Here is a 56018-nt window from a genome sequence, read left to right on the forward strand (position 1 = left end):
AATTCACCGGCACCGCGCCGGTTGACGCGACTGCCGCCTCCGCAAGAGCTTGACCGTAGCAACGACGGCCAGGACCACACGGTTTTGCCGTACGCACGGCCCGCCATTTCGCCGCGGTTTTTCCAGCCCTGTCGACGGAGCCGGAAACCTGCTGGCGAGACGAACCTGACAGCGCCGCTCGTCCAGCGCGAAGCCTTGGGCTCACGGAGAGCAATCCGCCCTGCCCGCAACTCTCGCGCCCGACGCTGCCGCGTCCACCGCAAGCCCGGCTCGCGAAAATGACGACCACAAGATCGCCCCTCAAGGATGAGCCGGGATGGGCGACACATACGACAAATCCGAATTTCGGTAAAGCGGAATATTTTCATGGAAGGGCATTGACAGACGGGCGAAACAGGACGGACGGCGGGCCGGCCCGTCCCCGAAGCAACAAAGGGGCGGTGCAAAGCACCGCCCCTTTGGCGAAATCGGTGAAGCTTCCCGCGGATCCGACGATGACCTCGGATTGCACTCCGTCCAGGCTACGGCGAAAACGACCGCCTAGTAGGGCTGATAATAGTAGCGCTGGCCGTAATAAGGACCGCCGCCGTAATAGCCCGGGCCGCCGTAATAAGGACGCGGACCATAGTAATAGTGGTCCTCATAGTACTCGCGGCGCCGCTGCTCGGCGATCACCCCTCCGATGATGCCCGCTGCGGCACCCATGACGGCAAGGCCCGCAGCGTTCGAGCCGCGTCGATAGTAGCGACGTCGGGCTGCGCTGAAATCGGTGACGTCGGACGTGGCCTGACCCGCCGTGACGACCTTTGCCGACACCGCCTTGGCCGGTCCCGCGGACGCCGCAGCCGAGGGCGATGCAGAGGTTGCGACCAGTGCCAGGCTGGCGAACGCGGCCAGTACAATGCTGCGGCCACCCGCAGACTTCATCGGTCCATCACTCATTTGGTTTTGACCTTCCTCTGCTCTCGCCCAAATTGACTCTTGCAAACAGTATATAATGCGCAAACCACTGAAATGGTTTCGTGATCGCGGCAATCTGCCACGCTTTGAACGATTGTAAACCGAACCACCAGATGCAGCTTGAACCCTTCAACCTGAGCGGATAATGAACAGCCGCGCCGTTTTCGGTCGCCGTAAGCGTTTCACGTGAACCAACGCATCAACCGACGCCGTCGGGATCGATGCCATTTGCAGGGTTCAACGTGACTGACGCGTCCTTTTCCGTAAGAGAAATCAGATGATTGCGGTTCGCAAACTGCCGGCGCGCTACGCGCCGATCGTAATGCCTTTTGTGCTGTCCATCCTCATGACAGCCGTGGTGTCGGTCATTTCGACGCTTCGAAGCCTCGGCGCAACGCCGGCCTTCCTCGCGACCTGGCCGGGCGCCTGGGCGCTGTCATGGCTGGTCGCCTTTCCAACGCTGCTGATGGTGCTGCCACTGGTCCGCCGGATCGTGGCCTGCGTCGTCGCTTCTCCATCTCAGTGAACCGGAAAAGCGCATCGCGCCTTACGACAGCGCCCCCAGCACGCCGCGCGTCGCCTTGTCGATCTCCTCGACATAGCGGCGGCGGGCGAAGTTCTCGGTGAGGAAGCCGACCACCTTGCGGCTGTCGGTGGAATCGACCACCGCCAGCATCTCGGCTTCCGCCTCGTCGAACACCGCCATTGCCGACTTCACGTTCATTTCCGGGATCAGCACGATGTCGATCAGGCGGGCGAGCTCGATCACCTGGATGTCGTCGGCGATGGTGTCGAGGTCGCCGGAGAACAGATCGGGCAGCAGGACGAGGCCGACATATTCGTCCGCATTGTTGACGATGACGACTCCCGGCCGTGAGCCCAGCGCGAATTCGCGGCGTACGGCGGCGATCGTCGTGGTCGACGGCACCTTGCCGACGTCGGAGCGCATCAGCCGCTCGACGGTCAGGTTGCGCAGCCAGCCGACGTCGTTGGCGCTGCGGATGGTCTCGCCGCGCAGATGCAGGCGCCAGGTCGAGAAGGAGTGGCCGAACATGAAGCGGACGCAGATCGAGGTGACGATGCAGCCGGCCAGCACCACGGCGGTGACGTCGACATTGCGGGTCATCTCGAGCACCAGGAACGACATGGTCAGGGGACCGCCGACGATGGCGACGCCGAGCGTCGCCATGCCCGTCAGCATCGCCACCAGCGGATCGATCACGAAGTTCGGACTGATCAGCAACAGCAACGCGGAGAAGAACTTTCCGATCAGGCTGCCGACGAACAGCGAGGCGAAGAACAGGCCGCCGCGGAAGCCCGAGGCGAGCGAGACCAGGCAGGCCGTCACCTTCAGGGCGATGATCAGCGCGATCAGGCCGATCGTCATGTCGTGAAAGAGGTCGAGCACCATGGCGCCGTGGCCGGCCGCCAGCACCTGCGGCGTGACGATGGCAAAGCCGCCGACGACGAGGCCACCCATCACGGGACGCAGCCAGACCGGCAGCCAGGCGAACAGGCGCTCGAACATCGGCGAGGAGCGCATCACGGCAATGCCGACGCCGCTGGTGATGAGGGCGAGACCGATCAGGGCCAGGTACTGCTCGACGCCGACGGCGCTGACCTTCGGTATCTCCAGCGAATACGGCGCTCCGCCGAGCCATTGCGCGGTCAGCGCACCGGCGAGCGAGGCGGCCAGGATCGGGGCGGCGCTGCTGACCGAATAGACGCCGACGATCAGCTCGCAGGCGTAGAAGGCGCCGGTGATCGGCGCGCCGAACGCCGCGGCGATCGCGGCGGCAGCGCCGCAGCCGACCATCAGGCGCAGATCGTTGCGGCGCAGATTGAAGAACTTGCCGAGCAGCGAGGCGATGCCGGAGCCGATCTGGGTATAGCCGGCCTCGAGGCCGACCGAGGCGCCGCAGCCGTTGGAGATCAGCGTCTGGCTCGACACCACCAGGCTGTCGCGCATCGACAGATTGCCGCCGCGCAGCGCATTGGCCTCGATCGGGTCGACCGCGCTGGAGATCTTCATCCGCCGCCGCGACCATTCCATGATGCCTAGCGCCAATCCGCCGAGCGCAGGCGCGATCAGCGCCGCCCAGGGGCTGACCCAGGCGTTGGCCGACAGGCGAACGTCGACGGGAATGCCGTAGATGAGCATATGGGCAATCTGCGCGATCTCGGCCATCAGCGTCACGATGGCGCCGGCCAGCGTGCCGATCACCAGGGCGAGCGGGATCAGGTAGAACTCGTTGCTGCGCAGGAGCGCGCGCAGGCGAACCATGACGCGGTTCGATCCCTTGCGATCGACGAGATGTCTGATCCGCACGAACACCTTCTGCCCGCCCTATCCTTCCGACATGCCGTAGCCGGCCATGCGCTGGCGAACCCGCTCGATCTCGGCGCCCGAGAGCAGCGGCGGTTTCCCGATCTGGAGACAGCCGTGATATTGCCGCGCCAGGGTCTCGACCTCGACGGCGAGCCACATCGCCTTGTCCAGCGTCTTGCCGATCGCGATCATGCCGTGATGGTCGAGCAGGCAGGCAAGCCGCCCCTCCAGCGCCCGCACCGCATGTTCGGACAGTTCCTCCGTTCCGAAGGTGGCATAGGGCGCGCAGCGGATGCTGTCGCCGCCTGCGGCCGCGATCATGTAGTGCACGGGCGGGATCTCCATGCCCATGATCGCCAGGATGGTGCAATAGGTCGGATGGGCATGGACCACGGCGTTGACGTCGGGCCGGGCCTTCAGGATGTCGCGGTGGAAGCGCCACTCGCTGGACGGCTTCTGATCGGGCGCGTGCGAGCCGTCCATCGCCATGAACACGATCTGGTCGGGCGTCATGGCCTCATAGGGCACGCTGGTCGGCGTGACCAGCAGCCCGTCCACATGCCGGACGCTGATATTGCCCGAAGTGCCCTGGTTGATGCCGAGCGCATTCATGCGGCGGCAGGCGTCGATGATGGCCTGTCTCTTGGCGGGCTCGTCCGCTGTCATCGACATCTCGATTTCTTCTCGGCTTCTTGGCGATGGGCGTTTGTCAGACCGGGAGTACGTCAAAGCAATATGGCAGCGCAAGCGAAAGCGACCGGATCGCCCGTCGTCTCGCCGGCCGGTCCGCCGCTCCACGAAATAGACCATGGAATCAACGGATTAACGGATCGTCGCAATCCTACGGCAGGCTCGCCCGGACGGCCGCGATGCCGTTGATCACGAACTGCACGGAATAGGCGGCGAGCAGCATGCCGAGCACGCGCGAAAGCACCGCATTTCCGGTGCGCCCGAGGGTGCGGGCGATCAGGCTCGCCGAGAGAAAGCACAGCATACAGAGCAGGCACACCGCGAGGACGATCGCGATGATGATCGCGAGCCTCGCCCCGTAGCCGGCATCGCCCGTCAACAGCAGCGTGGTCGCGATCGCGCCGGGACCGGCCATCATGGGGATGGCCAGCGGAAACACAGCGACGTCGGACGCGTGCTCCGACGTCGCCTTGTCGGCCTCGCGGGCCTCGCGATGCGGGCGGTCGCCGAAGATCATCTGGTAGGAGACGCCGAACAGCAGCAGCCCGCCGGCGATCTGGAAGGCGGGGATGCCGATCCCGAGCTGCCGCAGCAGCCAGTTTCCGACCAGCGCGATCACCACCAGGATCGAGGCGGCGATCAGCGGCGCGCGTAGCGCGATCGTGCGCTTGACCGTGTCGGGCATGCCCCCGGTCGCGGCGAGGAAAGCCGGCGCAAGGCCGACGGGATCGACCACCAGCAGCAGCGTCACGAAGGCGGACAGAGCGAAGTCGAGCATGCGGGTGGGTCTCACGCGAGGTGGAGCCGCAATCCATAACGGCTCGAGGCGGCCTTCGCGAGGAACATTTGCCCTCCCAGAGTCTTGGTCGCGCGAGGATTGAGGAAGGCATCGCCTTCCCCTGTCACCTCGAGAGGAGGGTTTATGACCAAACGAGCAAAGAAAAGGACCACCAAGAAGACCGCGGCGCGCCGGACGCGTCAGGCGCCGAAGATGCTGAGCGACCTGTTCCTGGAGACGTTGAAGGACATCTATTTCGCCGAGAACAAGATCATCAAGACGCTGCCGAAGATGGCGAAGGCGGCTCACTCCAAGCAGCTCTCCGCAGCCTTCAACAAGCATCTGCGCGAGACGCAGGGCCAGATCAAACGTCTCGACCAAGTCTTCAAGATGCTGGGCAAGCCCGCGCGCGGCAAGCCCTGCGAGGCGATCAACGGCATCACCGACGAGGGCGCCGAGATCATGAAGGATTTCAAGAACGCCCCCGCCCTCGACGCCGGCCTGCTCGCCGCAGCGCAAGCCGTCGAGCACTACGAGATCTCCCGCTATGGCACACTGCGCACCTGGGCCGAGGAGCTCGGCATGCCGGACGCCGCCAGGCTGCTCCAGGCGACGCTCGATGAGGAAGAGACGACCGATCGCACGCTGACCGAGCTCGCCACCTCCGTCATCAACCTCGAAGCGGAAGAGGAATACCGCGCCGCCGCCTGATCTGCGCGCCGCGCCCAACTGTTGCCTTCGACGCCGCGGAACATCGTCGCGGCGCCGTAGCGTCCGACTGCAAGGGCCTCCTCGGGTTCGACGGGCCAGGCATGCTCTGAACGCGCGATGCTGGAATTTCGGGGAACCGTCCCCATATGCTGGTCTTCCAACCGCAGCGCCATCCCCGAGTCTTGCCATGCAACCCAAAAATCCCCTCGACTGGATGCTGTCCGAAGCCCTGGACTCGCTGACCCGCGCCGACCGGCTGCGGCAGCAGTTCGGCCGCCAGGAAGCCTGCTGGGAGCCGCCGATCGACGTGCTCGAAACCGAGCATGAGCTTCTGATCCTGGTGGCGCTTCCCGGCGTCAATCCCGACAATGTCGAGACGGTGATCCATGACGGCGCGCTCGTCATCTCCGGCCAGCGCACCCTTCCGCCGGAGCTTCGCAACGCCCGCATCCACCGGCTCGAGCTGCCGCAGGGCCGCTTCGAGCGGCGCATCGCGCTTCCCCTCGGCCGCTACGCCATCAGCCGCTTCGTGATGGACGGCTGCGTCGCACTGCGCCTCGCCAAATCCTGAGGTCGATCATGGCCACCGAACAGATGAATACCGAGACCAATTCCCAAAACAATTCCGACGTGAAGATCCCCGACGACGCGCTGATCATCATCCCCGTGCGCGAGATGGTGCTGTTCCCCGGCGCCATCGCGCCGATCGCGATCGCGCGGCCGAAGTCGGTCGCCGCCGCGCAGCAGGCGCTGCGCGAGCAGCGGCCGATCGGCATCGTCCTGCAACGCAGCCCCGAGACCGAGGAGCCCGGGCCGGACGATCTCTACCGGGTCGCGACCATCGCCAACATCGTGCGCTACATCACCGCGCCCGACGGCACTCATCACATCGTCTGCCAGGGCGTGCAGCGCGCGCGCCTCCTCGACTTCCTGCCGGGAACGCCGTTCCCGGCTGCGCGGATCCAGCAGATTCCGGAGCCGACCACGACCTCGCCCGAGATCGAGGCGCGTGCGCTGAATTTGCAGCGCCAGGCGATCGAGGCGATCGAGTTGCTGCCGCAGGCGCCGCCTGAGCTCGCCGCGATGTTCCAGGGCACCACCGCGCCCGGCGCGCTGGCGGACCTGGCGACGTCGTTCATGGACATCAAGCCGCAGGACAAGCAGGAGGTGCTGGAGACCATCGACCTCGCCTTGCGGGTCGAGAAGGTGTCGAAGCATCTGGCCGAGCGGCTGGAGGTGCTGCGCATCTCCAACGAGATCGGCCAGAAGACCCGCGCCAGCTTCGACGAGCGGCAGCGCGAGGCGATCCTGCGCGAGCAGATGGCAACCATCCAGCGCCAGCTCGGCGAAGGCGACGGCAAGGCGGCCGAGGTCGCCGAGCTGACGGCTGCCATCGCCAAGGCCAACATGCCGCCGGAAGCGGACGCGCATGCCAAGAAGGAGCTGCGCCGCTACGAGCGCATGCCCGAGGCCGCCGGCGAAGCCGGCATGGTCCGTACCTACCTCGACTGGCTGATCGAGCTGCCCTGGGCGCTGCCCGCGGAGAAGCCGATCGACATCAAGGAAGCGCGCCGCATCCTGGATGCCGATCATTTCGGCCTGGAGAAGATCAAGATCCGGATCATCGAATATCTGGCGGTGCGCAAGCTGGCCCCGCAGAGCAAGGCGCCGATCCTGTGCTTCGTCGGCCCGCCCGGCGTCGGCAAGACCTCGCTCGGCCAGTCCATCGCACGCGCGATGGATCGCCCCTTCGTGCGCGTCAGCCTCGGCGGCGTGCATGACGAGGCCGAGATCCGCGGCCATCGGCGCACCTATATCGGCGCGCTGCCCGGCAACATCATCCAGGGCATCAAGAAGGCCGGCAGCAGGAACTGCGTCATGATGCTGGACGAGATCGACAAGATGGGCCGTGGCGTGCAGGGCGATCCTTCCGCTGCCATGCTGGAGGTGCTCGACCCCGAGCAGAACGGGACGTTCCGGGACAATTACCTCGGCGTGCCCTTCGACCTGTCGCGCGTGGTGTTCATCGCGACCGCCAACATGCTGGACCAGATTCCGGGTCCGCTGCTGGATCGCATGGAGCTGATCAGCCTCGCCGGTTACACCGAGGACGAGAAGCTGGAGATCGCGCGGCGCTATCTGGTGCGGCGGCAGCTGGAGGCCAACGGCCTGACGGCCGAACAGGCCGAGATCGAGCCGGAGGCGCTGAATCTGATCGTCAAGGGCTATACCCGCGAGGCCGGCGTGCGCAATCTGGAGCGCGAGATCGGCAAGGTGTTCCGGCACGCCGCAGTGCAGGTCGCCGAGGGCACGGCCGCCAAGATCGTGGTGAGCCCGAAGGACATCGCCACCGTGCTCGGCCAGCCGCGCTTCGAAGGCGAGATCGCGCAGCGCACCAGCATTCCGGGCGTGGCCACCGGCCTTGCCTGGACGCCGGTCGGCGGTGACATCCTGTTCATCGAGGCCTCGCGCGTGCCCGGCCGCGGCGGGATGATCCTGACCGGCCAGCTCGGCGACGTCATGCGTGAGAGCGTGCAGGCTGCGATGACGCTGGTGAAGAGCAAAGCCAGCCAGCTCGGCATCGATCCACAGCTGTTCGAGAAGAGCGACATCCACGTCCACGTCCCGGCGGGCGCAACCCCGAAGGACGGGCCGAGCGCGGGCGTCGCGATGTTCACGGCGCTGACGTCGCTGCTCACCAACCGCACGGTGCGCAGCGACACCGCGATGACCGGCGAGATCTCGCTGCGCGGCCTGGTGCTGCCGGTCGGCGGCATCAAGGAGAAGGTGGTGGCTGCTGCCGCCGCCGGACTGAAGCGGGTCATGCTGCCGGCGCGCAACAAGCGGGACTACGACGACATCCCGAAGAGCGCGCGGGACAACCTCGAATTCATCTGGCTGGAGCGCGTCGACGAGGCCATCGCCGCAGCGCTCGAGCCGGCCGAGGCCAAGGTCGAAGCGGCGGAGTGAATGCGATGAAGAAACTGCTGGAAAGAGCAAAGAGATCGCGGAAGACGCAGCGGCTGCGCCAGCTGCTCGATCGCGCCATCGACGGGATTCGCGATGCGCTCGCGGGACCCGAGCCGCGGCTTCAGCCGGTCCCGGTCCGGGTCAGGCGCCGCAAAGGCTGAACCCCTCCGCTTCAGCCCTCGCGGTCGTCGAACATAAAAGGCCCCCTCCTGCGAGGGGGCCTTTGTTTTATCAGGCCACGGCGTCCTTGGCAGCCTTGACCGGGCGGGCGCGGACGATCTTCCGGGCCGGCTTGGCCTTGAACATCATCTCTTCACCCGTGAACGGGTTGGTGCCCTTGCGCGCCTTGGTCGCGGGCTTCTTGATGACCACGAACTTGGCGAAGCCCGGCACCAGGAACAGGCCGTTCTTCTTGAGCTCCTTGTGACCGACGTCGGTCAGCGTCTCCATGACGCTCTTGACGTCGCGCTTGGAAAGCTCGGTGGCGGTCGCAATCTTTTCGATCAACTGCGATTTCGACATTTGGGCTGGCATCGTGTCTCCTCTGATTCGTTGCCGGTTGCATATTAGACCAACCGGCGAAGGCCTAGAGCCTTCTGCACAGTTATGTCGCGATTTTACGGGCTTTTTTGGCCTCCTGTGGCAAAAAACCCTGCTTTTTAGCTACTTCCGGAGCGGGAAGAGCCTCTGGCAGCGGATTTTACCTTGTTTCAAAGGCCCGCACGCAGCCTTGCTAAAGCTGATTCGCTGCTTTCGACAAGCGACGACCGGCCTCTTTGTGCGAGGAGGAGCGCGTTTCGCCCTAGAAAATAAGGCTAGATTGCATCGCCGAGGCGATCGCAGGTGCTCTCCCTCTCCCCGTTCTTACGGGGAGAGGGTCGGGGTGAGGGGCCTCTCTCCCCGCATGAGATCGACGATATAGCTGTACCCCCTCACCCGGATCGCACCGGACGATGCTTCGCATCGCCGAGGCGATCCGACCTCTCCCCGCAAGCGGGGAGAGGTGGAGAAACAAGGCTAGATGCGCTCGATGACGATGGCCGGCGCCATGCCGCCGGCGGCGCACATGGTGACGAGACCGCGCTTGAGGTCGCGCCGTTCGAGCTCGTCGAGCACGGTGCCGATCAGGATCGAGCCGGTCGCGCCGATGGGATGGCCGAGCGCGATCGAGCCGCCGTTGACGTTGACCTTGGCGCGGTCGAGCTTGAGGTCGCGGATGTATTTCTCCGCCACCACCGCGAAGGCCTCGTTGATCTCGAACAGGTCGATGTCGTCGATGGTCAGCCCTGCCTTCGCCAGCACCTTGCGCGTCGCCGGCACCGGCGCGTTCAGCATCAAGGTCGGCGAGTCCCCCATATTGGCCATCGCCACCACGCGGGCGCGCGGCTTGAGGCCGTGCGCCTTGGCGTAGGCGGGCGAGGCCAGCAGGATCGCGGCGGCGCCGTCGACGACGCCGGACGAATTGCCGGCATGGTGCACGAAGTCGATGTCGATATCAGGATATTTCTGCAGGATCAGGCCGCGATAGGTGGTGCCCTTGTCGTCGAGCGCATAGTCGGCGATCGCAGGGAAAGCCGGCTTCAGGCTGCTGAGGCCTTCCATCGTGGTCTGCGGCCGCGGATATTCTTCGTGATCGAGCGCGAGGCTGCCGTCCTCGCGATGAACGGGCACAAGGCTCTTCGTGAAGTGCCCGTTCGCCATCGCATGTGCGGCACGCTTCTGGCTCTCCAGCCCGAGCGCATCGACGTCCTGCCGGGTGATGCCTTCCATGGTCGCGATCGCATCGGCGCAGACGCCCTGATGCGACTGCGGATGCCGCGCGCGCAGGCGCAGATTGCCGACGTCCATCATCATCGGACCGCCGCCGCGGCGTCCCTCCATCGACATCATCTCGCAGCCGCCGGCGATGACGAGGTCTTCGGCGCCCGCCATGATCGAGCTTGCGGCCATGTTGACGCTGGTGATGCCGCTTCCGCAGAAGCGGTCGAGCGTCACCGCGCTGGCACGCACGTCGTAGCCGGCATCGAGCGCCGACATGCGGCCGAGATCGCCGCTTTGCGTTGCGACCTGCGCGCTGCAGCCCCAGACGATGTCGTCGACGTCGGCAGTATTGATGCCGGTGCGATCGGCGAGCGCGCGCAGCACGGTTGCGCCCAGTTGCTGCGGATGAATGCCCGAGAGCGCTCCCTTGCCGGCCTTGCCGACGCCGCGCGGGGTCCTGCAAGCATCGATGATCAGCGCGTCAGCCATTGGCGTTGTCCTCTTGTTATGAGTGTTGAGAGGCGTTGTGGGTCAGCGGGAGAGGTGAGTCAATGCGCGGTGCCTCCTCTTTGCCTCTCCCCGCATGCGGGGAGAGGCGAAGACATCACACCCCCGCAGCGTTCTTCGCGATCACGTTGCGGTAGTAGCTCGCGCTGAGCTTTGGCGTGCGGACCTGGGTGTCGAAATTGACGTGATAGAGCCCGAAACGCTTGCTGAGCCCGAACACCCATTCGAAGTTGTCCATCAGGCTCCAGAGGAAATAGCCGCGCACCGGCACGCCTTCGGCGGTGGCGCGCTGGAGCTGGGCGAGATAGTTGCGCAGGTACATGATGCGGTCGGTGTCGTAGATCTTGCCGTCAGGCGTCACCACATCGTCGCCGGAGGTGCCGTTCTCGCTGATATAGATCGCATCCGTCTTCCAGATCTTTGCCGCCAGCTTCGGCACCCAGTAGATCGTCTCCGGCGCGACGCGGAGCCAGTCCGAGTTCATGTGCGGGAATGATTTCGGGATCGGCAGCGGCATGAAGCCGGCGCCCTGGTCGGACGGCACCACATAGTTCTGCGGCGCGTAGATGTTGAGGCCGAGGAAGTCGACCGGCGAGGAGATGACCTTCAGCTCGGCGTCGGTGTATTTCGGCGCATTGGCGCCCGCGTATTTCAGGAACGCGTCGGTGTAGCGGCCGGTCATGATGACGTTGAGATAGCCCGCGTTCATCTCGCGCAACGCGATCTCGGCGGCGCGGACGTGCTCGGGCGTGTCGATCGCGGGAACGCAGACGTCGATGTTCTCGGCCGGCCCGACCCTCGTGCCGCGGCGGCCATGGGCGCGCACCGCCTGCACCGCAAGCCCGTGCGCGAGCGCGCTGTTGTGCCTGACCTGGTTGACCTCCGCTTGCGGCAGCGTCACGCCGGGCGCATCGATGCCGATGCCATAGCCGAACTGCACGAAGCGGCCGCTCTCGTTCAGCGTGAACACGTTCTTGACGCGATCGGTCAGGCGCCCGGCGACATAGGCGGCATAGTCGCCGAAGATCTTGCAGGTCTCCGTCGAGCGCCAGCCGCCAAAGCGGTCCTGGAGCGATTGCGGCAGATCCCAATGGTAGAGTGTCGCCCACGGCTCGATGCCGTTCTTCAGGAGCTCGTCGACCAGGCGATCGTAGAAATCGAGGCCTCCGGGATTCGGCTTGCCGTCGCCGTCGGGAAACACCCGCGGCCAGGCGATCGAGAAGCGGTAGGCCTTGCAGCCGAGCTCCTTGATGAGCGCGATATCCTCCTTGTAGCGGTGATAGTGCTCGTTGGCGCGATCGCCGGTCGAGCCGTCCTCGATCTTGCCGGGGATGCGGACGAACCTGTCCCAGATCGAGGCCCCTCGCCCGTCCTCGTTGACCGCGCCCTCGACCTGATAGGACGAGGTCGCCGTGCCCCAGAGAAAGCCTACCGGAAAGCCGCTGTCGCGCGAGGCCGCTGCCGCCGGCTTGGCGTCCGCGATCTCGACGGGGCTTGCCATCCCGGCTGCGGACAACCCCGCGATTTTCGCGAACTGGCGACGCGAGACCTTGTCCGACATTGATGCAGTTCCACTTCTCTTGGTTTCGGACCGGCACAATGACGAGTGCCGGCCGATTTGAGAAGCAGTGTCCCTGGTTGTCACGACTGCAACCGACGCTCACATCTGTCGTCCCCGACGTGGAGCGCCGATAAGGCATTATCGAACCAAACCATTGTTTAGCTTGAATAGAACCCGGTTCCCGAGGTCTCATCTAGACGGTTCACACCGAAGCGAATCGGACGCCCCCCGTGTGGATACCGGGATTTCCTGTGTTCACGGCATGAAACTCGCATGACATGGCACCGGGAGATCCGTAACTTTTGCTTTGAACGCGCACGAGGGGACAAGGGTGATTCACGCTGGCGTAAGCCCGATGGCGTTGCGTGGTGATCGGCACGGCCAAGATGTCGCTGCCGACCTCACGCCGAACGTTTCGTTCGCTCTGGTGCGCCATGCGCCGCGGGAGATGCTGCGCGTTTTACGGTGCGGCCCTGCCGTCGCCGTGGAGATCCATTGGCCGTCGGGAGAGGCAGGCCTCTTCCTACGATGCCGTATCGAGCTGAGCTCGAGAGACCAGTGGCGGTTACGGCATCGGCGGCACGCCCATCAGACTGTGAACCATCAATCATCTCAATTGGCAATCCTTGCCATGACATTGCTGCTCGCCGTCTGCGGCTGGAGCGTCGGCGGAGCCGAGGGCATGCAGCGGGCGCTGTTGGGAAGCACGCCCCGTCCCGACGAAACGGTCATCTCGCGCGAGAACGTGTATCGCTGGTTCGGCGCCCGCCTGCTGTCCCCTGCAGAGGTGCCGGACCTGTTCGCCGTTCTGGCAAAAGTTTGCAGCAGGGCCGGGCTGGTGCGATTACCGGATCTCTATTGTCTGCCGGCACCGCGCGACATGAATGCCTATGCGCTCGGCGGACCGGAACGCAGTGCCATCGTGTTAACCGAAGGCCTGCTACGCGGCATGACGCGCGACGAAGTTGCCGGGATATTGGCCCATGAAGTCGCTCATATCCGCAACAATGATGCCTGGACGATGGGCTGGGCGACAGCGTTGCGACGCGCGATCGATTGGACCTCGCTCGCTGGTCTCGCGTTGCTGCGAACCGGCCATCATCACGGTGGCATGACATCAAGCCGGCCATTGGCGATGCTGCTGAGCGCAGCACCAGCTCTCGGCCAGCTCCTTGGACTTGCTCTGTCGCGAGTTCGCGAACTGGATGCAGATGCAACGGCGCTCGAACTGACCGGCGACTCGCGAGCGCTGATCGCCGCACTCGACAAGCTGGAGCGCCATCACACCGGGTCCGCACCAAGCCGCACGTCCGCATTCGTGCATGATCCGATGCACTTGCTTCGCAGCCATCCCGCCACCTCCGAGCGCGTCGGCACATTGCTCAACCTCGCCTATTAAGCACTCGCTCAAGTGGGCATCTGCGCACATCGGAAGGTTCGCTGACCAGGCAAAGAGTGCTGACGAAGAATCCGCGCGGCTTGAAATTTCTGCGGAGTTTGATCGCCGCCAAAATATCGCCGCGCTTTCGCGAAACTATTTCGACGTGAGTACGTTTTCCGCGTCTCTGCTCATTGCAGCACTGGGGAGAAACCAGCGTAATTGCCAAGCGTTCGGGCGGACGTGAGACATAAATGATAAATGGCTGGCCATCGTGCCAGCGAGGAAAATCCGCTCCCACCTTTTTCGACGGCAATGATTTTGCCGCTCTAAAACATCTCACCGTCGGCTTGTCACCTTGAGGGGACGCATCTCGCGCCTCCCAGGCGGGCGACATTGGCTGCGGCCGAGACTTCCGTGCCAAGCATTCGAACTTGAAGCTCCAACGCCGTCGCACCGGCGTGACAGACCGCTATTGCCAGCGAAGGGGTTGCGCATGCGACCGGCCTTTGCAGGATTCTTGGCAGGATTTTGGGCTGAGGGCACCACCATCGCAAGGAGACCAAGCGATGACTTATTACGACACCCTGCAACAGAACCCCGCGCATGGTTCGCCGTTCGGCCAATTCGGTCCGCAACAATGGGGATCGGGAGCATTCGGTTCGCAAGGCGGCCAACAGTATGGAGGAGGTGGTCTTGGATTGGGCCAGGCGGCCTATGGACAGCAACACGGACAGTTCGGCGGTCAGCCGACCTTTGGCGCGTTTGGATATGGCCCCGGCTGGGGCGGGCAAACGGGCTGGGGTCAGCAGCAGCCTCAGCAGCAGCCCTGGGGCGGACAACAGCGCCAGCTTTCGCCACAGGACGTGAATGAGGTCGTGCGGCAATTGGTACCGGCGCTGCCTCAAATTCTCGCGCAAGCTCAAAGTCCATTCGCAGGAATGGGCTATGCGGCTTACGGCCAGGCGCCGCGGCAGCTCAGTCCGCAAGACGTGAGCGAGGTGGTGCGGCAGATCCTGCCGGTCGTGCCGCAAATCATGGGAATGCTGCAAAGCCAGCCCCAAATGCAGCATTCGGCCATGCACGGCGGTCCCGGTCAGGGTCAATTCGGAGGCCTCGGTCAATTCGGTCCCGGCTATCCCACACAGACTCAGCCAGCGCAGATGTGGGGTACGCAGTTCGGCGCGCCGCAGTTCCAGGCGGCATTCGGCGGTCCGACGGGCTTTGGCCAGCAGCGACAACTGACGCAGCAAGATGTCGCCGACATCACCCGCCAGCTGATCGGCGTCATACCCCAGGTCATCGGTAACCTTCAGGCCTACGGCCAGCAGCGGATGATCTGACCGCGCGGTAAGGCGCGACCGCCGCCAAAAGCGGCGGTCGCGCCTGCCGTTGCGCATGCTTCCTCCGAAGGAGAACCCTCATGTCGGATTCCAATCCCTCCGCCGCATCCGCGTCACATCGCCACTCCTCAGACATTCAGCAGCTCGTGGGCCTGCTCAGCAATTTGATGCCGCTGCTCTTGCGCCTGCAGTCGCAACCGTTCGAGCAGCCGTTCCGAACCATGCCCGGCAACTTCCCGATGCCGAACCCGGTGCTCGATCATCAGGCTGCGGAAAACATGATCGGAGACATGATCGCGGAATCGCTGCGCTCGCTCTCCGCCTATCTCGAGGCCAACGCGGCACAGCATGCGGGCCTGGAAAACTGCGTCTCGATCGTCACCCAGGCAGCCAACAAGTTTACCGAGCGGGATTTTCCGCAGGCCTTCAACCTGATCTATTTCGCCTATCGCGCGATCGAAGCCGCCCGCGCAGCCGATCCCCGCCTTCCGTTACCGCGACAGGCTTCGATCGATCGCACGCAATCTTCTATCCACTGAAATCAACGGAGGCCACGCCATGGCAACAAGTCCAGATGATGCGCGACCGACCTCGAGCGACAATCGACGCAAGCCAGTGCGCACCACTCAATACATGATCGCGCCAGCGGGCGCCGGCATCAGTGCTCAAACGCTGGCCGAACAATTGAATCGGTTCGGCAACATCCTGTGGACCCACGACCAGCGCGGCGTCAGCGGCCCGCCAATTGCGATCGTGCGCATGCCTGACGAAACCGCCGAGGCCCTGCGCCGTTCCACGGGAGGTAGCCTTATCATCGAGCCGGACAGCCATCTGCGAGCAGCATCCTTTGCCGGGCCAACCTCCTCGTTGATCCCGACCACGACGATGACCGCGCTCGGGCCGGACTTGACGGTGACGATCCGGGTCCTCAGCGAAGCCGGAGCGCCTGTGGAACAGGCAATTGTACGCCTCGTTGGCGGGCAGGCGTCAGCTCAAGGATGGACGGACCGTGATGGCAACGTCGATCTTGCGCTGCGCGACGAAGTGCCGGAAACAGTCGCCGCCATTTTCGTCAGCCCACGCTCCGGCCATTGGGGCTTGTGGCAACAGCAGCCCTATATCGAGGCCGATGCGGTGAACACCCTCACCCTGAAACCGTTGCCGCTACCCGGCCGGCTGGATTGGGGCGGCGAAGCGATGCGCTTCGATCAGATTCCCGACCACTGCCGTGGAGCCGACGTCAAGATCGCGCTCATCGACAGCGGCGTGGCGACCAGCCACAAGCAATTGGCTCACATCAAGCACGGTATCGATGCCCGAAGTGGCGAAGATCGCTTATGGTCGAAGGACGTCACTGGCCACGGCACACCTTGCGCAGGCATCATCAATGCGGCAGCACAGGCAGATTACGGCATCCGCGGCTACGCCCCGGACAGCGAGCTGCATGTTTGCAAGCTTCCCCCAGATGCCCGTTGCAGCGACCTGATCGCGGCGCTCGATGATTGCCTGCAATACGGCATCGACGTGGCGTGCATCGGAGTCGGTTGCGAGCGCGGCTCCGTGCTGGTTGAGCAGCACATTGCCATGGCCAAGCAGCAAGGCGTCAGCATCATCGCTGCCGCCGGCAACTCCGGAGAGGGCATACTGTTTCCGGCCTGTTCTCCGCATGTCGTAGCGGTCGGTGCGGTCGGACAGGTGGGAAGCTTCCCGGAAGACAGTCTCCAGGCGGCGCAGGCCGCAGCCGCCACTGCGGCGGCGGGTGGGTTGTTTGTACCGCCGTTTTCCTGCCGCGGGTCCGAACTCGACCTGTGCGCGCCCGGTGTTGCGGTCATTGCCTGCCAGTCGCCGGACGGCTACGCGGTCTGCGACGGCACCTCGCTTGCAGCGGCTTACGTCGCCGCGCTTGCAGCCTTGATCCTCGCCGACCACGCCGACTTCAAGGGCAGCTTCGCCGCAAAGGATGGCCACCGGGTCGAACGGCTGTTCCAAATTCTGAAGGATACTGCGCAGCCCATCGGCCATCCATGGCAGACCGGGGCCGGGTTGCCGGATGCAGCCCGCGCACTCGGCGTCCGATCCGATCAGCGGCCCCTCGCCATGCCTCTGAATGCCGGATTGCGCGAAATGCGCAACGCTATTCGGCAGCTCGATCGGATTCCATTCAGCGCAAGCCAGGCGATGATATTCGAGCCGCCGCGCGGCCCGGCCAACGTGACGCGGCTTCCGCTGAATCCGGCCCCTCTGGCGTTCCAGGCTACCGGCGCGGAAACAGCGACGGTGCATGAACTCAGAGCAGCCATGGCGCTCGCGGGTCTAGCGGAAGGACCTTAGGGGATGATCGGGACCCCGCAGTCCTAGAACGTCGCGCGCAAGCCTGCATAGGGGCCCGCGGCCAGGCCACCGAGAAGCGGTAGGCCTTGCAGCTGAGGTCGCGGATGAGCGCGATGTCCTCCTTTTCGCGATGATAATGCTCATTGGCGCGGTCGCCTGTGGTGCCGTCCTCGATCTTGCCGGGAATACGGACGAACCTGTCCCAGATCGAGGCCCCTCGCCCGTCCTCGTTGACCGCGCCCTCGACCTGATAGGACGAGGTCGCCGTGCCCCAGACAAAGCCGACGGGAAAGCCGCTTTCGCCGCGCGGCGCTGCGGCCGGCTTGGCGTCCGCGAGCTCGAGCGGACCTGCCATTCCGGCTGCGGACAACCCCGCGATTTTCGCGAACTGGCGACGCGAGACCTTGTCCGACATTGATGCTGCTCCGGGGTGATGCTGGTGCGGCAGCACAATGGCGGGTCGCACTCCGTTTGAGAAGCGAGCTTTGAGGCAGGTCGGATGCAGAATTGCGGCGCCTGGGCCGCGACATATGGATGCGGGCGCCCCGGCGGGCCGGCGATGGCTCCCGCGATCAGCGCGAGCGCTTCGGCAGCTTTGGAAGCTTGCCGGGATTGAACGCGGGGACCTGTCCGGCTTGTTCATCACATGCCGGCGGCTGCTGTTCCGTCAGAATGAGCGTTCCCTGCAGGATCATTCCCGGCATTTGTTGTGCCGTCGCCGTGTAGGTCGCGATCTTGCCGGGGCAGTGTCCCTCGATGTCCAGCGTCAGCTCATCATCGATGCCGAAGACAGTCGCACGTCCATCGGTATGACGCTTCGTCAACACGGTTGCGGTGAAGCGATCGCCGTCGACCTTGCAGGAGCCGTGATACGTCATCAGGCTGTCACGGCCCCAAATCTGGCCGTCTGCGACGTGGACGATACCGGTCCCCTGATCGATCGGCGTCTTGTACCACGCCGCGTAAGTGCCATCCTTCAGCATGGGAGCCGTCTCCCCTGATATTCCCCCGCAAACAATCGGCATGATTAGCGCTAAGAAAGCGTTAATCGCGCGGCCCGTGCCAATCCGGTCGGTCCCTGCGCAGCTCGGCTTCAAGGTCCTCGATGATGCTATGAAGCAGACACGCGGCAAGCGGGTCGGTCACTTCCCGTTCCAGATGCCGATAACGCGCGATCCGGGATTCCTGTTCTTTCAACTGGTGCTCTGTCATCAGACGGGCCCTCCGACAAACCGACGCGGAGACGGCCGAACAGTTTCGTTAAAATTTTCAGATCATTTGCCATGGTTTCCGATCGGTTAAGAGCGACGCGGCGTCAAGATTTGGCTTGGAGAAGCGGAGTTGGCCCGGGCGCGGCTTTGCCACGGGTCAAAAAGCCGACGTCGCCCAGGAGCGACGCGGCATCAGCAAGGGGCCAAGGGGCGACATGCAAATGGCCTCCAACTGAGGCCCCCCTTGGGGGGTCCAACCGACAGAGCGCCGATGGGCATGAAACGTTGCAAGCGGTCTCCAGGATCACCTTGCGGAGTACTCACAATTTGCCGCCGCTCAGTCTCCGACGAGACTCGATCGACGGTTCTTATCTCAAATCCTTTTGCGTACACTTGCTCAAAGTGACTTCGGAACGTCCCAAGACTGCCGTAACAGGAGAGGAAGTTATGCGGGAAGTCGATCTTCCGGTAGCTGTCATCGGTGCGGGGCCGTTTGGCGTCTCAACCGCGGCTTACTTGCGGTCTCGCGGCGTGGAGTTCCGTATATTTGGCTCACCAATGCATCGCTGGCGGACGCAAATGCCGGCGGGCATGCTCCTCAAGTCTGAAGGATTCGCTTCCAACCTCGCGGATCCGGCCGGCCGTTGCACTCTGCAGCAGTTCTGTGAAGAGGAAGCGCTGCCCTACGAGGGTGTACCCGTATCACGTGAAACATTTTCCCGATACGCCGTAGCGTTTCAGCAGCGGCTCGTTCCAATGGTCGAAGATGTATCAGTCACCATGCTGGATCGACAGACCAACAGGTTTCAAGTGCGACTGGCCACGGGTGAAGAAGTAAGGGCCAAAAAGGTGGTTGTCGCAACTGGTCTGTCGCACGCCGAATACATCCCCGCTAAACTGGCGAAATTGCCTGCAGAGTTGCTGTCGCACAGCAGCAACCATCACGATTTAGACAAATTCAAGGGGCGCGAAGTAGTCGTCATCGGCGGCGGTCAATCCGCGCTCGAGACGGCGGCTCTCTTGAACGAGGCGCAAGCGACGGTAACGCTGCTGGTGCGGCGTTCGTCAATCGAGTGGCATGATATCCCCAAACCTGGGCCACGATCGTTATGGCAACGGCTGCGCCGGCCAGAGTCGCCGATGGGAAATGGGCTTAAATTATGCCTCTGCGCCGCCGCTCCGCTGGCGTTCTATCATCTGCCCGAGCAAATACGCGTCGATGTGGTGCGGACGTACGGGCAACGTCGCGGGACGCCTCTGGAGGTGCTCGGCCCATCGGGTTCGTGGTGGCTTAAAGAGCGGGTCGTGGGCCGTGTACCGATACTGCTCGGTCAGGGCGTGCGAGAAGCCGAAGCGAAAGGCAGCAAAGTGGTTCTGCACGTCGATGGCCCAGAAGGGACGTCCCGCCAACTGATCGCTGACCACGTCATTGCCGCGACCGGCTATCGCTTCAATGTTGGATCACTCCCATTCCTAAGTCAGAGGCTGATATCCGAGTTGCGCTGTGTGCAAGATGCTCCGTCGCTGTCGCCCAGTTTCGAGTCCTCGATCCCGGGCCTTTATTTTACCGGCATAGCCAGTGCATACAATTTCGGACCGGTGATGCGGTTCTTATGCGGCACTCAGTATGCGGCCGAGCGCATCTCCAGCGCTATTGGCCGTGAGCAACGTCGTTCTCCGTCGTCAGTTTCTGTCGAAATTGCTTCCACACGCAATCAAACCGCTTGTTGAACAAATGGCGAGTGCGAACGAAGGCTTGCCGCCCTTCCCGGTTCTCATCCTGAAAACGGGCCACTATGCCCTGCATCATGGCGGCCTCGGTATCATTCGAACCTTGGGAATGCTCGATGTTCCAGTATTTACAGTCATCGAGGATCGCTTCGCACCGGCCGGCTTTTCCAAATATCTGACGGGAATAATCGTATGGGACACCCGCGACTTGCCAAGATCGCGGCTGCTCGAAGGACTGGAAAGGATTGGACGACAGCTGAAACTGCCGACCATCCTCATTCCAACGGATGACGTCGGCGCGATCCTGATTGCCGAAGAGGCTCTCACATTGCGGCAGTGGTTCTTGTTTCCGAAGCTGCGATCAGACATTCCACGGAGCTTAGCCGACAAATCTCAGCTGCACACACTGTGCAAGCAACTCGGGGTACCATGCCCTCAAGCAATATCGCCCGGCACGATTTCAGAAGTCTACGAGTTTATTGAGACCGCAGCTTTCCCGGTTGTGGTGAAGCCATCGAAGCCATGGCTCAATTCTAAGATCAAACCCTCCATCGTTTCCTCCCCTCGGGCACTCCTAGATCTCTACCGCCGATCGGAAGCACAGATTCCTCATAACCTGCTGATCCAGGAATACATTCGTGATGGCGAGGATTGGCTCTTTGATGGATATTGCGACGCGGACTCGAAGTGCCTGGCCGGCTTCACTGGCAGAAAGCTGCGCTCTTATCCGTCCCGCTTCGGTTCTGCAACATTGGGCAGATCTGTCACCAACCCCGCGCTCCTCCAACAGGCCGAGGCTTTCGTCAAAGCGGTTTCCTATGCAGGTATAATGGACATCGACTATCGTTTCGATAAACGAGACGGTCAATACAAGCTCCTCGACTTCAACCCGCGTATCGGCGCGCAGTTTCGATTGTTCGAGGATAGCGACAGAATTGACGTTGCGAGAGCGCTTTATCGCGATCTCACGGGTCAGTGCGTGCGGCGATCGCCACAGATTGATGGCCGAGTATTTGTAGTCGAGCCCTATGATTGCCTGGCCAGCGTACACGACCTCTTGCGTCGCCAGCTCTCGGTCAGAGATTGGTGGCGATCACTCAATGGCGCCCGGGAATTCGCCTGGTTCAGACGGAGTGATCCTTTTCCCTTCATCGTGATTTGGATACGCCTTGCCATGGCAGGCGTGGCGAAAGGGGTACGTTTTTTGCATTTTCTATTCGGGAGGTCGGAAGCCGAGGGCAGCAAAATCCGAAGAGCGCCCCTTGGGTGACGCGCACCTGCACCTCCTGTTTCACTTGATTAAGAGTGGAGCGTTCGATCGGGTGCCCGGGTCGCTGGTCTCGCAAGGACCGCCGCCGCCAATTCGACGAAATCGTCTTGCAACGCGCGGCCGGACCATACATTCGGGTCGTGTGTGGACGACGCCCGCGTTGCAAGAGCAACTCCCACTCAGGAGATAACATCTTAGAGGTTCCCATCGGGGCGCAGGAGACGGCCAATGCCTCAGTTGGGTCACAAGCTGACCATAGCCAACCGCCCCGGAGACGTCCGCCTTGGGCCCAGAGGCGGAAGTCTTCGACGCCAATGACGTTCGCTCAAATCATTACCGGCGCGGTCTCTGACCTCACGGTACTTCGCCGGCCTTGCGACTCCCGCCGATGCTGTGCGGCTTGTTGAGGAAGAACTCCCGATTGCCGAGAGCCGCCTCCGCGTACTGATCGATCGCGACCTGGATGGCCTCGATGTGCATCCGGCACCAGCCTTCGTAACATGACAGGCGCCGCGCATGATCGAGCGCCTTCAGGAATTCCGGCGGCTCCTGCATGTCGGAGAAGTAGGTCGGCCTCTCGCCCTTCATGCCTGCGCCGCCTCTCGCGGCGGGACAAGACGGCGCTTCTCGACATGGACGCGCGGCGGCGTCGGCCGCCGGCGGGGAATGAAGAGGCTGGCGACGACAATCGGGTCGGTGTCACCGAGCGCGGCCCGCTCCTGGACAAGCCCGCTCATCACGGTGCGCATCTTCATGACCTCGTGGGCCACGAAAGTGCAGTCCTCGTCCCGGTTGATCTGTTCATGCATGATCGCTTCAGCCTCACGCATGCTGACACGTAACGCTCTGATAACTCTGCGGATTTTATTGATGCGGTTGTCCATGGCTCGCTCCTTGACTGGACGGCCAGCATAAGAACAAATCATGAACATTGTGTCAATCGGCCTAAGGTAGAACGGGCCAGTCCCGACACCCATGACAGGCTTGGCGACAGGTAGATCCGCTTCGCCGCGCCGAGTTCAGAACGTCACCCGCATCCCCGCATAGAACGCGCGCGGCCTTGCCGGGCTCAGCGAGCGCGGGTCGGTAAAGGCGTTGCCGCCATTGGTGAAGTTGGGCACGGCACCAGTGTCGAAGAACTGTCCGTAGGTCGCGTAGCGCTTGTCAAAGATGTTGTCGACCTTGCCGTAGAGCTGGATGTTCTTGGTGACCTGGTACGAGGTGTGGAGATTGAACACCGTATAGGACGGCAGCTTCGTGTATTGGTTGGACTCGTCGCCGACCAGATACTGGCTGGAGACGAACAGCGCGTTGCCGCCGACCTTCCAGACGTCGGTCACCGCATAGTCCACGCCCACCTTGACGCGGTGGCGCGGGATCGCCGGGATCTGGTTGCCGGGCGAGACGTGGATGGTCTCGGTCACGGTATCTCTGAACGGGCTCTCCGAACCGAGTTCGAGCGCATCGAGGAAGCGTGCGTCGACGAAAGCATAGCTCGCCTGGAATTGCAGAGTGGGCGACTTGATGTTGACCTCAGCCTCGAGGCCCTGCCGCCTGGTACGGCCGACATTGGAGAAGTAGCCGAAGCCGGTGCGTCCGACCGCAGGAACGGCGACGATGTCGTCGTAGTTGGTGGCACGGAAGCCGCCGATCTTCCATCCGAGCGTGCCGATGTTCAGCTCCTTGCTGCCGCGCAAGCCCGCTTCCACGGTCTTGGACACGACCTGCTTCAACGGCGGGTCGGAGACGAGAAACGCCGCGATCAGACAGGGACGGATGGGATCGGAGCAGCCGAGCTCGAGCGGCGTCGGCACGCGATTGGCCTCGGAATAGCCGGCATAGGCGGTCAGCTCGGGCGTGATCTTGTAGGTGCCGCCGATGACCGGATTGAAGCGGGTGAAGGTGTGATCGCCGTTGAGATCGGTGCCGAGCTGATCCTCCAGCGTGATGCGCGCCACGTTGAAGCGGCCGCCGCCGGTGACGGCGAAGGCATCGGTGATGTTGAACGTGTCCATCGCGTACAGGCCGTTATACTGATTGACGGTCCGCAGCGAGACAGGACCGGCAACGGTGTCCGGTGAGCCTGTCGGCCCCAGGAAGAGGCCGCTGCCGCTGACGACGTAGTTTTCTCCGATCGAACCGATCTCGGCGGTGGCGTTATAACGCGTGACGCTGGCGTCATAGGTTGCGCCCACCACGAGCCGGTTGTCGTGCCCGAGCAGCTGATCGGTGTTGGTGGCCTGCCCCGACACGCCGAAGGTGGTCGACCGTATCGAGCTGCGGTCGATCTCGCCGAGGATCGTCCCCGAAGGAAACGGATTGGCAAGCTGCACGCCGTTCGTGCCATTCGCCGGCGTCGTATCGTCGCCGAAGCACAGCAGACCGGCGATCGCGCATTCCTGCACGTCGGTCGGATTGCCGTCGACCAGCTTCTGCTCGTACCGGCGCACATGGGCGGTGCCTTCGAGCGTCCAGGTCGGCGTCGCATCGACCTTGCCGGTGAGGTTCAGATAGCCGACGCGGTTGGAGGTGGTCTGCGGCGTCGTGTAAGTCGCGCCCCAATATTTGTCGAGCAGCTCGGCCGGAACGGTGGCGCTGGCGCCGAAATCGTTCTTGGCCACCCCCATGTTGGCGTGGAATTCGCTGTCGCCGGCCTTGTAGCCGACATCGCCGTAGAAGCGCCGCACGGTTGATTGCGAGAAATTGCGGAAGCCGTTGTCGCGCAGGCCTTCGAGCGCGGCGTAGACGCCGTAGTTCTTGTCGACCTGCTTGCCCCATTGCGCCGAGCCCTGGATGCGGCCGAACGAGCCGCCCATGACGTCGAGCTCTGCGCCCTGATAGGTGAAGCCGTCCTTCATTTGCAGGTTGAGCGCGCCGCCCAGCGCATTGAGGCCGAAGGCGGGATTGTTGGTCACGAGCGTCACCGACCTGATCGCGGTGGTCGGGATCAGGTCCCAGTTGACGGCGTCCGAGAAGGCTTCGTTGATGCGGACGCCGTTCTGGTACACGGCAAGGCCCTGCGGCGTGCCCGTCACCGGCGAGGCAACGAAGCCGCGGAATTCGACGTCCGGCTGAAACGGATTGCCGGTGACTTCGCTGATGTTGACGCCGGCGATGTTGTCGCGCAGCGCGTCGGTGACGTTGAGCGAGCCGGTCCGCCTGATCTGGTTGGCATCGACCGCGTTGATCGCCGACGGAACCTTGTCGACATCGAGACCCCTGCCGGTGCCCGGCGCGGTCGGGTAGACGTAGATGCGTGTCTTGGGGCGGCTCGACGACGATGCCCCCGCTTGCGCCACCGGCCGCGACGGCACGTTGCGCCTTGTCGTCGCGGGCGGCGGTGCCGTCACCTCGACCGGCGGCAGGTTCTGAACGTTGGTCTCCTCGTCCTGCGCGGCTCCGGCAGGGCCCGCAAAGACCAATCCCGACAGCAGCCCCGTCGAAACCGAGGCCATCCACAACCGACGCTTGAACCAAAGACGCGTGCCCATCCCAGCCTTCCCATCCGTGACCGCCGGCTGTTTTGATTTTTCGCCGTTTGGTCGAGACGAGTGTATTCGGCAGCAGCGCACGCGCCAGCCACAAAAGGTCGGGCGATATCCGCACCCGTTTTCCCGACGAAATCGGGAATTTTTCCCGATCGTCCTGAAGCGCGATGAGATCATCGCGCTTCAGATTATTATTTGAGCATGATCTTTGCGGAAAACCGCGTCACACTTTTCCGGATCATGCTCCAGACGCGATCAGGCCGCCGCCGTCGGCACCAGCGCCTCGACGGTCAAGCCGCCGTCGCCGGAGACGACGTTGAGCGTGCCGCCCAGCGCCAGAATCCGCTCGCGCATGCCGACGAGGCCGAAGCCCAGCTTCTGGCCCGGCTCCATGCCGCGGCCATTGTCGCTGACCCGCACCCGGGCACAGCAGCGGCCATCGCGCGTGAGCTGCTCTGCCGGCTCGATCACGACATTGACCGCGGTCGCGCCGGCATGGCGGAACACGTTGGTGAGCGCCTCCTGCACGACGCGGTAGATGGTGAGGTCGGCGGTCTCTCCGGTCGCCCCGAGCCCGGACGAGATCGTGGTCTGGATCGTGACGTCGGGATGCGACTCCCGCCACAGCCGCGACAGCGATTCGAGCGCCTGGCCGAGGCCGAGCTCGGCGAGGCCGACGGGCCGCAGCCGCTCCAGCACGCGGCGGGTGAATTGCTGCAGCGCGTTGATCTGCTCCAGCAAGGCGCTGCCGTGCTTGCGCACCGCCTCCGCGCTCGGCGCCCGCCCGTCCGCGAGCTTCGCCAGCGCGCTGGCATGGGCGCGGAGCGAGAACAGATACGGCCCGAACTCGTCATGCAGCTCGCGCGCGATCTCCTTGCGCTCCACGTCCTGGAGCGACACCGCGCGCTCGGCGAGGCGCCGCTTGTCCTCGACCGCCTCGCCGAGCGTAGCCGCAAGATGGTTGAGCTTGGTGCAGATCGCCGCAAGCTCGGGCGCGCCGCCCGGCGCGACGCGCGCCTCATAGTGCCCGCCCTCGAGCTCGGTCATCGCCTCCGCCAGCGACTGCAGCGGCGCCAGCGCCCGGCCAACCACATTCATCATCACCAGGAACAGCGCGAGCGCGATCACCGAGCCGACCTCGAGCTGGGTCACGATGCCGTCCCAAATCTCGGCGATCTCGTCGTCCGGATGCGAGGTGATCCGCAGCGAGCCGGGCCTGCCATGGATCGAGACGGGCACGCTGACCGCGGTCTGCTCCGGATGAACCAGGCTGACGAACCAGGCCGGCGGTCCGCGCGTGTCGTCATCGGCATCGGGCCGGGGCGGCGTCAGCGGGTTCCCGCCGGAATCGTGCAGCGCGATGCTGACATGGCGGAGCCGGCTGAGATCGCGCGCGATCTGGTTCAGCCTGGCGTCCGGATCGGGCGCCTCGTTCAGGTCCGCCACGATCATCTCGATGAATTCGCGCGCGAGCCGGATCACGCTCTGGTCCTCGGCCTGCACCCGCGGCCCCGCCTCCGCGACCTGGCGGCCGATGTTGACGGCGAGCCCCAGCGCCAGCAAAAGCGCCAGCAGCAGGTTGATGCGCGCGCGCAAGGATAGATTTTGCCACATTGGTGTCGCCTGCTACCTGCGAAGCCTGGCCCGCACCTGTCCGATGAGATTGACAGAGGCGAAGCGCCCGATATCTAATCGAAAGCGTACAGCAATCCCGGCCGGGTTGCATGAGGCGACATGAGAGCCGCGTGGCTCTCCTGTTCGGTATCATGCGGCGCAAAACAGGCAAGTTCTATCACGGGGAACGTGCTGTCGCGGGGAACGCCTATGCGCATTCTGATCGTCGACGATCATCCCATTGTCGCCTCCGGCTGCCGTGCCGTGCTGGCCGACGAGGGCGAGATCGAGATCCTGGAGGCCGCCGACGCCGAAGACGGCGAGTGCGTCTTCATCGTCGAGCGCCCCGACCTCTGCGTCATCGACATCAACCTGCCGACCGTCTCCGGCTTCGAGCTGGCGCGCCGCATCCTCGAGCGCGCGCCCGAGGCCCGCATCATCATGTTCAGCATGAACGACGACCCCGCTTTCGCCGCGCGCGCGATCGAGTGCGGCGCCAAGGGCTACGTCTCCAAGACCGGCGACCCCGACGATCTCGTCGAGGCGATCCGCACCGTCGGGGGCGGCGGCACGTATCTGCCGAGCGCGATCGCGCGCAGCATCGCCTTTGCGGGACCGGCGCTGGCGCAAAGCCCGCTATCCAAGCTGAACGCGCGCGAGATGGAGATCCTGCGGCTGCTCAGCGCCGGAAAGAGCCTGTCCGAGATCGCCTGGCTGGTGCAGTCGTCCTACAAGACGGTCGCCAACACCTCGTCGATCATGCGCCAGAAGCTCGGGGTCAAGACCTCGGTCGAGCTGGTGCGGCTGGCGATCGACAGCGGCGTCGCCTGACGCGCGGGCAGCCGCCACATATTCGGTCACACAAGCGTTGCAATGTTGATGTGGTTAAGTGCCACTGGAGCTTAGGGCATGACGATTCAGACTGTCTCGACCAACAAATCCTACGGCGGCGTGCAGGGCGTGTACCGCCATGCGAGCCAGGCGACCGGAACCGACATGGTGTTCTCGGTCTACGTTCCCCCGCATGCGGACGGCGCCAAGCTGCCCGTGGTCTGGTATCTATCAGGTCTCACCTGCACGCATGCCAACGTCACCGAGAAGGGTGAATTCCGCAAAGCCTGCGCCGAGCTCGGCCTGATCTTCGTCGCGCCCGACACCTCACCGCGCGGACCGGACGTGCCGGGCGACCCCAACAATGCCTATGATTTCGGCCTGGGGGCCGGCTTCTATGTCGACGCGACGCAAGAGCCGTTCGCACGCAACTATCGCATGTGGAGCTACGTCACCGACGAGCTGCCGAAGCTGGTCGCCGAGAACTTTCCGGTCGATGCCAAGCGGCAGTCGGTGATGGGCCATTCGATGGGCGGCCACGGCGCGCTGACGGTGGCGCTGCGCAACCCGCACCGCTATCGCGCGGCGAGCGCGTTTGCGCCGATCGTGGCGCCGTCGCAGGTGCCGTGGGGCATCAAGGCGCTGACCGGCTATCTCGGGCCCAACAAGGACAACTGGCGCAGCCATGACACGGTGGCGCTGATCGAGGACGGCGCGAAATTCCCGGGCTTCCTGGTCGACGTCGGCGATGCCGACAACTTCCTGAAGGAGCAGCTCAAGCCGGAGCTGCTGCAAGCCGCCTGCACCAAAGCGAGCATCCCGCTGACGCTGCGGCGGCAGGCCGGCTACGATCACAGCTATTATTTCATCTCGACCTTCATGGGCGATCATCTCAACTGGCATGCGGAGAGATTGAAGGGGTGACCGTGCACGCCAAGCGAACGCTGCTCTCCCTTCTCCCCTTGTGGGAGAAGGTGGCGCGAAGCGCCGGATGAGGGGTTGCTTCCGCGATTTCAAATGAGAGTTGGACTCGCGGAGAGAACCCCTCACCCGTCTCGCCGCTTCGCGGCGAGCCACCCTCTCCCACAGGGGGAGAGGGAAAGAACCTACTCCGGCTTGCCGTAATTCGGCGCCAGCAACCGGTTGCGGATCAGGTAGCTCATCGTGCGCGTCCAGGATTCGTCGGTGTTGCCGCGCATGTCAGCGCTGGCGGCCGTGATCATGGCGCCGGTCTTCACGTCGCGCAGGTAGATGTTGAGGTTGATGATCAGGTTCGAGACCTTCTGCACCATGCCGGTGATCTCCAGGTCGGCGCCCAGCTGCCCAGCGAGCTTGAGGTCGCAGCCGCCGCAGGCCTGCAGATTGGCGTGACGGGCGGCGTCCCTGACCGGCGCGATGTCGAGCACCTGGAACCGGCCGGAATCAGCCAGCTCCTTGCGGAGCTGCTCGCTGATGCGATCGAGCCGTACCAGCTCCGGCTTGGAGCCGTAGAACTCGCCGGGCAGGCTGGTGTCGATCAGCTCGAAATCGAACACGGCGAGCTTCGGCGGATCGGCGAGCGCGGCTGAGCCCGTCAACAGCAAAGCGGCCAAACACAGCAGCGCTCGCATGATCGTGATTCCGGGTCCTCGCGACGCGAGGACGAAATGCGGGGTTGCATGCCCTGACAAATTGGTCATGCTTTAGCAGAGACAATTCTCCATCGGCGGTCAAGCCGGGGAGAACGTTTGGAGGAAACATGATCCGATGGTTGGTCGGCCTGATCGGCCTGGGTCTTGCTGCGACGAGCGCGTCCGCGGCCGACCCTGTCACGATCGGCGTCGGCTATCTCGGAATCGCCGGCACCAGATCGACGCTGTCGCTGGTCGAGCAGCCCGCGGAGAATGACGGCGTCGCCGGCGCGCGCCTCGCCATCGAGGACAACAATACCACCGGCAAATTCCTGGGCCAGCGCTTTGCGCTGGAGGAGCGCCGCATCAAGGAAGGCGAGGACGTGGTGCAGGCCGCGACCGGGCTCGCCGAGAAGAACGGTTTCATCATCGCCGACCTGCCGGCGGATGCGCTGCTGAAGGTGGCCGACGCCCTGCGCGAGCGCGGCACGCTGCTGTTCAACGCGGGAGCGATCGACGAGCGGCTGCGCGAGGCCGATTGCCGCGCCAATGTCATCCACACCGCGCCGACGCGCGCGATGCTGGCCGATGCGCTCGGCCAGTATCTGGTGTGGAAGCAGTGGAAGCGCTGGCTGCTCGTGGTCGGCTCGCACGACGAGGACAAGCTGTTCGCCGATGCGCTGAGGCGCACCGCGACGCGGTTCGGCGCCAAGATCGTGCAGGAGCGCATGTTTGAAGACGCCGGCGGTGCGCGCCGCACCGACTCGGGCGTGACGCTGATCCAGCGCCAGATGCCGGTGTTCACGCAGCAGGCCCCCGCCTATGACGTGCTGGTCGCCGCCGACGAGAGCGAGGTGTTCGGCGCCTACCTGCCCTATCGCACCTGGGATCCGCGGCCCGTGGCGGGTTCGGCGGGCCTCGTGCCGCGCAGCTGGGACGCCGCGCAGGACCAGTGGGGCGCGATCCAGATGCAGAACCGCTTCATCAAGCTGAATTCGCGGCGGATGACGGCGCTCGACATGCAGGCCTGGACCGCGGCGCGCATGATCGGGGAAGCCACCTCGCGCACCAATTCCGGCGATGTGAAAAAGGTCGCCGATTTCATCAAGGGGCCGGATTTCTCCGTCGCCGCCTTCAAGGGCACGCGGCTGACCCTGCGTGACTGGAATCTCCAGCTGCGCCAGCCGATCCTGCTGGTCGACGGCCGCATGGTGGTCTCGGTCTCGCCGCAGGAAGGTTTTCTGCACCAGGTCTCCGAGCTCGACACGCTCGGCTATGACCGTCCGGAGAGCAAATGCAAACTGAAGTGAGGACGCAGATGTCGCGCATGTGGCGTGTTGGGCTTCTCTCCGGACTGGCGCTTGCGGCGGCGCCCGCGCATGCCTTCATCGCCTATGTCTCGAACGAGAAGAGCAACACGGTCTCGGTGATCGACACCGACAGCTGGACGGTGACCAAGACCATCAAGGTCGGCCAGCGCCCGCGCGGCATCGACTTCACCCGCGACGGCAAGTTCGTGATGGTCGCGGTCGGCGACGACGACACCATCCAGGTGATCGACGCCAAGACGCAAAGCATCGTGGACAGCCTGCCCTCCGGCCCCGACCCTGAATTGTTCGCCCAGGATGCCGCCGGCAAGATCCTCTATGTCGCCAACGAGAACGACAACACCGTGACCGTGATCGATCTCGAAAAGCGCGCCCGCCTCGGCGACATCCAGGTCGGCGTCGAGCCCGAGGGCATGACCATCAGCCCCGACGGCAAGATGCTGATCAACACGTCCGAGACGACCAACATGGCGCATTTCATCGACACCGCCTCGCGCCAGATCGTCGCCAACGTGCTGGTCGACGCGCGGCCGCGCTTTGCCGAATTCAAGCACGACGCGACCGAATTGTGGGTGTCCTCGGAGATCGGCGGCACGGTCTCGATCATCGATCCCAGGAAGCACGAGGTGATCGGCAAGGTCACGTTCGAGATTCCGGGCCTGCGGAAGGAGGCCATCCAGCCGGTCGGCATCGGCATGACCAGGGACGACAAGACCGCCTTCGTCGCACTCGGTCCCGCCAACCGTATCGCCGTGGTCGACGTCGCCTCGCGCAAGGTGACGAAATACCTGCTGGTCGGGCAGCGGGTCTGGCACATGGCGTTCACGCCGGACGAAAAATATCTGCTCACCACCAACGGCGTGTCGAACGATGTTTCCGTGATCGACGTCGCCGCGCAAAAGGTGATCAAGACCATTCAGGTGGGCGAGCTGCCCTGGGGCATCACGATCGCGCCATGACCAGTCCCGCCCCCATCGCCGAGCCACGCGGGAGCGCGCCGAAGCCTGAAACGGCGGCGGTGCCGGCGCTGTCGATCGACGGCGTCAGCCATGCCTATGGTCCGCGGCGGGCGCTGATGGACGTCTCCTTCAACGTGCAGCCCGCGAGCTTCACCGCGCTGCTCGGCCTCAACGGTGCCGGCAAGAGCACGCTGTTCTCGCTCATCACGCGGCTGTTCGGCATCCAGTCCGGCCGCGTCCGCATCTTCGGTCACGACGTCAGCAAGAGTCCCGGCGAGGCGCTGCGGCTGCTCGGCGTCGTGTTTCAGCCGCGCACGCTCGATCTCGATCTGTCGCTGACGCAGAACCTGCTCTATCACGCAGCATTGCACGGCATCAGCCGCCGCGAGGCCGCCGCGCGCAGCGCCGAGCTGCTCGGCCGCATCGGCCTCTCCGAGCGCGCCGGCAGCAAGGTGCGCGATCTCTCCGGCGGCCAGATGCGGCGGCTCGAGATCGCACGCGCGCTGCTGCACCGGCCGCGCCTGTTGCTGCTGGACGAGCCGACCGTCGGCCTCGACGTCAAGGCGCGCGCCGACATCATCAGCCACGTCCGTCAGCTCGTCACCGAGCAAGGCATCGGCGTGCTCTGGGCCACGCATCTGTTCGACGAGATCATGGCCGGCGACGACCTCGTGGTGCTGCACCAGGGCAAGGTGCTGGCGCAGGGGCCGATGAGCCGCGTCGTCACCGAAGCCGGCGCGCAGGACGTCAACTCCGCCTTCATGCGCCTGACCGGCGCGCAAACCATGCCGGGAGGCGGCGCATGAGCAGCATCACCACCCGCGAGGTGCCGCGCGGCTTCTCGTTCGCCGAGTACATGACCTGCCTCACCGGCATCGTCTGGCGCGAGGGTCTGCGCTTCCTGCATCAGCGCGAGCGCTTCGTCTCGGCGCTGGTGCGCCCCTTGGTGTGGCTGTTCATCTTCGCCGCCGGCTTCCGCCAGGTGCTCGGCATCTCCATCATCCCGCCCTACGAGACCTACATCCTCTACGAGGTCTATATCGCACCGGGGCTGATGGCGATGATCCAGCTCTTCAACGGCATGCAGTCCTCGCTCTCGATGGTCTATGACCGCGAGATGGGCAATATGCGCACGCTGCTGGTGAGCCCGCTGCCGCGCGGCTTCCTGCTGTTCTGCAAGCTGCTCGCGGGCACCGCGGTGTCGCTGCTCCAGGTCTATGCGTTCCTCCTGATCGCCTGGTTCTGGGACATCACCCCGCCATCATCCGGCTATCTCACCGTGCTGCCCGCGCTGATCCTGTCCGGACTGATGCTGGGCTCGCTCGGCATGCTGATCTCCTCCGGCATCAAGCAGCTGGAAAACTTCGCCGGCGTGATGAACTTCGTGATCTTCCCGATGTTCTTTGCATCGTCGGCGCTCTACCCGCTCTGGCGGGTGCAGGAGGGCAGCCCTTATCTGTACTATCTCTGCGAGGCCAATCCGTTCACCCATGCGGTCGAGCTGATCCGTTTCGCGCTGTACGGACAGGTCAACTGGATCTCGCTGGCGGTGGTTGCGACCTGCACAATCGTCTTCATGATCGGTGCGATTCTGGCCTATGATCCCTCGCGCGGGCTGGCGCGACGGGGCCCTGCGGGAGGCGAAGGATGAAGGTTCGGATCGTGACCATGGCCGTTCTGGCGCTCGCCGCCACGGGCACGGCCGCGCGCGCGGCCGATCCGCGCTATCCGGACTGGCCGTGCACCCAGGCAAAAGTGCCGGAGATCTCGCTCGCCGCCGTCTGGGCTGGGCCTGCGCTCGACGATGTCCAGACCAAGTGGAAGGACGATGCCAAGGTCAGCGCGCTGGTCTCGAAACTGTCGGCGCGCAAGACGCCGCTGGACGAGGCCGAGAAATCGGTGAAGGAATTCCTGGCCGGCTCCGCCACTGACAAGACCACGAACGCAAAGCTCCTCTTCGCCGGCCTGTTCGAGACCCTGAACGCCCAGCGCGCCCAGGTCATGGTCGGGCTCGAACGTGTCAGCCGCAAGCAGCGCGACGCCGCCGACAAGATCCGCGACGAGACGCTGGCGCTCCAGGCCCTCCAGTCGGCGACACCGCGCGACGAGGCCAAGGTCGAGGCGCTCAGCAACGAGCTGATCTGGAAGACGCGCATTTTCGAGGACCGCCACAAGGTGGTGCGGTTCGTGTGCGAGGTTCCGACCTCGATCGACCAGCGCCTGTTCGCGCTCGGCCGCGTGATCCAGCAGGAAATGGAATAGCGTCAACCTCGCTGACGGCTCCATAGAAGTTCCCGCGATCTCATTGCAACTATTAACCTTTGCCGCGCTATCTGCCGGAACCAAATCGCTCTAGGATGTCTTGTCGATGTGAATCTCGAAATGCCGGGAGGCCTCGATGGGAACCACCAGATTTATCCTCGCAGGCGCTGCGGTCCTCAGCATGCTCGCATCCAGCGCTTTTGCTGACGACATGACCGGAATGGTCACCAGGATCGACCGTCTCAACGGCACGATCTCGATCCAGCAGACGCAGAAGGGAACCGTCGGCGGCAGCGCAGGCGGCGCCGGCACGCTCCAGGAGTACAAGACCAAGGACGCCGCGATGCTGGACGCCGTCCATGCCGGCGACAGGGTGAGCTACTCTGCGACCGACAATAACGGCACCGGGACGCTGACGAAGTTGCAGAAGCAGTAATGTCACCTTCACCTCTCCCCGCTTGCGGGGAGAGGTCGGATTGCATCGAAGATGCAATCCGGGTGAGGGGGAGCCTCCGCGAGTCCGTCCAGTCGACGGACGCGACGCTCCATCCACGCCGTCATTGCGAGCGGAGCGAAGCAATCCAGAGTCCCTCCGCGGAAACATTCTGGATTGCTTCGCTCCGCTCGCAATGACGAGGAGGAGGTACGTCTCTCTCTCCCTCTCTCTCTGACACCACTCCCGCGGAGACTCCCCCTCACCCCAACCCTCTCAGCGCGAGCGAAGCTCGTCGCGCCCCCGCAAGCGGGGCGAGGGAGAACACCTTCATTGATCCGGCCGCGGCTCCGGCTGCGCTTCTTCGGTCGGCAATGCCGCGCGCTCCCAGCCGTCGGTGCCATCAGGATACCAGGTGATGTTGGAATAGCCGTAAGCCAATGCACGCTTGGCGGCGTTCCACGACATCCAGCAGTCGGCCAGGCAATAGATCACGAGCAGCGCCGCCTTGTCGCCGCGCGACGCTTGCGCGAGGCCGCGCTGCAAATAATCGTCCATGGCTGCCGGCAAATTCCCGTAGCCGGTATCCGGCAGCCACAGGCTGCCGGGAATGTTTCTGCGCGGCGCATCGCGCCAGACGGTGCCTTCGGGAAGATTCTTCGGCTTCGGCGCGCGCGGCATCACGTCGATGAACACGCCGCTCTTCGCGCGCCAGATCGTCTCGGCTTCGGCTGTGGTGAGCACGCGCGCGCCGTCAAGCGTCGCCGGCACCGGCGCGCGGTAATTGTCGGTGCGGTAGCCCTCAGGCTCGAACGGCTCCTGCTGCTGCGCCCATGCCGGCGCCGCCAGAACGGCGGCGACCAGCGCGGCGGCAACGCGCCGCCTCATGGCGCCTTCTTGGCCGTCTCCGCGCCGAGCGGCCGGTCGCTCTCGTCCAGCAAGGGAACGCCGAAGTCGAGCAGGATCTTGTTGATCTCGCCCTGGTTCTCCTGGATCAGCTTGTTGAGCTGCCGCTTCCAGTTCTGGTCGGCGGGACGCACGCCCATGCCGATGCGATAGACCAGCTTCGGACCGGTGGTTTCCTTCACCAGCGGCGTGACATGGAGCGAGCCGGCCTTCTTGGCATAGAAGCCCGCCATCGGTCCCCACAGCACGCCGGCGTCGATCTTGCCGGCCGAGAGGTCATCGATCATCGCCTGCGCGGAATTGTCGAAGCGCGTGTCGATCATCAGCGGATAGGGTTTTGCGTCGCCCATCAGGCCGGCGATCGCCATGTTGGTCGCCGGCGGCGTGCCGGCGACGATGCCGACATGCTTGCCCTTCAACTTCGGGTCCTCAATCGTGTCGACCTCATCGAGCCCGCTGCCGGCCTTTGCGACCAGCGCATAGGTCGTGCGGTAATAGGGATTGGTGCCCTGCACGAGGTCGTCGCCTTGCGGGAAGCCCATGATGACGTCGCAGCGATGCGCGCCCAGCGTCATCCGCACGAAGCCTGTGGCCTGCGGGAAGAAGACGTAGTCGAGCTTCTTCCCGAGCTTGTCGGCGAACAGCTCGGCGAGCTTGTTCTCGAACCCCTCGCCCTTCTCGTTGGAGAACGGCAGATTGCGCGGATCGGCGCAGACCCGCAGCACCTTCGGGTCGACCAGCTCGAACGAGAGGTCTCCGGTCTCGCTGGTCTGCGCCATGGCGACGTCGCCCAGCGCACAGGACGCAACCAGACCCCACAGCAAGAACAACCAGCGACGATGTCGTCCGGCCTCCGTCATCGCGCTTCCTCCTCGTTTTGTTTGAATGTTATCCATGCAACGCATGACGCGCCATGTTTTGCCAAACTTTGCTGGCTTCCCTTTGTTGCAGTGCAATGCAGCAAACCCTTTGAACTGAGGCGGAAAAGTGTCTCACATCGCTTCGAGGATCGCCGCCCTGACCCTGCTCGGGATAGCGACGCTAGCACGCACGGAAGCAGCCGAATTGCCTGTAAGCGAAGTCGCGCCGGGAATCTTCGTACACTCCGGGACCATCGCCCTGATGACGCGCGAGAACGAGGGCGACATCGCCAATGTCGGCTTCATCGTCGGCGCTGAGGCGGTCGCCGTGATCGACAGCGGCGGCAGCCTCCGCGAAGGCGAGGCGCTGCTGGCGGCCGTGCGGGCCCGCACCGAGAAGCCGATCCGCTACGTCATCAACACCCACGGACATCCCGACCATGTCTTCGGCAATGCGGCCTTCGTTGCAGAAGGAACCAGCTTCGTTGGCCACAGCAAGCTGCCGCAGGCACTGGCAACGCGCGGGCCTTACTATCTCGACAATTTCAGACGCATCATGGGCGGCGAGCTGATCGATCCCGTGAGGATCGTACCGCCTACCCTGCTCGTTTCGGACACGATGACGCTCGATCTTGGATCGCGCCGCCTGACCTTGCGGGCCTGGCCGGCCGCGCACAGCGACAACGATCTGACGGTGCTCGACGAGACGACCAGGACGCTGTTCACGGGCGACCTCGTCTTTCTCCGCCACATTCCGGTCATGGACGGCAGCATTCGCGGCTGGCTTGCCCTGCTCAGTGAGCTTGAAACGGTTCCGGCGGCCCGCGTCGTTCCAGGTCACGGCCCCGTGAGCGACTGGCCTGCGGCGCTCGCCGATGAACGACGCTATCTCACGGCGATGCTGTCCGACGTCCGCACACTCAACAAGAAGGGCGCGCCGATCCGAACCGCCGCGGACAAGGCAGCTGAATCGGAACGGACGCACTGGCAGCTGTTCGACGACTACAATGCCCGCAACGCAACCGCAGCATTTTCAGAAATTGAATGGGAGTAGCGGGCGCGCTACGCTGTGCCAGGATCAGCTTCGCGGACCCTGACTGCTTCGTCCGCACGGGATCACGACCATGACGGGATGCATACGCCGCCTGCCCCTGATCGCCCTCCTCCTGGGCGTCGCCTTCGCCGTGCCGGCGCAGGCCGAAGAGGCCTACGATCCCTGGCCGGGCCTGGTGCAGGACATCTTCAGCAACCGTCCGATGAACGACGGCGCCGCCGTGATCGGCATCGAGATGCCGTATCGCGCCGAGGACGCGGCCATCGTGCCGGTGACCCTGCGCAGCAAGCTCTCGCCGGGCGATGCCCGCCGCATCCGTTCGATCACGCTGGTCATCGACCGCAACCCGGCGCCGATGGCGGCGAAATTCGAGCTCGGGCCGGACGCCAATGTCAGCGAGATCTCCACGCGCGTGCGCGTCAACAACTACACCGACGTTCATGCGGTGGCCGAGCTCAGCGACGGCCAGCTCTACGTGTCGAAGACATATGTGAAGGCCTCCGGCGGCTGCTCCGCGCCGGCGGGAAAGAATCTCGAGGAAGCGAAGAACCGGCTTGGGCAGATGCGCTACCGGCAATTCGCGCGCGAGGACGCGCCGGCGAGCCGCGTCCGCGAGGCCCAGATCATGATCGGCCATCCCAACAATTCCGGCCTGCAAATGGACCAGATCACGCAGCTCTATATTCCCGCCTTCTTCGTCAACCAGTTGAAGCTGACGCAGGACGACAGCCCCGTGCTGTCGATGGAGGGTGGCATCTCGATCTCCGAAGATCCCAATCTGCGCTTCACCTACGTGTCGAACGGCGCGAAGCGCGTCCGCGCGGAAGCCAAGGACACGGATGGGCACGTGTTCCGCAATGAGTGGGATGTGGAGAAGCCGGGGACGTAAGGAACTATCTTACCCTCTCCCCCCTGTGGGAGAGGGTGGCTCGCCGCGATAGCGGCGAGACGGGTGAGGGGTTGCTTCCGCGCACACATCTCTCACGCCAGAATACGCTGATAGAACCCCTCATCCGGCGCTTCGCGCCACCTTCTCCCACAAGGGGAGAAGGGAAGGCAGCGACACAAGCGGTCAGAAGCACCTCACCTCGGCTTCCGCCTGCGCCCGCCTCAGATCATTCACCGCCGAATTCGACTGCTCTGAGGTGCGAAACTGGACGCCGAGATTGCCGCGGACCTGGGACATGCTGAGCGCGGTCTCGGCGGTGACGTAGCGCTCATAGGTGACGATCGAGGCGACCACGTCGATCGAGCAGGAACATTGCTCGATTGCGGCCCGCGTCTCGCCATTGGCCTTCATGCAGCCATAGACGTACTCCGCGCGCGCCGACGTCGGATAGTCGTTGGCCTCCTCGGCGCGCGCAGCGGACACGGCCGCCGCCAGCACCGCCAATGCGGCGACAATCGGTCGTAGCTGTCCCGCCAGATTCATGAGCGTCCTCCCGCTGGTTGCGACGAAAGCTATGCTATGCGTATTGTCCTGAAAAGCACTCCTTCGAGGAAACGGCTCACAAGGTGATGAGAGCACTTGGTCGAACATTGGCGCTCGCGGCAACGCTGGCGCTGACACAGGTCGCAAGCGTCCGCGCCGCGGATACCATCCGCCTTGCGGTGCAGAAGACCGGAACATTCTCCTGGGAGCTGGCCGCGATCCGGGCCGGTGGCCTCGACAAGGAGGCCGACCTGTCGCTGGAGGTCAGCGAGCTTGCGAGCCCCGAAGCCGGCAAGATCGCGCTGCGTGCGGGCAGCGCCGACATCATCCTGTCGGACTGGCTGTGGGTGTCGCGCGAGCGCGCCCTCGGCGCCAAGCTCACCTTCTACCCCTATTCCAGCGCACTCGGCGCGATAATGGTGCCCGCGGCCTCGCCGATCAAGACGCTCGCCGACCTCAAGGGCCGCAAGCTCGCCGTCGGTGGCGGCGCGATCGACAAGAGCTGGCTGCTGCTGCAGGCGCGGATGAAGCAGGACGGCATCGACCTGAAGTCGGAAGCGACCATCGTCTATGGCGCGCCGCCCTTGATCGCCGCCAAGGCGCTCGACGGCGAGATGGATGCCAGCCTCAATTTCTGGAATTTCTGCGCCCAGCTCGAGGCCAAGGGCTTTCGGCGCCTCGCCGGCATCGAGGACATCCTTCCCAAGCTGGGCGCCAAGGGAGCGGTCTCCGCGGTCGGCTATGTCTTCGACGAAGGCTGGGCGGCAAGCCATCGCGAGGCGGTGGCGCGCTTCATCGCCATGACCCGCAAGGCCAAACAATTGCTGGTCACCTCCGATGCGGCCTGGGAGAAGATCGCGCCGCTCACCGGCACGAGCGATGCCGCCATGCTCAAGACCTACCGTGACCGTTATCGCGACGGCATTCCGCGCCGGAGCATCGCTGACGAGGAGACGGATGCGCGCGTGCTCTACCGCGTACTGGCCGAGACCGGCGGACGCGACCTGGTCGGGCCGGCGGCCGAGCTCGATCCCGGCACCTTCTATCACGCAGTCCCCGGAGACTGAGGTGCTGCGCCTTCTCTCGTTTTCCCTGTTCCTCGCGACCTGGTGGATTGCAGCGCTGTTCGTCGGCGGCGCAAAGCTGCCCTCCCCGCCTGCCGTGCTCAACGTCATCATCGCGGAAGCCTCGAGCGGCGCCCTGTTCCTGCATCTCGGCGCCACGCTGGCCCGCGTCGCGCTCGCCTTCGTGCTGGCGATGTCGCTCGGCAGCGCCATCGGCTACCTGATGGGACGGGTGAAGCTCGCCGACCGGCTCGGCGATCCCTGGCTGATCCTGCTGCTCAACCTGCCGGCGCTGGTCGTGATCGTGCTCGCCTATATCTGGGCCGGTCTGACCGAGGCAGCCGCGATCGCCGCAATCGCCATCAACAAGCTGCCGACCGCCATCGTCACCTTGCGCGAGGGCACACGCGCGCTCGACCGCTCGCTGGACGAGATGGCCAGAGTGTTCGCGATGCCGCGCTGGCGCGCCTTCCGCCATGTCGTGCTGCCGCAGCTTGCGCCCTATATCGCAGCCTCGGCCCGCTCCGGGTTGTCGCTGGTGTGGAAGATCGTGCTGGTCGCCGAGCTCCTGGGACGGCCGAACGGCGTCGGCTTCGAGATCGGGGTCGCGTTCCAGTTGTTCGACACGCCGCGGCTGCTCGCCTACTCGCTGACATTCGCGGCCGTCGTGCTCGTGATCGAGACGGTGCTGGTGCAGCCGTTCGAGGCCCGTGCAACAAGGTGGCGGCCCCGTGCGGCTTGAGGTCGATATCACAGGCAAAGCGTTCAAGAACGCGGCGGGCGGGACGCAGGAGGTGCTGGCGCCGATCAAGTTCGCGCTTCAATCCGGCGAGGTCGGCGTGCTGATCGGCCCGTCCGGCTGCGGCAAGAGCACGATGCTGCGCATCCTCCTCGGCCTCGACCGCGACTTTCACGGGACCATCGCGCGGCCACCGGAGGCACGGATCGGCATGGTGTTCCAGGAACCGCGGCTGCTGCCGTGGCGCTCGGTCGAGCAGAATGTGCGGTTGGCTGCGCCCGGCATCTCCGATGCGAAGCTGTCGGAGCTGTTCAGGATCCTGGAGCTGGAGGCGCACCGCAGCCACTTTCCCGGCGAATTGTCGCTGGGCCTTGCCCGGCGCGTCGCGCTCGCCCGCGCCTTCGCGGTCGAGCCCGATCTGCTCGTGCTCGACGAGCCCCTCGCCTCGCTCGACGACGCGCTGGCCGGCCGCCTGCGCGACGAGATCGCGACGCTGGTGGCAAGCCGCCCCGTGATGACGCTGCTCGTGACGCACAGTATCGACGACGCGGTGCGCCTCGGCGACCGCCTGTTCTTCCTGTCGCCGCGCCCGGCGCGTATTCTGGCCGAGGTGCCCATCGGCATCCCGCGCGAGGCGCGCGGCGACGCCGCGATTGCGGCGATCAAGGCCGGGCTTGCGCGGCGAGTCCAGGATGAGCAGGACGGCGAACGCGCCGGGCGCGATGTCTCATAGGCAGCTGCGCGGCGCGTGTGCTAAACAGGCCGCAAGCGGAGCCTAACGATGAGACGAGCGGTTGCTCTGACGACGCTTGGCCTCGCACTCGTCGCGATGACGGCGAGCGCGCAGGACATGATGCGTGACGTCGACCTCACCTCGCCCGCGATGGTCTCCGCTGAAATGAGCCGGCAGGAGGTCGAGGCCGTGCTGGCCAAAGCGAGCGCCGACACGCCCGCCAACTTCACCGGCACGCGCCTGTCCGGGCTCGATCTCTCCGGGCTCGACCTTTCCAGGGCCGTGTTTCGCGCGGCACGGCTCAACAGGACAAAACTCGGCGGCGCCCGTCTTGATCGAGCAATCCTCGATCAGGCGTGGCTTCTCGACGCCGATCTCACGGGCGCGAGCCTGAGGGGCGCCAACCTGTTCGCCGCGCAGATGGCACGCGCTCACCTGGACGGCGCTGATCTAACCGGCGCGCGCATCGCAGCCGATCTCAGCGGCGCGAGCCTGGTCGGGGCCTCGATCGTCGACGCGAATCTCGGCGCCGACATGCGCAACCAGTCGATGGGATTGATGCGCGCCGTGCTGAGATCGGCCAATCTGGAACGGTTGAATGCGCGCAACGCCGACTTGTCGCGCGTCGATCTCGAGTTTGCCTCCCTCAGGGGAGCCGACCTGACCGGTGCGTCGCTCCGGCACGCCCAGCTCGGCGGCGCCGACCTGACCGGGGCGACCCTGATCGACACCGATTTCGAGGGCGCCGATCTCACCTCCGCCAGGCTGATTGCACCGATCGGCCTTGACCGCGCCAAGAATTTCGACAAGGCAAAGAACCGCGAGCGCCTGATCAGGCAATAACGGCGTCGACTGGGGAGGATGATTTGATGCGTTGGAGTCTGGTGTTGATCGCGTTGCTGGCATTTGCCGGCCAAGCCGCCGCGCAGAGCAAGGGCAAGGGCATCCGGCTCTGGAATCTGACGACGGAGACGATCTCCGGTTTTCAGCTCTCGCCCGCCGGCAAGACCGACTGGGGCCCGAACCAGTGCCTGAACGACAAGGACAAGGAAGTGGACCACGACGAGCGCTTGCGCATCACCGGCGTCGAGCCCGGCCGCTACGACGCCAAGGTCAGCTATCCCAATGCGCGGCAGTGCATCGTTCGCGACATCGAGATCAGGGCGGACGCGGTGTTCTCGATCGCCGACAAGGATCTGAAGGACTGCACCAAGTAACGCGCGGCTTACGCCTTGTCGTTCGGGTGCGGATATTCGCAGCGCCACCGCACCGCATGCCACTTCGGATGCTCGCCGACCCATTGCGCGATATAGGGCGGTGCGGCCATCGCGCATTGCCGCGGCGACCCCGCATAGTTGAACACCAGATGCTGTTCCTCGCAGGTCGCAGGCGAGAGCACCGCACATACAGTCACCACCAGGTCGATCGGGTTCATGCCGGAATCCTCTCGCAGGACGATGGAATTTAGCACGAAAGGTTACGTTTCAAGGAGAGGGAAGTTTCAAACGGACCGGGAGGTTCCCTCTCCCCGCAAGCGGGAGAGGCGAAGAGCGCGCCTAGAAATTCACCCCGAACACCAGCCGCGCCTGATGGCGCTCGAAATTGACGAGGTCGAGATTGGCGCCTGATCCGGCCGGACGGCCCCAGGCCTGCATGCTCCAGCTCAGGGTGAGGCGCGAGCGCTCGGAGAGCTGGAAATAGGCGGTCGGGCCGACGAACAGGGCCTGGCCCGAAAACTCGCCGAGGCCGATGCCCTCATATTGCCGGAAGTAGCGCAGCTCGCCGCCGAGCAGCATGTTGGGCCGCACCCGCACGAGGCCGGCGAAGGCCGCGCCGATCGTGGAGCTTTTCTCGGACAATCCCCCCACCTCGAAGCGCGCCCATTCCGGCTGATAGATCAGGTTGAGGGCGCCGATGGCGAAGTTCGGGATCAGTTCGCGGTCGAAGGCGAGCGTGAACTCGGTGCCGTACATCCGCCCCTTGGCGCCGCTGGTCTCGTCGATGCGGTCGCCGTGGAGCTCGGCGGCGACGGTCAGGCCAAACGGCGCGCGCTCGCGGTCGAGCAGGCGATAGCGCAGGTCGAGCGAGGCGCCCTGGAAATTGAATTGACGGCGATCGTCGATATCGGGGACGCCGGTGATGTCGTGCAAGCTTGCGGTGGCGCCGACCTCGATGCGGAAGTTCGGCAACGGCACCACCTCGATCTCGACTTCCTGCGCGAGGGCGCGATAGGTGCCGCCCTTGCCGAACCGCCCCGTGGTCTCGCTCTGGAATTCGCGCTCGCCGGGATTGCCGACATCGGTGCCGATCATGAAGCCGAAGATGTGCTCGGTGTCGAAGCCCTCTTCGGCGCTGACATAGGCCGGTGCAAGCGCGATCGTGCACGCAATCGCCACCCCAAATTTGCGAGCTCCGCCGTGCATCCCGTGTCCTGAAGGCCGCACCGCGTCAAAGCGGCAGCAGCGCTGACCGAGCGCCAGCGTAACACACTGCGGCAAGAGCACGACCGAGATTTTGGAGAGAGCGGGTCGAAGCCAGCGCAGGTGTGGCTTTTGAGGTGTGGCTTTGCATCAACGGCAAAGCGCGGGGCGCAGCCACGAGGGCGCCGAACACTGCCACGGCTTCGATGGCATTCGCCACCGAAGCCGCGGCAGGTTCGTCAGTCTTACTTGCGCGAAGCGCAGGCGTACATGTTGATTTCCATGCCGACCGACACTTCCACGATCTTCGGAGCTTTCCAAGCCATTCGGGGTCTCCCAAGGGATTGAGCGCGACATCGCGCGGGGCAAAACCTAGGGCTGCGTCAGATGCAGCGCAAGCCTGGAATCGCCGACAGAATGCACCTGCTGCGATTCTTCACACCCGACACTTCTCTCTCGGACAAGAGATGTTCACTCTCGGACAAAGGCGCACCTTGTGCGATGCACTGCCGCACTTTTTCGACATGCGCGCAATCCCGCCCTCGTCACATCTGTTCCGGCCGAGGCGCTCACCGCAACAGGCGCAGCAATGCGCGGCCGGCGCGCGAGTTCAGCTCCTTCGCATCCAGCGTTCCGTCCTTGTCCGGATTCGCGGCGTTGAAGCGCTGCTCCACCACGGACAGGTATTCGTCGAGCGTGAGAGTCCCGTCGCGGTCGGGATCGGCGGCGGCGAGTTCTTTCGCCGTCAGCCGTCCGCGCAATTCGCGCGCATCCAGCGTGCCATCGTGATCGGGATCGAGCTTGGCGAACAATGCAGTGGCCGCCTTCTTCACCTCGGCAAGGTCGAGCGTGCCGTCATTGTCGGTATCGAACATCTTGACGGCATTGCCGGAGGCCGACCAGGCCGGAGCGGACAGCATTGCAATCGCGAGCGCAAGCGCAACAGAGCGACGTGACATCATCGAAACCTCCAATAGAGCACCCCGATTCGAACGGGATCGAGACACCATAAATCCGCAAGCGCGCCGCCGGTTCAAGCCTGCAATTGCACCCTGCCCCGCCCACAACCGACGGGACCCGCCCCTGCACGCCGCTTCGTGGCGCGGAATTTCAGCAGCGTCTGTACGCAACTCGCGACATTGCCGAAAGGTTTACCCGAAGTAACCGGCCGCCGCGTCCAACATATCGGCAGCGAGCATTCGACTTTCGTATTGACGCGTTTTGCATTCCGGCGGAGTGTTGCTGTCGCAGCGTCAAAAGGCGCGCATATTGGGAGGAACGGATGAAACGCTTTGCGATGGCCGCGAGCCTCGTCATGCTTGCATCAACGTATGCAAACGCCCAGACCACCGAGCAGCTGGTCAAGGGTGCGACCGATACATCGAACGTTCTCAACTACGGGATGGGCTACAATCTCCAGCGCTTCTCGACCCTGAACCAGATCAACAAGGACACCGTCAAGAACCTCGTCCCGGTCTGGAACTACTCCTTCAACGACGATCGCAGCGAGGAATCGCAGCCGCTGGTGTACCAGGGCGTGATCTACGTGACCTCGCACAATGCGACCATGGCGGTCGACGCCAAGACCGGCAAGCAGATCTGGAAGAGCAAGATCGAGTATCCCGCCGAGACGCCACGCATCGTCTGCTGCGGCATCATCAACCGCGGCGCCGCGCTCTACGACGGCAAGGTGTTCCGCACCACCCTCGACGCCAACGTGATCGCGCTCGACGCCAAGGACGGCAAGGAACTGTGGCGGCAGAAGGCGGCCGACATCAAGGAAGGCTATTCGATGACGGTGGCCCCGCTGGTCGCCGACGGCGTCGTCATCACCGGCATCTCCGGCGCCGAGTTCGGCACCCGCGGCTTCATCGACGGCTGGGATCCGGCGACGGGCAAGCATCTCTGGCGCACCCATTCGATCCCCTCGCCCGACGAGCCCGGTGGCGACACCTGGAAGGGCGACACCTGGAAGCTCGGCGGCGGCTCGACCTGGATCACCGGCTCCTACGATCCCGAGCTGAACACGGTCTATTGGGGCATCGGCAATCCCGGCCCGTTCAACTCGGCGGTGCGCCCCGGCGACAACCTCTACACCTGCTCCGTGCTGGCGATGGATCCCAAGACCGGCAAGATCAAGTGGCACTACCAGTTCTCGCCGAACAATCCGTTCGACTATGACAGCGTGGCCGAGATGGTCCTCGCCGACATGAATGTCGAGGGCAAGCCGACCAAGGTGCTGATGGATGCCAACCGCAACGGCTTCTTCTACGTGCTCGACCGCACCAACGGAAAGCTGCTTGCGGCCAATCCTTACGTGAAGGTGAATTGGGCAACCGGCATCGACATGAAGACGGGCCGCCCCATCGAGACCGACGTTTCGAAGGACGCGCGCGAGGGCAAGAAGGTCACGGTCTATCCGTCGATCCTCGGCGGCAAGAACTGGGAGCCGATGTCGTTCAATCCGCAGACCGGCCTTGCCTACGCCAACACGCTCGCCTTCGGCGGCAGGTACAAGACCGAGCCCGTCACCTTCAAGCAGGGCGAATGGTATCTCGGCATGGACCTCACCGATCTCTGGGAATGGGGTGACGGCCCGCGCGGCCATCTGAAGGCGATCGATCCCATGACTGGCAAGGCCAAGTGGGAAGCGCCAAGCGACATCCCGCGCTTCTCGGGCGTGCTGTCGACCGCGGGCGGCGTCGTGTTCTCGGGCGCGTTGACCGGCGAGTTCGAAGCCTTCGACGCCGACACCGGCAAGAAGCTCTGGCAGTTCCAGACCGGCTCCGGCATCGAGGGGCAGCCGGTGACGTGGCAGCAGGACGGCGTGCAGTACGTTGCCGTCACCAGCGGCTATGGCGGCGTCTACTCGCTGTTCTCCGGCGACGAGCGGCTCGCCAAGGTGCCGCCCGGCGGCTCGCTGTGGGTCTTTGCAGTCAAGCGGTAACCACGGCACGATGCTGAAGGACGTAGCTCACAAGACGGTGGCGACCATCGCCACCGTCGCGGTGCTGACGGTCGCGCTTGCGGCGACCGTTCGTGCCGCGGACGACGCAGCCGGCAATCCCGTGCAGGCACAGATCGACCTTGGCAAGTCGACCTATGCTTCAAAGTGCTCGCACTGCCACGGTCCCAACATGATGAATTCCGGCACCATCACACCGGACCTGCGCGCCTTTCCCGACGACAAGACGCGCTTCGTCACCACCGTGAAGAACGGCAAGAACAACAAGATGCCGCCCTGGGGCGATATCCTCAGCGACGACGAGATCGGTGATCTCTGGGCCTTCATCGCGAGCCGGAGGAAGCCATGAGGCGCTGGCCCGCCGCCTGGAGCCTCGCCGCGATCCTCGCGGCCACGGCCGCGCACGCGGCCGATGATCCCTTGAATGTCTGTCTCGACGAGGACCGCCCGCCGCTCTCGGTGCATCACAAGGGCAAGGCGGATTCCGGCTTCGACGTGCTGCTGGCGCAGGCGATCGCAGAGCGGATGGGGCGACCGCTCAAGATCCAGTGGTTCGAGAGCAAGCTGGATGAAGATTCCAGCCCGCAGCTCGAGGCCAATGCGTTGCTCTCCGACGGACGCTGCTCGCTGGTCGGCGGCTATGCGCTGACGACGGATTCCCTCGTCAAGCCCGGCATGAAGACGGCGCGCCTGCCGGATTTCGCTGGCGCCACGCGCGAGGACCGGCGGCGCCGCGTCGCGCTCGGCGTGCTCGCGCCGAGCCAGCCTTATGTCTACTCACCAATGACGGTGGTGCTCGGGCCGAAGGCGAAGGGGCGCAAGATCGCCGACATCGGCGATCTTGCCGGACTTCGCCTCGCCATCGAGAGCGGATCGCTGGGCGATGCGATCCTGATGACCTTCGACAAGGGGCGCCTGATCGACAGCATCACGCATCTTGTCCCCGGCCGCGACGATCTCCTCGGCGCGCTGGCACGTGGCGACTACGACGCGACACTGATCGACCTCGGCCGCTTCGATGCCCATCGTGCCGCGCATCCGGATGCGCCGGTCACCGCGTCCGGCTACTATTATCCGATCGGCGCCAATCGCGGCTATGTCGGGCTCGCCGGCGATCCCGCATTGATCGGCGCCGTCAACAAGGCGCTGACCGAGCTCGCCGCTGAAGGCAAGATCGCCGAATTCGGCAAGCAGGCCGGTCTCACCTATTTGCCGCCGCGCGAGCCCGCGATCCTCGGCGATGTCTGGATGAAGATCATTCAGCGGTGATTCTGTTCGTCATTCCGGGGCGCCCGCAGGGCGAACCCGGAATCCATTTCTCCGCAGAGGATGCCGCCCGATGGATTCCGGGCCTGCGTGCTGCGCACGCATCCCGGAATGACGGCGGGCGTGGCTGACAGCGTCCCGCTTCGTATAATGCGGCCATTCATTCGGCCATTTGGTGAAGTCGTGAGTCCCTCTGCCGCCAACTTGCGCGATCTCCTCTCGCGGGAAATCAAGACCGGCGAGCTGCTGCGCGCGTTGATCGTCGTCGGTCCGATAGTGGCCGCCTATTTCATCGCGCGCGAGACGGCGCTGCTGAATCTGGGGCTGGTCGCGGTCTCGTTGCTCATTCCCGCGCTGAGGCTGCACCTGCCGCCAAAAGTGATCGCGTGGCACTATCTCGCCATCCTCGTCACCTTTGCCGCGCTTTTCCTTGCAGCGCCCGTCAAGCCGCTATTCGTGGTGCTGACGGCGCTTGCCGGCTTCCTTGCAGTGGCGGTGACCCGCTATGGCGAACATTTTCGCACGCTCGGCAATTGGGTGTTCATCCCCGCCGTCTATCTCGCCTGCGAGGTGCGGGAGGGTGTCAGCGCCTCGGAAGCCCTCCGCCATGCCGGCGTGATCATCGTCTCCTCTCCGATCGCACTGGCGCTCGTCTGCGCGATCCAGGTTTACGACCAGCGGCGAGGTGACGGTGGCGTGGCGACCTCGTTCGGACCGCCCGCGGCCGAATGGTATCTGCCCGCGGCGGCGACCGCCATGGCGGTGTTCGCCGCGGCGGCGCTGGTCGAGATGCTCGACCTCGCGCAGGGGCAATGGGTGATGTGGTCGGCTGCAAGCGTCGTGGTCGGCGATCTCTCGGCGTCCACCGGCAAGCTGAAGCAGCGGGCGATCGGCGCGCTCGTCGGCGTGCCACTCGGCTTCCTCGCCGGAATCGTGCTGCCGCAAAGCCGGATCGGCTATGCGCTCGCGGTTCTCGCCGCCACCCTCACGCTGATCTCGTTCTCCCGCTACATCGTCGGCTTCGGCCTGCGCTGCTTCTTCATTGCGCTCGCCGCCTCCTTCGCCGGCGGCGCCAGCGGGATCGCGGAGGAGCGCATCGCCAACGTGATGATCGGCGGCACGTTTGGCCTCATTGCGGTCGCCCTGACCGAGATCATCTGGCAACGGGTGATGCGAAAGGCCTGATTGCCCGGATGACGCGCGGATAGGCAGCGCCATACCTTCCAATGCGCCAATCTGTCTCGCCTGCCGCCCATGGCAGAGACGGCGTGATGCAGTAGGTTCGGCAAAAATCCGGGAGAGAATCATGTCCGCAAAACTCGATCGCCGCCATTTCGTCGCCGCCGGCGCCACTGCACTTGCGATGCCTTTCGTCGCGCGCAGCGCCTCGGCGCAGGGCACATCCCAGGGCAGCTGGCCGTCGCGGCAGATTCGCATGATCTGCAGCTACCCGGCCGGCGGACAGACCGACCTGCTCGCGCGCGCCTATGGCGAATTCATCTCCAAGCAAGTCGGCAAGACCGTCGTGATCGAGAACAAGCCCGGCGCCGCTGGCGCGATCGGCACGGCGGACGTTGCCCGCGCGGAGCCCGACGGCCACACCATCCTGTGCTCGATCTCGACCACCTACATCATGAACCGGGTGGTGATGAAGAATCCCGGCTACGACATGGACAAGGACCTGACGCTCGTCAGCGTCATTCCGGGCGCCGGCCTGCTGCTGGTCGCGAACCCCAAGACCGGCGTCAAGACGCTGGAGGATTTCGTCGCGTTCGCGCGCAAGAGCGGCAAGGTGAACTTCGGCACCTACAGCTCGGGCTCGTCCCCGCACATGACGATCAACGAGCTCAACAAGCAGTATGGCCTCAACATCGAGCCGGTCCATTACCGCGGCGAAGCGCCGATGTGGACGGGCATGCTGGAAGGCACGCTCGATGCCGCGATGGGCAGTTACACGGCCGCGCAATCCGTCCTGCAAAGTGACCGCGGCACCGTGTTCGCGGTGCATTCGAAGAAGGTGGACGCGATTCCCACCGTCAAGACCCTTCCCGAGCAGGGCGCGACGTCAAGATTCTTCACCGTCAGCGGATTCACCGGCTGGGCGGTGCCGAAGGCAACGCCGCAGCCGGTGGTCGACCGCCTGGCCGAGCTCTGCGTCGCCGCCAACAACGATCCGAAGGTGAAGGAGGTGCTCGCGACCTTCGTGCTCGAACCGGCGATCGGCTTCAAGGAGACCAATGCGCTGTATCAGCGCGAGCTGCCGATCTGGATCGAGAGCGCGCAGTCGCTGGGCCTCGAACCGGCCTGAACCGCAAGCCATGGCGCGGCGCGCCGGGTGCTCCCTTCGCGGCCCGGCGTCCGACCAAAGCCTAGTGTCGGAAGCGCATTTTCCCGCTATGATTGTGCACGCTGCCGGAAGCCCTCACCGGGGCCGACAAGAAGGGCCGATCGTATGACACCGGATGGAGTCGCAGTTGCCGTTATGGTCATCCTGCTCTTTCCGATGGGCTATTTCACCCTGGCCTCGCCCGCCTTCCTGCTGGTGAAGCTCGACATCCAGCCGGTCGCCCAGTTGCTGCGCGGAATGTTCAACGTCCATTTTCTGGTGATGCGCGTTGCCGGGGTCATCGGAACGGTGGCTTTCCTCCTCGACGGTCGCCCGCTCGCCGCACTGGGCGCCGGCATGATCGCAGCCCTGGCAATCTGGGGACGCCGCCGGTTCATGCAGCGGCTGGATGACCAGCTCAGCGCGAGTGACGCGGGCGATACCGAGGCTCCGCGGCGGCTGCGCCGGCTGCACTGGAGCGGGATGCTGTGCAACGCGGTCCTGCTCGCCGCCCTGCTGGCCAGCATTCCCTATATTGCCACGTCGGCGTAAAGCGCATTGGCGACCCGCCGGGAGCTTCCCGGCGTGCGCCTAATGCTCGTTCGCGGCCGCGGCGCTCTGCTGCCCCTTGTGAATCGAGGACGGCACCACGCCGAAATATTTCCGGAACACGCGGCTGAAATGCGACGAGCTGGAGAAGCCCCAGGAGAACGCGACGTCGGTGATGGTCTTGCCGGCGTGGGCCTCGAGCTCCTGGCGGCAGTTCTGCAAACGGGCCTGCCAGATGTAGTCGCTCACCGTGGTGCCGCGCTCGGAGAACAGCATGTGCAGATAGCGCTTGGAGCAGCCGAGCTCGGCGGAGATCTGGTCGATGCACAGATCCGGATCGCGCAGATGCTCGCGGATGAAGAACTGCGCCCGCACATACATCGCCTCGGGCCCGACCCGATCGAACATCGTGTCGGCTTCGCGCAGCGGCAGCAGCAAGAGGTCGATCAGCGAATCGGCGACGCCGACCGCGCTGTTCGCCGACAGCTTGGCCGCCTCGTCGAAGGTCGCGTGGACGAAATCGTGGGCGATCCGTCCCGTACCCGTCTTCGCCGACAATTTGCAGGCCGGCATCCGCTGCGACGGGAAGCCGCGGTCGCGCAGCAGCGCCTTCGGCACGATCACCACGTCGTGACGCGTGAAGGCGGGGCTGATGATCGAATGCGGGCAGGAGACGTCATAGGCGATGATGTCGCCCGGATTCAATTCGATGTGGCGACCTTCCTGCTCGAAATAGGACACGCCGTAGGTCTGGAAGTGGATCTTGATGTACGGGTGCTCGTTGGCCTTGGCGCGCGCGAGCGTGTGCGCGATGCGATGCTGGCTGACCTCGATCTGGCACAGCTTCAGGCGCGAGACCGAGGTGTAGTCGATGCGGCCTTCGAGCGAGGAGGCCTCCAGCGGATCGACGTCGAAATACCCACACAGGCTTGTCAGCCCGTCGATCCAGCTCTGGATCTGGCGCTTCGGCGTCATTCCAGTCGTCGAGAGCGTATGAATTGTGTCGGACATTAATCCAGCCACTGGTTTGATTCGGAAATTCGACGCGAATCGCGACCAGCGCTGCCGGAGCCCTCAGCCGAGATTGCGTGACGTTTACCTCGAATATGAGCGGTCTTTTGCAACGAGCGCCATCGTTTCATTGCCACCCTTGAAAGTTAATCCTCCGCCTTAGTTGCAGCGCCGTCAAGGGGAACCTGAGCGCTGAACGTGATCCCGACGCGGTGCAGAAGCCGCTGAATTCGCTACTGCAAAATCAAAATCTTCGCGTCCGTGCGCTGTCAAGCAAACCGGCTTCTCTCTTGGGCAAGTTTCCCGTTGACGAAGTCGTTAGGGATTGCGGCAGGAACAACAAGAACGGGCCGCTCCTGCACGTGGACCCGTGGCTCTCATCAGGAGGAGGAAACACCGCAACATCGTTTCTGGTCCCAATCGTGACCGCCCTGCACGAGCAGACGCCGGAGGAGAAGCCCGGTGATTGAGCAACGCTTCGGAAACAATAAACGATACCAACGGAGGAAATGACTATGCGCAAGGTGCTACTGGCGACCTATCTTGGCTCCGCGGCGGCTCTCGCCGTCGGCAGCGCTTCAGCCAATGACGAGCTGATCAAGATGTCGCAGAACCCGAAAGACTGGGTGATGCCGGCGGGCGACTACGCCAATACCCGGTATTCCAAGCTGAACCAGATCAACGCACAAAACGTGGGCAAGCTCCAGGTCGCCTGGACCTTCTCGACCGGCGTGCTGCGCGGCCACGAAGGCGGCCCGCTGATCATCGGCAACATGATGTACGTCCATACGCCGTTCCCGAACAAGGTCTACGCTATTGACCTTTCCAACGAGAACAAGATCGTTTGGAAGTACGAGCCCAAGCAGGATCCGAACGTCATCCCGGTGATGTGCTGCGACACGGTCAACCGCGGCCTGTCCTATGGCGACGGCAAGATCATCCTGCATCAGGCCGACACCAACCTCGTCGCGCTCGACGCCAAGACCGGCCAGGTGGCTTGGTCGGCGACGAACGGCGATCCGAGCAAGGGCCAGACCGGCACCTCGGCGGCGCTGGTCGTCAAGGACAAGGTCCTGGTCGGCATCTCCGGCGGCGAATTCGGCGTGCAGTGCCACGTCACCGCTTACGATCTCAAGAGCGGCAAGCAGGTCTGGCGCGCCTTCTCCGAAGGTCCGGACGACCAGATCAAGGTCGACCCGGCCAAGACGACGTCGCTCGGCAAGCCGGTTGGAGCCGACTCCTCGCTGAAGACCTGGCAAGGCGATCAGTGGAAGATCGGCGGCGGCTGCACCTGGGGCTGGATGTCCTACGATCCGGCTCTGAACCTCGTCTATTACGGGTCCGGCAACCCCTCGACCTGGAATCCGAAGCAGCGTCCGGGCGACAACAAATGGTCGATGACCGTCTTCGCGCGCGACGCGGATTCCGGCACGGCCAAGTGGGTCTATCAGATGACGCCCCATGACGAGTGGGACTATGACGGCGTCAACGAGATGATCCTCTCGGATCAGCAGATCAACGGCCAGCCGCGCAAGCTGCTGACGCATTTCGACCGCAACGGCCTCGCCTACACCATGGACCGTGAGAACGGCGAACTGCTGGTTGCCGAAAAATACGATCCGAAGGTGAACTGGACCTCCGGCGTCGACATGGACAAGAACTCGCCGACCTACGGCCGTCCGAAGGTGCTCGACGCAGCTTCGACCGACAAGGCCGGCGAAGACCACAACGTGAAGGGCATCTGCCCGGCCGCGCTCGGTACCAAGGACGAGCAGCCGGCAGCCTACTCGCCGGACACGCAACTGTTCTACGTTCCGACCAACCACGTCTGCATGGACTACGAGCCGTTCAAGGTGAGCTACACCGCGGGCCAGCCCTATGTGGGTGCGACGCTCTCGATGTATCCGCCGCAGGGTGAAAGCCACATGGGCAACTTCATCGCCTGGGACGGCAAGACCGGCAAGATCGTCTGGTCGAACAAGGAGCAGTTCTCGGTCTGGTCGGGTGCGCTCGCAACCGCCGGCGGCGTGGTGTTCTACGGCACGCTCGAAGGCTACCTGAAGGCGGTCGACGCCAAGTCCGGCAAGGAGCTCTACAAGTTCAAGACTCCCTCCGGCATCATCGGCAACGTCACGACCTATGAGAACGGCGGCAAGCAGTACGTCGCAGTGCTCTCGGGCGTCGGCGGATGGGCCGGCATCGGTCTCGCCGCAGGCCTGACCGATCCGACCGCCGGTCTCGGCGCGGTCGGTGGCTACGCAGCCCTCAGCAACTACACGGCACTCGGCGGTACGCTGACCGTGTTCTCGCTGCCGACGAACTAGCCTCAACTCCGTATCGCTCCGGCGCGTGGATGAACTCCACGCGCCGGCTCGTCCCCCGGCTCCTTCGAGGAACAATCTCTTGCGTAAAATCTGCTCTGTCATTGCTGCGGTGATCTTGGTTGCGTCCGGAGGAATTGCGGTCGCGGACGGTCCGGGCGACCCGACCGCCGTGAAGAAGGAAGACGACGGAAAGTGGCTCGATAAGGAAGGCAATCCGACCTACAAGATTTCGGCCGACGGCACCGTGGACTGGTTCACCTACTCCGGATACCGCCGCTATCACTCCGACTGCCACGTCTGCCACGGCCCCGACGGCATGGGCTCCACCTACGCACCGGCGCTCAAGGATTCCGTCAAGAGCATGAGCTATGGCGACTTCCTCGGCGTGATCGCCTCCGGTCGCAAGAACATCTCGACCGCCCAGGAGAACGTCATGCCGGCGTTCGGCGACAACCCGAACGTCGCCTGCTACATGGACGATCTGTACGTCTATCTGCGCGCGCGCTCCACCGAAGCATGGAGCCGGCAGCGTCCCTCCAAGAAGGAGGAGAAAACAGAGGCCTACACCAAGGCGGAAGACGCCTGCATGGGCAAGAAATGAACGCTACGAGGACTGCCGAGACTACTTCTTGGCGCCCTGTGAGAATCTGAGGAGTTTACGATGAAGACACGTGCCGCCGTTGCTTTCGAGGCAAAGAAGCCGCTTGAGATCGTCGAGCTCGATCTGGAAGGACCGAAGGCCGGCGAAGTCCTGGTCGAGATCAAGGCGACGGGCATCTGCCATACCGACGCCTACACGCTCGACGGCTTCGACAGCGAGGGAATCTTCCCGTCGATCCTGGGCCATGAGGGCGCCGGCATCATCCGCGAGATCGGCCCCGGCGTGACCTCGGTGAAGCCGGGCGACCACGTCATCCCGCTCTACACGCCGGAATGCCGGCAGTGCAAAAGCTGCCTGAGCCAGAAGACCAATCTCTGCACCGCGATCCGCGCGACGCAGGGCAAGGGCGTGATGCCCGACGGCACCAGCCGCTTCTCCTACAAGGGCAAGCCGATCTACCACTACATGGGCTGCTCGACCTTCTCGAACTTCACCGTGCTGCCGGAGATCGCTGTCGCCAAGATCCGCGAGGACGCGCCGTTCGACAAGAGCTGCTACATCGGCTGCGGCGTCACCACCGGCGTCGGCGCCGTCGTCAACACCGCCAAGGTCGAGCCGGGCGCCAACGTGGTCGTGTTCGGCCTCGGCGGCATCGGATTGAACGTGATCCAGGGCGCCAAGATGGCCGGCGCCGACAAGATCATCGGCGTTGACCTCAACGATTCCAAGGAAGATTGGGGCCGCCGGTTCGGCATGACCCACTTCGTCAACCCGAAGAAGATCACCGGCGACATCGTCCCGCATCTCGTCAACCTCACCGACGGCGGTGCCGACTACACCTTCGACTGCACCGGCAACACCACCGTGATGCGCCAGGCGCTTGAGGCCTGCCATCGCGGCTGGGGCACCTCGATCATCATCGGCGTCGCCGAGGCCGGCAAGGAGATCGCCACCCGCCCGTTCCAGCTCGTCACCGGCCGCAACTGGCGCGGCACGGCCTTCGGCGGCGCGCGCGGCCGCACCGACGTGCCGAAGATCGTCGACTGGTACATGAACGGAAAGATCCAGATCGATCCGATGATCACCCACGTGCTCAAGCTCGAGGAGATCAACAAGGGATTTGACCTCATGCATGAGGGCAAATCCATCCGTTCCGTCGTCGTCTACTAGCTCACCGCCATCACCCCAAGGAGGATCGAACCATGACTGTTGCACTCCACCCATCGATCGACAACGGCCTCAAACAGGGCAGCGGCAGCTTCGCCGGCGGCACGCTCGCCTGCAAATGCAAGGACCATCAGGTCAAGGTCGGCATCAAGGGCGACGTCGCCCACAACCACGCCTGTGGCTGCACCAAGTGCTGGAAGCCGCAGGGCGCGACGTTCTCCGTCGTGGCCGTGGTGCCGCGCCAGAACGTCACCGTGCTCGAGAACGGCGACAAGCTCCAGATCGTCGACGCCTCCGCGGTGATCCAGCGTCACGCCTGCAAGGCCTGCGGCACGCACATGTACGGCCGCATCGAGAACAAGAACCATCCGTTCTACGGCCTCGACTTCATCCATCCCGAACTGTTCCAGGAACAGGGCTCGCAGGCGCCGCAATTCGCCGCCTTCGTCTCCTCGGTGATCGAATCCGGCGTGAAGCCGGAGCAGATGGCCGGCATCCGTTCGCGGCTGAAGGAAATCGGGCTCGAGCCCTACGACTGCCTGTCG

General features: G+C 64.3%; 58 protein-coding genes and 1 pseudogene (1 of these 59 running past the window's edge). 36 read left to right on the forward strand and 23 right to left on the reverse strand.

From position 1 onward, the window contains the following. Positions 1-540: 540 nt before the first annotated feature. On the reverse strand, positions 541-942 hold the full coding sequence (locus BM118_RS24160) for a hypothetical protein (protein ID WP_177234641.1): 402 nt from the start codon (positions 940-942) through the stop codon (positions 541-543). Between the two features lie 295 nt (positions 943-1237). Here BM118_RS24160 and BM118_RS24165 point away from each other — a divergent pair, with 295 nt between their 5' ends. After that, positions 1238-1486, forward strand: coding sequence for a DUF2798 domain-containing protein (locus tag BM118_RS24165; protein WP_027546509.1), 249 nt, complete (start codon positions 1238-1240; stop codon positions 1484-1486). Between the two features lie 21 nt (positions 1487-1507). On the opposite strand, the gene BM118_RS24170 is transcribed toward BM118_RS24165, so the two are convergent. From BM118_RS24170 to BM118_RS24180, 3 genes are all read right to left on the reverse strand, one after another. After that, entirely contained in the window at positions 1508-3295 is a 1788-nt protein-coding gene (locus BM118_RS24170) for a chloride channel protein (RefSeq protein WP_092187997.1), read from the reverse strand. 12 nt (positions 3296-3307) lie between these two features. Beyond that, complete coding sequence (locus BM118_RS24175; RefSeq protein ID WP_177234642.1) at positions 3308-3961, reverse strand: L-fuculose-phosphate aldolase; 654 nt, start codon at positions 3959-3961, stop codon at positions 3308-3310. 169 nt (positions 3962-4130) lie between these two features. Then, positions 4131-4757 carry a MarC family protein gene (locus BM118_RS24180; RefSeq protein ID WP_092187998.1) on the reverse strand — a complete coding sequence of 209 codons (627 nt, stop codon included), beginning with the start codon at positions 4755-4757 and terminating at the stop codon, positions 4131-4133. A 144-nt stretch (positions 4758-4901) separates the two neighbouring features. Between BM118_RS24180 and BM118_RS24185 the strand changes: the two genes are divergently transcribed. The 4 genes from BM118_RS24185 to BM118_RS41665 all read left to right on the forward strand — a co-directional run bounded on the left by BM118_RS24185 (position 4902) and on the right by BM118_RS41665 (position 8599). Continuing rightward, a complete protein-coding gene (locus BM118_RS24185; RefSeq protein WP_092187999.1) occupies positions 4902-5468 on the forward strand; it encodes a YciE/YciF ferroxidase family protein in 567 nt (188 codons plus the stop codon). Positions 5469-5655: 187 nt separating this feature from the next. Next, positions 5656-6039 (forward strand): Hsp20/alpha crystallin family protein, encoded by a 384-nt coding sequence (locus BM118_RS24190; RefSeq protein ID WP_092188000.1) that lies wholly within the window; start codon positions 5656-5658, stop codon positions 6037-6039. An 8-nt stretch (positions 6040-6047) separates the two neighbouring features. After that, entirely contained in the window at positions 6048-8438 is a 2391-nt protein-coding gene (gene lon, locus BM118_RS24195) for an endopeptidase La (RefSeq protein ID WP_092188001.1), read from the forward strand. Positions 8439-8443: 5 nt separating this feature from the next. Next, on the forward strand, positions 8444-8599 hold the full coding sequence (locus tag BM118_RS41665; protein ID WP_177234643.1) for a hypothetical protein: 156 nt from the start codon (positions 8444-8446) through the stop codon (positions 8597-8599). Positions 8600-8669: 70 nt separating this feature from the next. Here the strand turns inward: BM118_RS41665 and BM118_RS24200 are convergent, their stop codons facing one another. The 3 genes from BM118_RS24200 to BM118_RS24210 all read right to left on the reverse strand — a co-directional run bounded on the left by BM118_RS24200 (position 8670) and on the right by BM118_RS24210 (position 12267). Further along, positions 8670-8972, reverse strand: a complete 303-nt coding sequence (locus BM118_RS24200) for an HU family DNA-binding protein (RefSeq protein WP_008139488.1) — start codon at positions 8970-8972, stop codon at positions 8670-8672. Positions 8973-9455: 483 nt separating this feature from the next. Continuing rightward, positions 9456-10688: an acetyl-CoA C-acetyltransferase gene (locus BM118_RS24205; protein ID WP_092188002.1), complete on the reverse strand. Its 1233-nt coding sequence runs from the start codon at positions 10686-10688 to the stop codon at positions 9456-9458. A 115-nt stretch (positions 10689-10803) separates the two neighbouring features. Then, complete coding sequence (locus tag BM118_RS24210; RefSeq protein ID WP_092188003.1) at positions 10804-12267, reverse strand: GH1 family beta-glucosidase; 1464 nt, start codon at positions 12265-12267, stop codon at positions 10804-10806. Between the two features lie 631 nt (positions 12268-12898). Between BM118_RS24210 and BM118_RS24215 the strand changes: the two genes are divergently transcribed. The 4 genes from BM118_RS24215 (at position 12899) to BM118_RS24235 (ending at position 17319) form a co-directional block, all read left to right on the forward strand. Next, positions 12899-13666, forward strand: a complete 768-nt coding sequence (locus tag BM118_RS24215) for a M48 family metalloprotease (RefSeq protein ID WP_177234644.1) — start codon at positions 12899-12901, stop codon at positions 13664-13666. Positions 13667-14214: 548 nt separating this feature from the next. Beyond that, entirely contained in the window at positions 14215-14988 is a 774-nt protein-coding gene (locus tag BM118_RS40670) for a hypothetical protein (protein WP_143099515.1), read from the forward strand. An 80-nt stretch (positions 14989-15068) separates the two neighbouring features. Then, positions 15069-15527, forward strand: coding sequence for a hypothetical protein (locus tag BM118_RS24230; RefSeq protein WP_027546495.1), 459 nt, complete (start codon positions 15069-15071; stop codon positions 15525-15527). A 19-nt stretch (positions 15528-15546) separates the two neighbouring features. Then, on the forward strand, positions 15547-17319 hold the full coding sequence (locus BM118_RS24235) for a S8 family serine peptidase (RefSeq protein ID WP_092188007.1): 1773 nt from the start codon (positions 15547-15549) through the stop codon (positions 17317-17319). A 55-nt stretch (positions 17320-17374) separates the two neighbouring features. Here BM118_RS24235 and BM118_RS24240 read toward each other — a convergent pair. The 3 genes and pseudogenes from BM118_RS24240 to BM118_RS41670 form a co-directional block, all read right to left on the reverse strand. After that, positions 17375-17734: pseudogene (locus BM118_RS24240) on the reverse strand (family 1 glycosylhydrolase); the annotation flags it as partial. A gap of 157 nt (positions 17735-17891) precedes the next feature. Then, positions 17892-18302 (reverse strand): hypothetical protein, encoded by a 411-nt coding sequence (locus BM118_RS24245; RefSeq protein ID WP_177234645.1) that lies wholly within the window; start codon positions 18300-18302, stop codon positions 17892-17894. 61 nt (positions 18303-18363) lie between these two features. Then, the gene (locus BM118_RS41670) at positions 18364-18531 is read right to left on the reverse strand and encodes a hypothetical protein (RefSeq protein ID WP_177234646.1); all 168 of its coding nucleotides are present in this window, start codon (positions 18529-18531) and stop codon (positions 18364-18366) included. Between the two features lie 446 nt (positions 18532-18977). Between BM118_RS41670 and BM118_RS24250 the strand changes: the two genes are divergently transcribed. Both BM118_RS24250 and BM118_RS24255 read left to right on the forward strand, forming a co-directional pair. Beyond that, positions 18978-20261, forward strand: coding sequence for an NAD(P)-binding domain-containing protein (locus BM118_RS24250; protein ID WP_092188009.1), 1284 nt, complete (start codon positions 18978-18980; stop codon positions 20259-20261). Further along, positions 20191-21531: a carboxylate--amine ligase gene (locus BM118_RS24255; protein WP_143099516.1), complete on the forward strand. Its 1341-nt coding sequence runs from the start codon at positions 20191-20193 to the stop codon at positions 21529-21531. Before BM118_RS24250 ends, BM118_RS24255 begins: the two co-directional genes overlap by 71 nt. Positions 21532-21885: 354 nt before the next feature. Here the strand turns inward: BM118_RS24255 and BM118_RS41675 are convergent, their stop codons facing one another. From BM118_RS41675 to BM118_RS24270, 4 genes are all read right to left on the reverse strand, one after another. Further along, positions 21886-22119: a hypothetical protein gene (locus BM118_RS41675; RefSeq protein WP_177234647.1), complete on the reverse strand. Its 234-nt coding sequence runs from the start codon at positions 22117-22119 to the stop codon at positions 21886-21888. Then, positions 22116-22415 (reverse strand): hypothetical protein, encoded by a 300-nt coding sequence (locus tag BM118_RS41680; protein WP_177234648.1) that lies wholly within the window; start codon positions 22413-22415, stop codon positions 22116-22118. The genes BM118_RS41675 and BM118_RS41680 overlap by 4 nt, the downstream gene beginning before the upstream one ends. A gap of 135 nt (positions 22416-22550) precedes the next feature. Further along, the gene (locus tag BM118_RS24265) at positions 22551-25022 is read right to left on the reverse strand and encodes a TonB-dependent receptor (RefSeq protein ID WP_092188012.1); all 2472 of its coding nucleotides are present in this window, start codon (positions 25020-25022) and stop codon (positions 22551-22553) included. A gap of 252 nt (positions 25023-25274) precedes the next feature. Then, positions 25275-26633 carry a histidine kinase gene (locus BM118_RS24270; RefSeq protein WP_092188014.1) on the reverse strand — a complete coding sequence of 453 codons (1359 nt, stop codon included), beginning with the start codon at positions 26631-26633 and terminating at the stop codon, positions 25275-25277. A gap of 210 nt (positions 26634-26843) precedes the next feature. On the opposite strand from BM118_RS24270, the gene BM118_RS24275 reads away from it, so the two are divergent. Next, positions 26844-27464: a response regulator gene (locus tag BM118_RS24275; RefSeq protein WP_092188016.1), complete on the forward strand. Its 621-nt coding sequence runs from the start codon at positions 26844-26846 to the stop codon at positions 27462-27464. Positions 27465-27542: 78 nt separating this feature from the next. After that, the gene (gene fghA / locus BM118_RS24280; protein ID WP_092188018.1) at positions 27543-28388 is read left to right on the forward strand and encodes an S-formylglutathione hydrolase; all 846 of its coding nucleotides are present in this window, start codon (positions 27543-27545) and stop codon (positions 28386-28388) included. Between the two features lie 182 nt (positions 28389-28570). Here fghA and BM118_RS24285 read toward each other — a convergent pair whose 3' ends face one another. Continuing rightward, on the reverse strand, positions 28571-29074 hold the full coding sequence (locus BM118_RS24285) for a DUF3280 domain-containing protein (protein WP_244550224.1): 504 nt from the start codon (positions 29072-29074) through the stop codon (positions 28571-28573). A 128-nt stretch (positions 29075-29202) separates the two neighbouring features. Between BM118_RS24285 and BM118_RS24290 the strand changes: the two genes are divergently transcribed. The 6 genes from BM118_RS24290 (at position 29203) to BM118_RS24315 (ending at position 34059) form a co-directional block, all read left to right on the forward strand. Further along, entirely contained in the window at positions 29203-30384 is a 1182-nt protein-coding gene (locus BM118_RS24290) for an ABC transporter substrate-binding protein (protein ID WP_092188022.1), read from the forward strand. A gap of 8 nt (positions 30385-30392) precedes the next feature. Continuing rightward, positions 30393-31361, forward strand: coding sequence for a YVTN family beta-propeller repeat protein (locus tag BM118_RS24295; RefSeq protein WP_177234682.1), 969 nt, complete (start codon positions 30393-30395; stop codon positions 31359-31361). Next, a complete protein-coding gene (locus BM118_RS24300) occupies positions 31358-32167 on the forward strand; it encodes an ABC transporter ATP-binding protein (protein ID WP_092188024.1) in 810 nt (269 codons plus the stop codon). Before BM118_RS24295 ends, BM118_RS24300 begins: the two co-directional genes overlap by 4 nt. Beyond that, a complete protein-coding gene (locus BM118_RS24305; RefSeq protein ID WP_092188026.1) occupies positions 32164-33012 on the forward strand; it encodes an ABC transporter permease in 849 nt (282 codons plus the stop codon). The genes BM118_RS24300 and BM118_RS24305 overlap by 4 nt, the downstream gene beginning before the upstream one ends. Next, positions 33009-33623, forward strand: a complete 615-nt coding sequence (locus BM118_RS24310; RefSeq protein WP_092188028.1) for a hypothetical protein — start codon at positions 33009-33011, stop codon at positions 33621-33623. Before BM118_RS24305 ends, BM118_RS24310 begins: the two co-directional genes overlap by 4 nt. A 136-nt stretch (positions 33624-33759) precedes the next feature. Beyond that, positions 33760-34059 carry a copper-binding protein gene (locus BM118_RS24315; protein WP_092188030.1) on the forward strand — a complete coding sequence of 100 codons (300 nt, stop codon included), beginning with the start codon at positions 33760-33762 and terminating at the stop codon, positions 34057-34059. A 327-nt stretch (positions 34060-34386) separates the two neighbouring features. Here BM118_RS24315 and BM118_RS24320 read toward each other — a convergent pair whose 3' ends face one another. After that, the gene (locus BM118_RS24320) at positions 34387-34944 is read right to left on the reverse strand and encodes a PQQ-dependent catabolism-associated CXXCW motif protein (RefSeq protein WP_092188032.1); all 558 of its coding nucleotides are present in this window, start codon (positions 34942-34944) and stop codon (positions 34387-34389) included. Beyond that, on the reverse strand, positions 34941-35822 hold the full coding sequence (locus BM118_RS24325; protein WP_092188034.1) for a substrate-binding domain-containing protein: 882 nt from the start codon (positions 35820-35822) through the stop codon (positions 34941-34943). Before BM118_RS24325 ends, BM118_RS24320 begins: the two co-directional genes overlap by 4 nt. 127 nt (positions 35823-35949) lie before the next feature. Here BM118_RS24325 and BM118_RS24330 point away from each other — a divergent pair, with 127 nt between their 5' ends. Together BM118_RS24330 and BM118_RS24335 are read left to right on the forward strand one after the other, a co-directional pair. Then, the gene (locus tag BM118_RS24330; RefSeq protein WP_092188036.1) at positions 35950-36876 is read left to right on the forward strand and encodes a quinoprotein relay system zinc metallohydrolase 2; all 927 of its coding nucleotides are present in this window, start codon (positions 35950-35952) and stop codon (positions 36874-36876) included. A 70-nt stretch (positions 36877-36946) separates the two neighbouring features. Continuing rightward, positions 36947-37765 carry a quinoprotein dehydrogenase-associated SoxYZ-like carrier gene (locus tag BM118_RS24335; RefSeq protein WP_092188038.1) on the forward strand — a complete coding sequence of 273 codons (819 nt, stop codon included), beginning with the start codon at positions 36947-36949 and terminating at the stop codon, positions 37763-37765. Positions 37766-37948: 183 nt separating this feature from the next. On the opposite strand, the gene BM118_RS24340 is transcribed toward BM118_RS24335, so the two are convergent. Then, positions 37949-38308: a hypothetical protein gene (locus BM118_RS24340; RefSeq protein WP_177234649.1), complete on the reverse strand. Its 360-nt coding sequence runs from the start codon at positions 38306-38308 to the stop codon at positions 37949-37951. Positions 38309-38394: 86 nt separating this feature from the next. Between BM118_RS24340 and BM118_RS24345 the strand changes: the two genes are divergently transcribed. From BM118_RS24345 to BM118_RS24365, 5 genes are read left to right on the forward strand one after another with little or no spacing between them, the layout of a single operon-like run. After that, positions 38395-39375: an ABC transporter substrate-binding protein gene (locus tag BM118_RS24345; RefSeq protein WP_177234650.1), complete on the forward strand. Its 981-nt coding sequence runs from the start codon at positions 38395-38397 to the stop codon at positions 39373-39375. Position 39376: 1 nt separating this feature from the next. Continuing rightward, entirely contained in the window at positions 39377-40114 is a 738-nt protein-coding gene (locus BM118_RS24350; RefSeq protein ID WP_092188044.1) for an ABC transporter permease, read from the forward strand. Then, entirely contained in the window at positions 40104-40844 is a 741-nt protein-coding gene (locus tag BM118_RS24355) for an ABC transporter ATP-binding protein (protein ID WP_177234651.1), read from the forward strand. The genes BM118_RS24350 and BM118_RS24355 overlap by 11 nt, the downstream gene beginning before the upstream one ends. Positions 40845-40892: 48 nt before the next feature. After that, positions 40893-41687 carry a pentapeptide repeat-containing protein gene (locus tag BM118_RS24360; RefSeq protein WP_092188048.1) on the forward strand — a complete coding sequence of 265 codons (795 nt, stop codon included), beginning with the start codon at positions 40893-40895 and terminating at the stop codon, positions 41685-41687. Between the two features lie 26 nt (positions 41688-41713). Then, positions 41714-42061, forward strand: a complete 348-nt coding sequence (locus BM118_RS24365; RefSeq protein ID WP_092188050.1) for a hypothetical protein — start codon at positions 41714-41716, stop codon at positions 42059-42061. 8 nt (positions 42062-42069) lie between these two features. Here the strand turns inward: BM118_RS24365 and BM118_RS24370 are convergent, their stop codons facing one another. From BM118_RS24370 to BM118_RS24385, 4 genes are all read right to left on the reverse strand, one after another. Next, a complete protein-coding gene (locus BM118_RS24370; protein ID WP_092188052.1) occupies positions 42070-42279 on the reverse strand; it encodes a hypothetical protein in 210 nt (69 codons plus the stop codon). Between the two features lie 121 nt (positions 42280-42400). After that, entirely contained in the window at positions 42401-43240 is an 840-nt protein-coding gene (locus BM118_RS24375) for a hypothetical protein (RefSeq protein WP_244550225.1), read from the reverse strand. 269 nt (positions 43241-43509) lie between these two features. Beyond that, positions 43510-43590 carry a pyrroloquinoline quinone precursor peptide PqqA gene (gene pqqA, locus BM118_RS24380; RefSeq protein ID WP_035663753.1) on the reverse strand — a complete coding sequence of 27 codons (81 nt, stop codon included), beginning with the start codon at positions 43588-43590 and terminating at the stop codon, positions 43510-43512. Between the two features lie 243 nt (positions 43591-43833). After that, the gene (locus tag BM118_RS24385; protein ID WP_092188056.1) at positions 43834-44226 is read right to left on the reverse strand and encodes an EF-hand domain-containing protein; all 393 of its coding nucleotides are present in this window, start codon (positions 44224-44226) and stop codon (positions 43834-43836) included. A gap of 320 nt (positions 44227-44546) precedes the next feature. Here BM118_RS24385 and BM118_RS24390 point away from each other — a divergent pair, with 320 nt between their 5' ends. From BM118_RS24390 to BM118_RS24415, 6 genes are all read left to right on the forward strand, one after another. Next, positions 44547-46211, forward strand: a complete 1665-nt coding sequence (locus BM118_RS24390) for a methanol/ethanol family PQQ-dependent dehydrogenase (protein WP_092188058.1) — start codon at positions 44547-44549, stop codon at positions 46209-46211. 10 nt (positions 46212-46221) lie between these two features. Then, on the forward strand, positions 46222-46578 hold the full coding sequence (locus BM118_RS24395; protein WP_092188060.1) for a c-type cytochrome: 357 nt from the start codon (positions 46222-46224) through the stop codon (positions 46576-46578). Beyond that, positions 46575-47498, forward strand: a complete 924-nt coding sequence (locus tag BM118_RS24400; RefSeq protein ID WP_092188062.1) for a substrate-binding periplasmic protein — start codon at positions 46575-46577, stop codon at positions 47496-47498. Before BM118_RS24395 ends, BM118_RS24400 begins: the two co-directional genes overlap by 4 nt. 180 nt (positions 47499-47678) lie before the next feature. Then, entirely contained in the window at positions 47679-48680 is a 1002-nt protein-coding gene (locus BM118_RS24405) for an FUSC family protein (protein WP_244550226.1), read from the forward strand. Positions 48681-48801: 121 nt separating this feature from the next. After that, the gene (locus BM118_RS24410; protein WP_092188064.1) at positions 48802-49803 is read left to right on the forward strand and encodes a Bug family tripartite tricarboxylate transporter substrate binding protein; all 1002 of its coding nucleotides are present in this window, start codon (positions 48802-48804) and stop codon (positions 49801-49803) included. 144 nt (positions 49804-49947) lie between these two features. After that, positions 49948-50373, forward strand: coding sequence for a hypothetical protein (locus tag BM118_RS24415; protein WP_092188066.1), 426 nt, complete (start codon positions 49948-49950; stop codon positions 50371-50373). A 39-nt stretch (positions 50374-50412) separates the two neighbouring features. Here the strand turns inward: BM118_RS24415 and BM118_RS24420 are convergent, their stop codons facing one another. After that, positions 50413-51381, reverse strand: coding sequence for a helix-turn-helix domain-containing protein (locus tag BM118_RS24420; RefSeq protein WP_092188068.1), 969 nt, complete (start codon positions 51379-51381; stop codon positions 50413-50415). 515 nt (positions 51382-51896) lie between these two features. Here BM118_RS24420 and xoxF5 point away from each other — a divergent pair. The 4 genes from xoxF5 to gfa all read left to right on the forward strand — a co-directional run. Then, positions 51897-53705, forward strand: coding sequence for a lanthanide-dependent methanol dehydrogenase XoxF5 (xoxF5, locus tag BM118_RS24425; protein ID WP_092188070.1), 1809 nt, complete (start codon positions 51897-51899; stop codon positions 53703-53705). A 79-nt stretch (positions 53706-53784) separates the two neighbouring features. Continuing rightward, entirely contained in the window at positions 53785-54306 is a 522-nt protein-coding gene (locus tag BM118_RS24430; RefSeq protein ID WP_441299763.1) for a c-type cytochrome, methanol metabolism-related, read from the forward strand. A gap of 60 nt (positions 54307-54366) precedes the next feature. After that, positions 54367-55476 carry an S-(hydroxymethyl)glutathione dehydrogenase/class III alcohol dehydrogenase gene (locus tag BM118_RS24435; RefSeq protein WP_092188074.1) on the forward strand — a complete coding sequence of 370 codons (1110 nt, stop codon included), beginning with the start codon at positions 54367-54369 and terminating at the stop codon, positions 55474-55476. Between the two features lie 32 nt (positions 55477-55508). After that, a protein-coding gene (gene gfa / locus BM118_RS24440) for an S-(hydroxymethyl)glutathione synthase (RefSeq protein ID WP_027546457.1) crosses the window boundary here: on the forward strand, positions 55509-56018 show its 5' portion. 54 nt of this gene lie beyond the right edge of the window; only the first 510 of its 564 coding nucleotides appear in the window; it begins with the start codon at positions 55509-55511; its stop codon lies off the right edge, out of view.

This window comes from Bradyrhizobium sp. cf659 (assembly GCF_900113725.1).
In the GTDB taxonomy this organism is placed as follows: Bacteria; Pseudomonadota; Alphaproteobacteria; order Rhizobiales; family Xanthobacteraceae; genus Bradyrhizobium.

Bases quoted from the DNA above. Each gene is read 5' to 3' on its own strand.
- BM118_RS24160 (WP_177234641.1), bottom strand. From the start codon at position 942: ATGAGTGATGGACCGATGAAGTCTGCGGGTGGCCGCAGCATTGTACTG.
- BM118_RS24165 (WP_027546509.1), top strand. From the start codon at position 1,238: ATGATTGCGGTTCGCAAACTGCCGGCGCGCTACGCGCCGATCGTAATG.
- BM118_RS24175 (WP_177234642.1), bottom strand. From the start codon at position 3,961: ATGTCGATGACAGCGGACGAGCCCGCCAAGAGACAGGCCATCATCGAC.
- BM118_RS24180 (WP_092187998.1), bottom strand. From the start codon at position 4,757: ATGCTCGACTTCGCTCTGTCCGCCTTCGTGACGCTGCTGCTGGTGGTC.
- BM118_RS24185 (WP_092187999.1), top strand. From the start codon at position 4,902: ATGACCAAACGAGCAAAGAAAAGGACCACCAAGAAGACCGCGGCGCGC.
- BM118_RS24190 (WP_092188000.1), top strand. From the start codon at position 5,656: ATGCAACCCAAAAATCCCCTCGACTGGATGCTGTCCGAAGCCCTGGAC.
- lon (WP_092188001.1), top strand. From the start codon at position 6,048: ATGGCCACCGAACAGATGAATACCGAGACCAATTCCCAAAACAATTCC.
- BM118_RS41665 (WP_177234643.1), top strand. From the start codon at position 8,444: ATGAAGAAACTGCTGGAAAGAGCAAAGAGATCGCGGAAGACGCAGCGG.
- BM118_RS24200 (WP_008139488.1), bottom strand. From the start codon at position 8,972: ATGCCAGCCCAAATGTCGAAATCGCAGTTGATCGAAAAGATTGCGACC.
- BM118_RS24205 (WP_092188002.1), bottom strand. From the start codon at position 10,688: ATGGCTGACGCGCTGATCATCGATGCTTGCAGGACCCCGCGCGGCGTC.
- BM118_RS24210 (WP_092188003.1), bottom strand. From the start codon at position 12,267: ATGTCGGACAAGGTCTCGCGTCGCCAGTTCGCGAAAATCGCGGGGTTG.
- BM118_RS24215 (WP_177234644.1), top strand. From the start codon at position 12,899: ATGACATTGCTGCTCGCCGTCTGCGGCTGGAGCGTCGGCGGAGCCGAG.
- BM118_RS40670 (WP_143099515.1), top strand. From the start codon at position 14,215: ATGACTTATTACGACACCCTGCAACAGAACCCCGCGCATGGTTCGCCG.
- BM118_RS24230 (WP_027546495.1), top strand. From the start codon at position 15,069: ATGTCGGATTCCAATCCCTCCGCCGCATCCGCGTCACATCGCCACTCC.
- BM118_RS24235 (WP_092188007.1), top strand. From the start codon at position 15,547: ATGGCAACAAGTCCAGATGATGCGCGACCGACCTCGAGCGACAATCGA.
- BM118_RS24245 (WP_177234645.1), bottom strand. From the start codon at position 18,302: ATGCTGAAGGATGGCACTTACGCGGCGTGGTACAAGACGCCGATCGAT.
- BM118_RS41670 (WP_177234646.1), bottom strand. From the start codon at position 18,531: ATGACAGAGCACCAGTTGAAAGAACAGGAATCCCGGATCGCGCGTTAT.
- BM118_RS24250 (WP_092188009.1), top strand. From the start codon at position 18,978: ATGCGGGAAGTCGATCTTCCGGTAGCTGTCATCGGTGCGGGGCCGTTT.
- BM118_RS41675 (WP_177234647.1), bottom strand. From the start codon at position 22,119: ATGAAGGGCGAGAGGCCGACCTACTTCTCCGACATGCAGGAGCCGCCG.
- BM118_RS41680 (WP_177234648.1), bottom strand. From the start codon at position 22,415: ATGGACAACCGCATCAATAAAATCCGCAGAGTTATCAGAGCGTTACGT.
- BM118_RS24265 (WP_092188012.1), bottom strand. From the start codon at position 25,022: ATGGGCACGCGTCTTTGGTTCAAGCGTCGGTTGTGGATGGCCTCGGTT.
- BM118_RS24270 (WP_092188014.1), bottom strand. From the start codon at position 26,633: ATGTGGCAAAATCTATCCTTGCGCGCGCGCATCAACCTGCTGCTGGCG.
- BM118_RS24275 (WP_092188016.1), top strand. From the start codon at position 26,844: ATGCGCATTCTGATCGTCGACGATCATCCCATTGTCGCCTCCGGCTGC.
- fghA (WP_092188018.1), top strand. From the start codon at position 27,543: ATGACGATTCAGACTGTCTCGACCAACAAATCCTACGGCGGCGTGCAG.
- BM118_RS24285 (WP_244550224.1), bottom strand. From the start codon at position 29,074: ATGCGAGCGCTGCTGTGTTTGGCCGCTTTGCTGTTGACGGGCTCAGCC.
- BM118_RS24290 (WP_092188022.1), top strand. From the start codon at position 29,203: ATGATCCGATGGTTGGTCGGCCTGATCGGCCTGGGTCTTGCTGCGACG.
- BM118_RS24295 (WP_177234682.1), top strand. From the start codon at position 30,393: ATGTCGCGCATGTGGCGTGTTGGGCTTCTCTCCGGACTGGCGCTTGCG.
- BM118_RS24300 (WP_092188024.1), top strand. From the start codon at position 31,358: ATGACCAGTCCCGCCCCCATCGCCGAGCCACGCGGGAGCGCGCCGAAG.
- BM118_RS24305 (WP_092188026.1), top strand. From the start codon at position 32,164: ATGAGCAGCATCACCACCCGCGAGGTGCCGCGCGGCTTCTCGTTCGCC.
- BM118_RS24310 (WP_092188028.1), top strand. From the start codon at position 33,009: ATGAAGGTTCGGATCGTGACCATGGCCGTTCTGGCGCTCGCCGCCACG.
- BM118_RS24315 (WP_092188030.1), top strand. From the start codon at position 33,760: ATGGGAACCACCAGATTTATCCTCGCAGGCGCTGCGGTCCTCAGCATG.
- BM118_RS24320 (WP_092188032.1), bottom strand. From the start codon at position 34,944: ATGAGGCGGCGCGTTGCCGCCGCGCTGGTCGCCGCCGTTCTGGCGGCG.
- BM118_RS24325 (WP_092188034.1), bottom strand. From the start codon at position 35,822: ATGACGGAGGCCGGACGACATCGTCGCTGGTTGTTCTTGCTGTGGGGT.
- BM118_RS24335 (WP_092188038.1), top strand. From the start codon at position 36,947: ATGACGGGATGCATACGCCGCCTGCCCCTGATCGCCCTCCTCCTGGGC.
- BM118_RS24340 (WP_177234649.1), bottom strand. From the start codon at position 38,308: ATGAATCTGGCGGGACAGCTACGACCGATTGTCGCCGCATTGGCGGTG.
- BM118_RS24345 (WP_177234650.1), top strand. From the start codon at position 38,395: ATGAGAGCACTTGGTCGAACATTGGCGCTCGCGGCAACGCTGGCGCTG.
- BM118_RS24360 (WP_092188048.1), top strand. From the start codon at position 40,893: ATGAGACGAGCGGTTGCTCTGACGACGCTTGGCCTCGCACTCGTCGCG.
- BM118_RS24365 (WP_092188050.1), top strand. From the start codon at position 41,714: ATGCGTTGGAGTCTGGTGTTGATCGCGTTGCTGGCATTTGCCGGCCAA.
- BM118_RS24370 (WP_092188052.1), bottom strand. From the start codon at position 42,279: ATGAACCCGATCGACCTGGTGGTGACTGTATGTGCGGTGCTCTCGCCT.
- pqqA (WP_035663753.1), bottom strand. From the start codon at position 43,590: ATGGCTTGGAAAGCTCCGAAGATCGTGGAAGTGTCGGTCGGCATGGAA.
- BM118_RS24385 (WP_092188056.1), bottom strand. From the start codon at position 44,226: ATGATGTCACGTCGCTCTGTTGCGCTTGCGCTCGCGATTGCAATGCTG.
- BM118_RS24390 (WP_092188058.1), top strand. From the start codon at position 44,547: ATGAAACGCTTTGCGATGGCCGCGAGCCTCGTCATGCTTGCATCAACG.
- BM118_RS24395 (WP_092188060.1), top strand. From the start codon at position 46,222: ATGCTGAAGGACGTAGCTCACAAGACGGTGGCGACCATCGCCACCGTC.
- BM118_RS24400 (WP_092188062.1), top strand. From the start codon at position 46,575: ATGAGGCGCTGGCCCGCCGCCTGGAGCCTCGCCGCGATCCTCGCGGCC.
- BM118_RS24410 (WP_092188064.1), top strand. From the start codon at position 48,802: ATGTCCGCAAAACTCGATCGCCGCCATTTCGTCGCCGCCGGCGCCACT.
- BM118_RS24415 (WP_092188066.1), top strand. From the start codon at position 49,948: ATGACACCGGATGGAGTCGCAGTTGCCGTTATGGTCATCCTGCTCTTT.
- BM118_RS24420 (WP_092188068.1), bottom strand. From the start codon at position 51,381: ATGTCCGACACAATTCATACGCTCTCGACGACTGGAATGACGCCGAAG.
- xoxF5 (WP_092188070.1), top strand. From the start codon at position 51,897: ATGCGCAAGGTGCTACTGGCGACCTATCTTGGCTCCGCGGCGGCTCTC.
- BM118_RS24435 (WP_092188074.1), top strand. From the start codon at position 54,367: ATGAAGACACGTGCCGCCGTTGCTTTCGAGGCAAAGAAGCCGCTTGAG.